This window comes from Variovorax sp. Soil_C_33 (assembly GCF_057656935.1).
The window spans coordinates 111,008-151,533 of sequence record NZ_JBDGJK010000018.1; the positions used below are offsets into that span (position 1 = coordinate 111,008).

The window sequence follows — 40,526 nt, forward strand, 5'->3', positions numbered from 1 at the left end:
TTGACCGCCAGCGTCTGGTGCTTGAGCACGGTCTGCAGCGCCACCACCGCGATGCTGGCGACCAGCGCCGCGGCCAGCCACATCAGCGTGTCGCCGCGCTCTTCCCACAGCCGGGCCGGCACTTGGCCGCCGAGCCAGTCGACGATGCGACCGAGCATCGCGAACAGCAGCGCCTCGAAGGCCGACATCGCGGCCGTGAACAGCGCCATGGCGAGGATCTTGCCGCGCAGGCCTTCGGTGCAGGCCCAGAGAAAGGCGAAGAAGCCGAGTGGCGGCAGTGCGGGTTCGGCGGGGGGATAGGGATGAAGCAGTTTTTCGAAGTAGCGGAACAAGGCGGGCTGTCTCCAGTGAGGCGCCACTGTAACGGCGGGCCCGCCTCTGCGCATGCGCAAGGCCTATCGCACCGACAAGCACTCTCCCAGAAAGTCGATGAAGCTGCGCATCTTGGGCGCCATGTACTGGCGACTGGTGTAGACCGCGAACAGGGTCACGGCCGGCGCGGTGTACTCGGGCACCAGGCGCACCAGCCGTCCGGCAGCCAGGTCGTCATCGATGAGCCACTCGGGCAGGAAGGCCATGCCCATGCCCGCGCGCACCGCATGCAGCGTGAGGGTGGTGTCGTCGGACTTCATCACCGGCTGCAGCCGAAGCGGCACCTGCCGCCCGCCCGGGCCCTTGAGTGCGAGCCCCTCGATGTTGACGTAGCTCGGCACGATGGCGCCGAGCTTCGCCAGGTCGGCCGGCACGGCAGGCAGCCCGGCGCGCGCGAGGTAGTCGGCCGCGGCGACCAGGTGGAACTGCAGGCGGACGAGCGGCCGCGCGATCAGCGCCGGCGAGGGCTCCTGCGTCGCACGCAGCGCGAGGTCGTAGCCGTCGGCCGCGAGATCGACCTTGCGGTTCTCCAGATGCATGTCGACCAGCACTTCCGGAAAGCGCTCGCGGTAGTCCGCCAGCACGCTGGCGATGCGCGGCGTGGCGCACCACACGGGCGCGCTGACCTTGAGCTGGCCGCGCGGCGCCTCGTTCTTCTGGCCGATCGCGGCCTCGGCCGCGTCGAGCAGGTCGAGCGCGCGCCGGCTCTGCTCGTACCAGGCCTGGCCTGCTTCGGTGAGGCTCAGGTGCCGGCTCGAGCGGTGCAGCAGGCGCGCGCCGAGCGACTTCTCGAGCTGCGCCACGTGCTTGCTGGCCATCGGCGCCGAGACGCCGAGCCGCTCGGCCGCGGCGACGAAGCTGCCGGATTCGACGACGTCGCGAAACACGCGCAGGCTGGTCAGCCGGTCCATGGTTGATTTCCTTAAGAGAAACGATTAGATGAATCCTAGGTTATCGATTTCTCGAAGGGAAATCTCTAGACTGGCACTCATGACCACGCAAACCCTCCCCACCTATTTCATCTCCCACGGCGGCGGCCCCTGGCCGTGGATGAAAAAGGAGATGGGCAACGCCTACGCCCAGCTCGAGGCCGCGCTGGCCGATATGCCGCGCCAGATCGGCCGCCGGCCCGACACCATCCTGATGATCTCTGCGCACTGGGAAGCGCCGGCCTTCACCGTGATGGGCAACCCCAAGCCGCCCATGATCTACGACTACGGCGGCTTCCCCGAGCACACTTACCACGTGCACTACGACGCGCCCGGTTCGCCCGAGCTCGCACGCCGCGTGCAGGGGTTGATCGAGGCCGCCGGACTGCCCGCGAGCCTGGATGCGGAACGCGGTTTCGACCACGGCATGTTCTCGCCGATGGCCGCGATCTATCCGCAGGCGGACGTGCCGGTGGTGCAGCTCTCTCTCAGGCGCGGCCTCGATCCGGCCGAGCACCTGGCGCTGGGCCGCGCGCTGGCGCCGCTGCGCGACGAGAACGTGCTGATCGTCGGCAGCGGCCTGAGCTATCACAACCTGCGTAATTTCGGTCCGCAGGCGCACGAGCCCTCGAAGGCCTTCGACGACTGGCTGGCCGCGACCGTGGATGCGGCGCCGGCGCAGCGGGTCGAGCGCCTGCTCGACTGGTCGCAGGCGCCCGCGGCCCGCATCGCGCACCCGCGCGAGGAGCACCTGATCCCGCTGATGGTCGCGGTCGGCGCCGCCGAGCAGGATGCCGGCAAGCGCATCTACCACGAGGATGCGTTCATGGGCGGCATCGCGGTGTCGAGCTACCGCTTCGGCGCGGCGGCCGGCGACACGGCCTGATCGACGCCGCCTGATCGACGCCGGCACAATGTGCCGGTGCCATCAGACCTCCACACTTTCGACCCCATGGCCGATGCCCAGGCGCACCGGCTGATTGCGCGCACCGACGCGCTGTCCGTTCATCACGATGCCCTGCACGAGGGCCTGCGCGTGCGCTGGCGCCGCTTCGGCGACGGCCCGCCGCTGGTGCTGCTGCATGGCGGCCATGGCAGCTGGATGCACTGGCTGCGCAACATCGAGGCGCTCGCGGCCGCGCACACGTTGTGGCTGCCCGACATGCCGGGCTTCAACGAGTCCGACACGCCGCCGCGGCCCGCGCCGGGCCAGGAGGCCTTGGGGCCCTCGCTCGATGCGATGGTCGCCACGCTCGACGGCCTGATCGGCGCCGGGACCGAGATCGACCTCGGCGGCTTTTCCTTCGGCGGCCTGGTGGCGGCGAAGTTTGCGCTCCGGCGCGGCGGCATCCAGCGCCTGGCCCTGATGGGCAGCGGCGGGCACGGGACGATGCGCCGCATGACGGCCGAGATGATCAACTGGCGCGCCGCCAAGGACCGCGAGGAGGAGCGCGCCGCGCTGCTGCACAACCTGCGCGCGCTGATGCTGCGCGAGCCCGCCGCCATCGACGCACTCGCCTTTGCCATCCACGACATCTCCTGTCACGGCACGCGCTTTCGCAGCAAGGAGGTTTCGATGGCGGGCGGGCTGCAGGCCGCGCTCGACGCGCTCGGCGGGCCGCAGCTGCTGCTCTGGGGCGAACACGACGTGACGGCCGATTCGCGGCCGCTGGTTGCGCAGCTCACCGCTGGCCATCCGCAGCGCGAGGGCGCGGTGGTCGACGGCGCCGGCCACTGGGTGCAGTACGAGCGCGCGGCGGAGGTGAATGCGCTGCTGCTGCGCTTCTTCGCCTAGAGCTGTAGCGAGGCCGCGTTGCGCCGCCAGAAGGCGGCATCCGGAAAGCTGCCCGCAGCGGCCGCCGCGTTGTCCGCCATGTGCTCGGGCCGGCTGGTGCCGGGGATGGTGCAGGTCACGGCCGGATGGCTCAGCACGAACTTGAGCAGCAGCTGCGCCCAGCTTGCGCAGCCGATCTCGGCGGCCCAGCCGGGCAGGGGCTTGCCGCGCAGCCGGCGCATGAGGCCGCCGCCGCCGAACGGCATGTTGGCGATGACCGCGACGCCGCGCTCGGCGGCGAGCGGCAGCAGGCGTTGCTCCGCTTCACGCGCATCGAGCGAGTAGTTGATCTGCAGGAAGTCGAGCTGCTCGGCCCGCAGCACGGCCTCGACTTCCGGGTAGGCCGACGAGGTGTAGTGCGTGATGCCGATGTGGCGCACGCGGCCCTGGTCCTTCCAGCCCCGCAGGGTCTCGAGATGCGTGCGGCAGTCGACCAGGTTGTGCACCTGCATCAGGTCGATGCGCTCGGTGCGCAGGCGTTGGAAGGACTGCGCCATCTGCGCGATGCCGGCCTCGCGGCCGCTGGTCCAGACCTTGGTCGCGAGGAAGGCCTGGTCGCGCTGTTTTGCCGCGGCCAGCAGCTCGCCGGTCACGGCCTCGGCGCGGCCGTACATCGGCGAGCTGTCGATCACCGTGCCGCCGGCCGCGAACAGCGCATCGAGCACGCCGAGCAGGCGCCGGTGCTCGGCACTGCCGGCGGCGACATCGAAGCCCATCCAGGTGCCGCAGCCGATGACGGGGAGGGCTTCCTGGGTGGAGGGGATGGGGCGGGTGATCATGCTTCAGGCGAGCGTCAGCTCGACGTGCACGCGGCGTCCGATGGCGGTCGCGATATTGACCAGCGCGTCGAGCGAAAAGCGGGATACGCGGCCTCGCAGCAAGTCGTTCATGCGCGGCTGCGTGATGCCGCAGTGCGTGGCGGCTTGTGTTTGAGTCCAGCCATTTGCTTGCACGATGGCCGCGATTTTTTGCATCAGCTCTGCGCGTGTGCGGAGATTGGCTGCCTGCTCGGGCGTGTCGGCTATCGCATCCCAGACGCTGGCGTAAGTGGTGGTGCTCATTGGATAAACGTCCGCGCTGCGCGCTGCGGTATTTGCCTTGGGAACGGCCCGGCGGTCACCGGCATCTTGTTGGGCATCCGGCGGAAATTCCTTCAAGCATTTGAGGGCATCGCCCAGAAAGCGGATCGGCTTCATGAGTATATTCAAATGGATATAGATCGATCAAGCGTGTCTTGAAGGCGCGCGGAGGGCAGGGATTAAAAAATCCTGAGACGACCCAAGAATACTGTATAAAAATACAGTTATTCGACCATCATGGGCCTCCCTTCCTTCGACTCCTTTTCCTCCTCTGCGCGCCACAAGGTCTGGCGCGGGGACGAGCTGGGCCTGGCCGATGGGCAGGTCGTCGGCACCGGCCATGCGGTGCTCGATGCGCAGCTGCCCGGCGGCGGCTGGCCGGTGGGCGCGATGACCGAGCTGCTGCAATCCGCGCCCGAGTCCCATGCCTGGCAACTGCTGCTGCCTGCGCTGGCGCAGGCCGTGCAGGGCGGCACCGGCCCGGTCGCGTTGATCGGGGCGCCGCAGGAACCCTTCGGACCGGCGCTTGCGGCGCAAGGCTTGCCGGTGGAGGCGCTGCTGTGGGTGCGCTGCGAGGCATCGGCCGCGCGGCTCTGGGCCTGCGAACAAGCGCTGCGCTGCGCCGACATGGCCGCCGTGCTGGCCTGGCTGCCGCAGGCGCGCGTGGGCGAGCTGCGGCGGTTGCAGCTTGCGGCGGCGCAGCACGATGCGCTGCTGTTCGTGTTCCGCCCCGAGACGGCGGCCCAGATGACTTCACCGGCGCGGCTGCGCCTGCGGTTGGCGAGCTGCGAGGAAAACAGCGCGCAGCTCGACGTCCACATCCTCAAGCGCCGCGGCCCGCCGCTGGCCTTGCCCATCCAGCTGCCGGCGCGCAGCGAGCGCATGGCGGCGCTGCTCGCGGCCAGCCAGCTCAGGCGCAAGCTGCGGCGGCAGCAGGAGGGCGTGTTGCAACCGATGGCCGAGGGCGCGACCGTGGTTCGCCTCGGTCTCCACCAGGAGAAAGGCCATGCACTGGATCGCATTGCGCTGGCCGCCTGAGCTCCTCTTCGATACCGCGCTGCCGATGCCGCCCCCCGAGGCGCTCGGCTGGTGGGCCTTGCAGTTCACGCCGCGCGTCGCCTGGGTCGACGACGAGGCGCTGCTGCTCGAAGTCTCGGCCTGCGAGCGGCTGTGGGGCGGGCGCCTGTCGCTGATGCGCGAGCTGGCGCGGACCAATCCCGCGCCGGTGCCCGTGCAGCGGGCGCAGGGCGCGACCAGCCGGATCGCGCTTGCGCGGCTGCGCATGTTCGCGCGCGGCGAAGAGCCGCCCGCTGACACCCCTTCCGACCTGCCGCTCGACACCTTGAGCGCGGCGCGCGACCACCTCGACGTGCTGGCGCACCTGGGCTGCCGCACCTGGGGCGAGGTGGCGGCACTGCCGCGCGGCGGGCTCACGCGCCGCTTCGGCAAGGAACTGCGCGAAGCGCTCGATGCCGCTTATGGATTGAAGCCCGAAAGCCATGCCTGGCTCACGCTGCCCGACGTGTTCGAGCAGAAGCTGGAACTCCCCGCGCTGGCCGAAGGCGCGCCCGAGCTCATGTGGTCGGCCAACCGCCTGCTCAGCGCGCTGCAGATCTGGCTCGCCGCTCGCCAGCGCGGCGCGGTGGCGCTCGAGCTGCAATGGACGCTGGACCTCCGGCGCTTCAATGGCGTCGACCTGCCGCCGCACCAGCAGGTCACGGTGCGCACGGCCGAGCCCACGCAGGACATGGCGCACCTGCGCCGCCTGCTGGCCGAACGGCTCGCGCTCACGACGCTGGCCGCGCCCGCCAGCTGGCTGCGCCTGCGCTCGATCGAGACCACGCCCTGGGCCGGCGCCAGCACCAGCTTTCTGCCGGAAGACAACCGCAAGGGCGACAAGCTGCACGAGCTGGTCGAGCGGCTCAGTGCGCGGCTGGGTGCGCAGCAGGTGCTGCGTGCGGCCGCGCAGGCCGACCATCGGCCGGAATGCAAGCAGGTGTGGAAACCGGCATTGCACAAGGCGCGCGCAGATGCCTCGCCGCCACCTGCTGCGCAGCCCGATGCGCTGTACCCGGCCTGGCTGCTGCGCGAACCCTTGCGGCTGGAGATGGAAGGCGAGCGCCCGTGCTACCAGGGTCGCCTGCGCAAGCTGGTCGGGCCGCAGCGGGTGGAGGCCGGCTGGTGGGGCGAGGGCCAGCCGGCGGTGCGCGACTACTACATCGCGGAAAGCCCGAAGGCCGGCCTGGTGTGGATCTATCGCGAGCGGCCTTCATCCTGCTTCACTTCCGAGGCTTCGCGCTGGTACCTGCAGGGGATCTATGCCTGAACTCAGCGACAAGCAGATGCAGAAGCGCACACGGGCCTCGGCCACGGTGCATGCGCTGCCGTGGCGGTCGCAGCCCGAGCCGCTGCGGGCGCCGGCCTTGCCCTCCTATGCCGAGCTGCACTGCATCACGAACTTCAGCTTTCAGCGCGGCGCATCGCACCCCGAAGAGCTGGTTCAGCGCGCCTACGACCTCGGCTACGAGGCGCTCGCCATCACCGACGAATGTTCGGTGGCCGGCGTGGTGCGCGCGCACGAGGGGCTCAGGGAATACCTCGAGACGCTGGCCCCCTCGGAGCGGCATCCGTTCCGGCTGCTGTTCGGCAGCGAGTTCCTGTTCGAGCGCTTCAAATTGGTGGCGATCGCGCACGACCTCGAAGGCTGGGGCAATCTCTGCGAGTTCATCACCGCGGCGCGCACCACGGCGCCCAAGGGCACGTACCGCGTGAGCTGGGAAGGCAGCGATGTGGCCTCGCTGCGCGATTGCGAAATCCTTTTCGTGCCGCTGCGCACGCCGGGCGCCATGCCCGATGTCGCAGCGCTTTGCGCCGATGTGGCGGAGGCTGCGCGTCTTTTCGAAGAGCATCTCTGGATCGCGGTCGAGCTTGCGAACGAGCTCGACGACGACCTCTGGCTCGCCGCCTTGCAGCAGGCGAGTGCACGGACCGGCGTGCCGCTGGCGGCGGCCGGCGACGTGCACATGCACGTGCGTTCGCGCAAGCCGCTGCAGGACGTGATTACCGCCGTGCGCGAAGGCAAGCCGGTGGCCGAGTGCGGCTTTGCGTTGCAGTCCAATGCCGAGCGGCACCTGCGCTCGCGCCTGCGCCTGGCCGAGCTCTATCCGGCCGAGCTGCTTGCCAACACGCTCGAAGTCGCGCGGCGCTGCAGCTTCGACCTCGAGGTGATCCGCGAGCACTACAAGTACCCCCTCGAGAACGTGGCGGGCGGCGAGACGCCGGCCCAGACGCTGGTGCGCAAGACCTGGGAGGGCGCACGGGACAAGTACCCGCACGGCATTCCGGACAAGGTGCGAACGCAGGTCGAGCACGAACTCGAGCTGATCCTCGACTTGCATTACGAGATGTTCTTCCTCACGGTCGAGGACATCGTTCGCTTTGCCAGGCAAGAAAAAATCCTCTGCCAGGGCCGCGGCTCGTCGGCCAATTCCGCCGTCTGCTTCTGCCTCGGCATCACCGCCATCGACCCCGATACCGGCAACCTGCTGTTCGAACGTTTCTTGAGCCGCGAGCGCCGCGAGCCGCCCGACATCGACGTCGACTTCGAGCACCAGCGGCGCGAGGAGGTGATCCAGTACATCTACAAGAAATACGGCCGCGACCGCGCCGCCATCGCCGCGGTCGTGATCTGCTACCGCTCGCGCAGCGCGCTGCGCGACGTGGGCAAGGCGCTGGGCATCGATTTGCGCCTCGTCGACGAGTTCGCCAAGGACCACTACTGGTTCGACCATGTGGTGCTCGACCAGCGCCTCGCGGAAGCGATGGAGCGCTCGGGCGTGCAGGAAGACATGCGGAAGCTGCATCAATGGATCGAGCTCACGCAGCAGCTGCGTGGCTTTCCGCGCCACCTGAGCCAGCACGTGGGCGGCTTCGTGCTCACGCAGAGCAAGCTGACGCGCCTGGTGCCGGTCGAGAACGCGTCGATGAAGGACCGCTCCGTCATCCAGTGGGAAAAGGACGATCTCGAGGCCATGGGCATGCTCAAGGTCGACGTGCTGGCGCTCGGCATGCTGAGCGCGATCCGGCGCGCGCTGGCCATGGTCAACGGCTGGCGCGGCACGGCGCTGCAGATGCACCAGATACCGAACGACGACGAGGCCGTGTTCGACATGGTCTGCGATGCCGACACCATCGGCGTGTTCCAGATCGAGAGCCGGGCGCAGATGTCGATGCTGCCGCGCCTCAGGCCACGCACCTACTACGACCTCGTGATCGAAGTCGCGATCGTGCGGCCCGGGCCGATCCAGGGCGGCATGGTGCATCCCTATCTGAAGAACCGCGAGAAAGTCCGCAAGGGCGGCGAGGTCGAGTATCGCTATCCCGATCTCATTCCCGCGCTCGGCCGCACGCTCGGCGTGCCGATCTTCCAGGAACAGGTGATGCAGATCGCGATGATCGCGGCGAAGTTCACGCCCGACGAGGCAGACCGCCTGCGCCGTTCGATGGCCGCCTGGAAGCGCAAGGGCGGGGTCGAGAAGTTCTACGAGCGGCTGGTCGGGGGCATGGTCAAGTACGGCTACGACCGCGAATTTGCCGAGGCCATCTTCAAGCAGGTCCAGGGCTTCGGCGAATACGGCTTCCCCGAAAGCCATGCCGCGAGCTTCGCGCTGCTGGTGATCGTGAGCAGCTGGCTCAAGCTGCACGAGCCCGCCTGTTTCCTGGCCGCGATGCTCGACTCGCAGCCCATGGGCTTCTACTCGCCTTCGCAGCTGGTGCAGGATGCGCGGCGCCATGGCGTCGAGGTGCGGCCGGTGGATGTGACTGCGAGCGAGCTCGATTGCACGCTCGAGAAGGCGGCTGCTCTTCCATCGGAGCTGTCCCCGCGCTTCGCCGCGCGCCTCGGCCAACCCGGCCAGCCGGCGGTACGCCTCGGCTTGCGCCGTGTCATGAGCCTCAGCGAGGCCGGCGCCCAACGCATCGTCGAAGCCCGCGCCCAGGCCGCCTTCGCCAGCACCGAAGACCTGGCCCTGCGCGCCGAACTCGACGCCAAGGACATGGCGGCGCTCGCGGCGGCCGATGCATTGATCACGCTCTCGGGCCACCGCCGCCAGCAGGTGTGGGACGCCACCGCGCAGCGCCGCGCGCCGGCGCTGCTCAAGGGCGTGCCCATCCACGAAGCGGCCCTGCAGCTGCCCCTTGCGCCCGAGGGCGAGGAGATCGTGGGCGACTACGCCTCGCTAGGCTTCACGCTGCGCCGCCATCCGCTGGCGCTGCTGCGCCCGCGGCTCGCGCGCATGCGGCTCTCGAGCGCCGAGCAGTTGCGCGACCTGCCGAGCGGCCGGACCGTGCGCGCCTGCGGCATCGTGATGGGACGCCAGCGCCCGCAGACCGCCAAGGACACCATCTTCGTCACGCTCGAGGACGAAACCGGCAACGTCAACGTGATCGTCTGGAGCCACGTGGTCGAGGCCTGGCGCGAGCCGCTGCTCAAGTCGCACCTGCTCGCGGTGCAGGGCACCTGGCAGCGCGACGTGGACAGCGGCGGCGAGGTGCGGCACCTGGTGGCCACCGGCTTCAAGGACCTCACGCCGCTGCTGGGCCGGCTGGCCATGAGCAACAAGAGCCGCGATTTCCACTGACAATCGTTCAACGGCCATTGGGGCCAGCAGCGCCGCCTGGAGGTTGTTCCCATGTCTCTTCTTGTCGTTGGCCTCATCCTGTTCCTCGGCATTCATTCGGTGTCCATCGTCGCGCCCGCCTGGCGCGACGCGCAGATCGCACGGCGCGGCGAGCGGCTCTGGAAAGGCATGTACGCCCTGGCCTCGCTTGCCGGCCTGCTGTTGCTCATCTATGGCTATGGCGTCGCTCGCCAGGCGCCGGTGGTGCTTTACACGCCGCCGCCCGCGCTGCGGCATGTCGTGCTGCTGTTGATGCTGCCGGTGTTTCCTCTGCTGTTCGCGGCCTACCTGCCCGGGCGCATCCAGCGAACGGTCAAGCACCCCATGCTGCTTGCCGTGATGTTCTGGGCGGCGTCGCACCTGCTGGGCAATGGCACGCTGGCCGACGTGTTGCTGTTCGGGGCTTTCCTCGTCTGGGCAGTGGCCGACTGGATCTCCGTCCAACGCCGCGCCGTCCCACGCAGCGCGCCTGGTGCCCCGCCGGGTGCTCTGAATGACTTGGGGGCGCTCGCGGGCGGCTTGGCGGTGTATGCCGGCTTCCTGTTTGGGGCACACCGTTGGCTGACTGGGTGTCGCTGCTCGCTTAGGGCCTTAACAGGCCCTAGCCGGCAGAACTACTTCTTCGGCGCGTCCAGCTTCGCCTTCGCCGGATCGAGTTCCGCGACATCCGCCCATGCCTTGGCATCGAAGCGGAACTCGGCGATGGCGCAGGTGGGCATGTCGGCGATGTCGCTCGACAGCCGGTGCGCGAGCTCGGCGAACTCGGGGTTGTGGCCGAAGAGCATCACGCTGTCCAGCTTGTCGTCGAGTGCGCAAATGACGGCGAGCAAGTCGTCCGGGCTGCTGGCGTAGAGCCGCTCATCGACGACGATGTTCTTGCGTGCATAGCCGATCTCGTCGGCGATGAGTTGCGCCGTCGTCAAGGCACGCAGCGCCGGGCTCGACACCAGCAGATCGGGCTTCACGCCGCGCTTGCTCAGGCGCTTGCCCATCCTGGGCGCGTCATCGAGGCCGCGATCGTTCAATGGCCGCTCCCTGTCGGGCAGGGACGGATCGTCGCGGCTCGACTTGGCATGCCGCGCCAGAAACAAGGTTTTCATGGTCAGCTTTTCATCGTGAGGAATATTGTCGGCTGTTGCCTGAAGTGGTGGAAAATTTCTCTCGAGCTACCTGGAGTTCCGCCATGGATGTGCCGTCGCTCTCACCTCGCGAACGCGGATTGCTGATCCTGTTCGCCTTGCTGTGGGTGTGCGCCATCGTCGCGCCCGCGCTGCCGACGCCCGAACTGGCCGCCGCGGCCCTTGCGGACAACCGTGCCTGGCACGGGCTCCCGAACGCGATGGACGTGCTGAGCAATCTGCCTTTCGCGGCGATCGGCATCTGGGGCCTGCTCCGGCTGCGCCGGCTCGACCGGGCTCGCAAGGACGCACAAGACATCATGCCGGGCCCGCAGCCCGCGAGCCAGCTCCCCGACAACGCGCTCAATTGCGCCTGGATGTTCTTCGCGGGGCTGGTCCTCACCACCGCGGGGTCGGCCTTCTATCACCTGCAGCCCGACGGCCTGCGGCTGGCCGCAGACCGTGCCGGCATGGCGGTCGCGTTCGCCGGCATCCTGGGCGTCGCGATCTGCGAGCGGGTGAGCGCGCGTGCGGGCTGGCCGGCGGCCTGGTTCACGCTGGCCGGAGGGCTGTTGGCAGTGGGCGTCCATCACGAAACCGGGAACGTGCTGCCGTGGGCACTGGTCCAGTACGGCGGAATGGCGCTGGTCCTGGCGCTGGCGCTCGCCAAGCCGGTGAGCGGCGCCCTCGGGGTCAAGCTGGGCTGGGTGATCTTCTTCTATGGCCTGGCCAAGCTGTTCGAGTTGTCGGACCACGCGATCTATGAGGCGACTCAGCAGCTGGTATCGGGCCACACCCTCAAGCATCTGACGGCGGCGCTCGCGGCCCTGCCCGTGCTGCATGCCTTGGGAAGGCAGGCCGCGCGACACCCTGGGGGCGAAGCGATCGCCACGCCGTAGCTGCCCCGCTTGCGCCGGGCCGGTCAATCCCGTACGCTGGGTCGGCAGAGGCAAGCACGCGAACCCACGCTTCCGGGCGTAAGGAGACCACCCATGCCAAGCCGATCGAACGGCCTCGCGGCCGAAATGGAGACGGTGCGCACACTGGCACTCGTCGGGGCCTCGGCCTCGGGCAAGACCACCCTGGCCGAGGCCTTGCTGCACAAGGCAGGCGCCATCGGCGCGCCGGGCAGCATCGAGCGGGGCAGCACCGTCAGCGACCACGATCCGATCGAGCGGCGCATGCAGCATTCGCTCAACGCATCGGTGATGCACCTGACGCATGCCGGCACGCGCATCCACTTCATCGACACGCCCGGCGGCCCCGACTTCCTCGGCCAGAGCCTGCCGGCGCTGGAGGCGGTCGAAACGGCGGCGGTGGTCATCAATGCCGCCACCGGCATCGAACCGATGGCGGTTCGCATGATGGAGTACGCGGCCTCGCGCCACCTCGCCCGCATGATCATCGTCAACAAGATCGACTCGCAGGGCGTCTCGCTGGCGGGCCTGCTGGCCGACATCCAGGCCACCTTCGGCCGCGAGTGCCTGCCGCTGAACCTGCCCGACGGGGTGGGCCGGCAGGTGGTGGACTGCTTCTTCAACCGCTTCGGGCAGTCCGACTTCGGCCCCGTCGAAGCGGCGCACCGCGCGCTGGTCGAGCAGGTGGTCGAGGTCGACGCGGCCTTCGTCGACCGCTATCTCGAAGAGGGCGATGTGGATCCGGCCGAGCTGCACGCGCCGCTCGAGCAGGCGCTGCGCGAAGGCCACCTGATCCCGGTGTGCTTCGTCTCGTCGCGCAGCGGCGCCGGCGTGGCCGAGCTTCTGGACGTGATCGTCAAGCTCCTGCCCGATCCGACCGAGGCCAACCCGCCGAACTTCATCGTCGGCGAGGGCGCAGAGGCCAAGCCCATGGAGGCCAGGCCCGACCCTTCGCTGCACGTGCTGGCGCACGTGTTCAAGGTCACGGTCGACCCCTATGTCGGAAAGATGGGCATCTTTCGCGTGCACCAGGGCACGCTCACCCGCGACAGCCAGCTCTACATCGGCGACGGGCGCAAGCCCTTCAAGGTGGGCCACCTGTTCCTTCTGCAGGGCAAGGACCATGTGGAGGTGTCGCGCGTGCTGCCGGGCGACATCGCGGCCGTGGCCAAGGTCGACGAGATCCATTTCGACGCCGTGCTGCACGACGCGGCCGAGGACGACCGGGTCCATCTCGCGCCGCTGGAATTCCCGATCCCGGTGCACGGGCTGGCAATTGAGCCCAAGCGGCACGGCGACGAGCAGCGCATGTGGGAGATCCTCGGCAAGCTGGTCGACGAGGATCCCTGCCTGCGGCTGGAGCATGTGGTGGTCACCAACGAGACCATCGTCTACGGCCTGGGCGAGCTGCACCTGCGCGTGCTGCTCGAGCGGCTGCGCGAGGTCTACCGCTTCGAGGTCAACACGCGGCCGCCGCGCATCGCCTACCGCGAGACCGTGACGGTGCCGGCCGAGGGCCACCACCGCCACAAGAAGCAGACCGGCGGCGCCGGCCAGTTCGGCGAGGTGTTCCTGCGCATCGAGCCGCTGCCGCGCGGTTCCGGCTTCGAGTTTGCCGACGAGGTGCGCGGCGGAACCATTCCGAGCCAGTTCATCCCCGCGGTCGAGAAGGGCGTGCGCGAGGTGCTGGATCGCGGCGCGATCGCCGGCTACCCGGTGGTCGACGTGCGCGTGGTGGTCTACGACGGCAAGCACCACAGCGTCGACAGCAAGGACATCGCCTTCGCCACCGCAGGCCGCAAGGCCTTCATCGCGGCCATCCAGGCGGCGCGCGCGATCGTGCTGGAGCCGGTGGTGCAGATCGACATCGCCGCGCCGGACACGGCGATCGGCGACGTCACGGGCGACCTGTCGGGGCGCCGCGGCCTGGTCACGGGCACCTCCAACGGCTCGGCAGGTACGGTGCTGATCCGGGGGCAGGTGCCGCTGTCGGAGCTGTCAGGCTACCAGTCGCGGCTCAACGCGCTGACCAGCGGGCAGGGGCGCTACACCATCGAGCTCTCGCACTACGAGGCGGTGCCGCCGGCGCTGCAGCAGACGCTGATGGGGCAGCATCGGGTGCGCGACGAGGAGTGACGCTCAAACCGCGGCCTGGCCCCCGGTTGAGGCGGATGGCATCGCGGCGTCGAAGATCGGCGGATGCGTGACGATCGATTTCAACTCGGGCACGGGCTTCGCGAGGCGAGCGAGGTCCGGCTGCGGCCGCTGCGTTTCGGGCATGCGCGCGAACGCGGCTTCCATCGCATGCGAGATCGACAGCAGTTCGGCATCGCCGCGGAAGCGGCCGATGAGCTGAAGGCCGAAGGGCATGCCGCCCGCGTCCACGCCGCAGGGCAGCGCGAGGGCCGGGTTGGTGGCCAGCGTCACGACGTAGGTCAGGCCCAGCCAGTGGTAGTAGTTGCGCAGCTTCTGGCCGTTGATCTGGTCGAGGTAGGGCAGCGTCCAGGCGAAGGGCGACACCGGCGTGGTCGGCGACAGGATCAGGTCGAAATCCTCGTAGAGCGCCTGGAACGAACGGAAGATGCGCGTCTGCTCCAGGTGCGCCCAGGTGGCGTCGGCCATCGTCATGTTCGCGCCGATCTCGTAGTTGGCCCGCACGTTGGGGCCGAGCGAGTCCGGGTCGGCCTCGTAGGCCTCGCGGAAGGCCGCGACGAAGCTCGCGGCACGGACCACGTCGAAGCAGCGGTCGGCTTCGCCCATGTCGGGCCGCACCTCGTCGACGCTTCGGAACAGGTGGCGGATCGTTGCGATGCGCTGGCGGAACAGCGTGCGGATGCCGTCGTCCACCGGACAGACGCCGAAGTCCTCGGTGTAGCCGACGCGCAGCGAAGCCAGGTCCGCGGGCGCGAGCCGCGTGAACGTGCGGCCGTCTACCGCGTAGGTGAGCGGGTCGCAGGCATGCTGGCCGACCGAGGCGCCGAACTGCAGGCAGGTGTCGGCCACGGTGCGGCCCATCGGTCCGATCACCGAGATCGGCGTCCAGCCGAGTTGCCGCCGTTCCACCGGCACCAGGCCCGGCGAGGGGCGGAAGCCGACCACGCCGCACAGTGCCGCGGGAATGCGCAGCGAGCCGCCAGTGTCGGAGCCGGTGGCGACCGGCAGCATGCCGGTGGCGAGCGCAGCGGCCGAGCCGCCCGATGAACCGCCCGCGTTGCGCATCGGATCGAAGGGATTGCCGGTGGCGCCCCAGACCGGGTTGCGCGTGTTGGCGCCGGCGCCCATCTCCGGCACGTTGGTCTTGCCGACCACGATGGCGCCCGCGGCGCGCAAGCGTGCGACGAGCGCGTGGTCACGCGCGGGCACCTGGCCGCGGAAGCGCGGCGATCCGTAGGTGGTCAGCAGGCCGCCGGTGTCTTCCAGGTCCTTGATGCCGATGGGCAGGCCGTGCAGGCTGCCGAGCGCTTCGCCGCGCAGCACGTGCGCCTCGGCGCGGGCGGCCTCTTCGCGCGCGCGCTCGAAGCAGGTGGCGGTGAGCGCGTTGACGGCCGGGTTCAGCGCCTCGATGCGCGCGATGCTGGCCTCCAGCACCTCGACGGGCGAGACCTCGCGGCTGCCGATCATGCGGCGCAATTCGACGGCGGACTGGTCGGCAAGGGTGTGGCTGGATGGCATGGATGTGCGAGGCCCAAAAAGGTCAGTCGGCTTTGATATTCGATTGTTCCGCGATCTTGCGCAGCCGGGCAATGTCCTTTCCGACCATGCCGCTCCAGTCCTTGATGGGCGCATAGGCGGGCTCGAAGCCCACGCCCTTGAGCTTGTCGCGCAGTTCGGCATCATCCATGGCGGCGGCCAGGGCCTGCTCGAGCTTCTGCTTGACTTCGGGCGGCAGGCCGCGGGGCGCGACCAGCACGATCCAGGAGCTCATCTGGTAGCCGGCGTAGCCGCTCTCGGCCACGGTCGGCACATCGGGCAGCAGTGCCGAGCGCGTGGTGGTGGTGACCGCCAACGGCTTGATCTTGCCGGTCCTGATGTGCGGTACCGCGGCCACGACGCTGTCGAAGGCCAGCGGGATCTGTCCGCCGACCAGGTCGGTCATCGCCGGCGCGCTGCCGCGGTAGGGCACGTGCGTCATCTTGACGCCTGCTGCCGCCTTGAACATCTCGCCGGAGAAGTGGGACACGGTGCCGTTGCCGAAGGAGCCGTACATGTACTTTTCGGGCGCGGCCTTGGCCGCTGCAACGAGCTGTTGCACGCTGTTCTCTTGCACCGACGGATGCGCGACCAGGATCAGGGCCATGTTGGCCACCATGCCGACGGGCTCGAAGGCCTTGACCGGGTCGTAGGACAGCTTGGGCTGAATGGCCGGATTGAGGGTGTAGGTGGAATTGGAGCTCAAGAGCAGCGTGTAGCCGTCGGGCTTGGCATTGGCCACGAACTGCGCGCCGATGGCGGTGCCAGCGCCGGGCTTGTTGTCGACGACCACCGGCTGCCCGAGCCGGGATTCGAGCTGGCGCGCCAGCAGGCGGCCCATCACGTCGCCCGCGCCGCCCGGCGGGAAGGGCACGACGATCTGCACCGGTTTTTCCGGATAGCCGGCGGCCTGGGCGGGCAGCACGGCCGCGAAGGATGCGCAGGCCCATGCTGCAGCATGAAGAAGGGCGCTGGTGCGGAGTTGCATGAAAGTCCTTTCGGTGATGGTCATGAAATTCTCTTTAACGAGAATTCTCATATCCGAGTAAAGCCGAAAACGTGCATGAATCGTGCCAGTAGAAACGCCCATGGCGCTGAAGTCAACGCAGTCGTCCAGGCCGGAATGCAAGCGGATCCACGCCGTGGGCGAGCAGCTGCGCCGGCGGCGCCTCGTGATGCAGCAGGGCCGCCGCCAGCTCCGAAGCGCCGGCGGCAGTCTGGATGCCGTAGCCGCCCTGGCCGGCGAGCCAGAAGAAGCCTTCGCAGCCGTCGTCCCAGCCGAGCACGAAGTCGCCGTCGGCCACGAAGGACCGCAGTCCCGCCCAGGCATGGCTCGGGCGGCGGATCGAGAGCGTGGTGGCGTTCTCGATGTGGTGGATGCCCAGGGCCACGTCCAGTTCCTCGGGCACCACGTCGTGCGGCACCACCGGATCGGCATTGGCCGGGGAACCCAGCAGCTGCCCGGCATCCGGCTTGAAGTAGAAGCTTTCGTCGATGCCGACGACCGCCGGCCACGCCGCGCAGTCGAGGCCCTCGGGCGCCGCGAAGGTGAAGGCGCTGCGCCGCCGCGGTTCGATCCCGATGCGCGCGGCCCTGCACAGGTCCGCGATCTGGTCGGCCCAGGCGCCGGCGGCGTTGACCAGGGTACGCGCCTGCACCTGCTGGCCGTCGGCCAGGCGCAGCTGCCAGACGCACTCGGTACGTACCGCGGCCGCGAGCTCCGCATTGCAGTGCAGTGTGCCGCCGCGGGCCCGCATACCCTTGAGGTAGCCCTGATGGAGTGCATGGACGTCGATGTCCTGTGCATCCTGCTCGAAGATGGCCGCATGCACGCGGTCGGCGCGCAGCACCGGCACCATGGCAACGGCTTCCTCGCCGGTGACCAGGCGGACATTCGGCGCGTTGCGCGACAGCGCCTCGAAAGCCGCCTGCAGTTCCTGCGACTGGGCCTCGCTGGCGATGTAGAGCGCGCCGCGCGGCGTGAGCAGCGGATGCGCGGCGAAGCCTTCGGGCGGTTGCTCGTAGAACGCGCGGCTCGCGCGCGTCAGCGCCCGGATGGCCGTAGTGCCGTAGCTTTCCATGAACATCGCGGCGGAGCGGCCAGTCGAGTGGTAGCCGGGCTGGGACTCGCGCTCCAGCACGACGACGCTCGCGCGCCCAGCCAGCTGGAAGGCAAGGGATGCGCCGGCGATGCCGGCGCCGATCACGGCGAAGTCGAAGGTGGGTGGCGTGCTCATGGGGTCAAAATTCTCATTTACGAGAATTATGGTTCGAGCGTATGGATACGGTCAAGCTGCCGCCGCACCCGTGCGCCATAATGCGCCGCCCCATGGCCCGTACATTGCGTCCTCCGCTCACGCCGCCCGCGAAGAAATCGCGCCGCACCCGATCGACCGCCGCGCCCGTCGAATCGATAGCACGCGACGTCATGGGGGAGCGGCTGCGCTCGATTCGCAAGGCCGGCAAGCTGACGCTGAAGGAACTGTCCGCCCGATCTGGCGTGGCCTTGTCCACGCTGTCGAAGATGGAGCTCGGCCAGATCTCCATCAGCTACGAGAAATTCGCTGCCGTCGCGCGGGCGCTGAATGTCGATATCTCGCGCCTGTTCGATCCGGCCGCGCGCCGCGCGGGCAAGGCGGCGCCGACCTTCGTCCACTCGGCGCTCGGCAGTGCCCCGAGCTATGCCAGCGACCAGTACGAGTACCGGATGCTGTGCACCGACCATCCCGCGAAGATCATGGAGCCGATGCACGGCCGGATCCTGGCGCGCCACGAGAGCGAGTTCGCCGACTTCATCCGGCACCCCGGCCAGGAGTTCTGCATGGTCCTGTCCGGCGCGGTGCGCATCCGCTTCGAGACCGGCGAATCGGTGCTGGTGCGGCGCAGCGAGTCGGTCTACTTCGACAGCAGCGTGGGGCATATCTACCTCTCAGTGGGGAAGACGCAGGCGCAGGTGGTGGTGGTCATGTCCGGGTCTGCGGCCTGAAGCTTGCAGCCGCGCTCGCCTTGGCTGCCGGTTTTCGCTAACCTTGCGCGATGAACGCAGCACTCGCCTTGCAGCGCGCCGGCGTCGGCGTACCCATCGGGCCGCCGCCGCCGGCACCCGATCTGCCGATCCCGCCAACACCCGCGCAGCCGCCGCCACCGCCGCCCGAGGGCGACCCGCCGGCGGTCGATCCGCCGATGACCGATCCGGGCGCGCCGCCGCCGGTGGCCGATCCGCCGCCCGGCGCGGCCGCGCTGGGGCGCCTGCATGCGCGCCGCCTGCGCGAGGTCTACCGCTCGGCCGGCTGGCCCTGCTGCGACGCCATCGAGGTCGACCTGCTGGCGGCCGGCCTGCTGGAACGCGTGCGCTCGGCGCTGGGCCACGAAACGCTGCGCGTCAGCGATGCCGGCATCGCGCACATCGCGCGCACGCTGGTCGTCAACCGCGCGGTGCTCTCCAAGCACGAGGCGCTGGTCGAGCAGGTCGCGCGCGAGATGACGCGCGCCGGCCGCGTGGCCTGGCGCGGCCTGAATTTGCGGGCGCGGCTGCCGGCTGCGAACGAGGGCGGCAAGCCCCGCTGGTGCATCGCGCGGCCGGACGTCTTCTCGATCCGAAACACCAGCGTCGAGGCCTATGCGCAGCCGATCGTGCACGAGGTGAAGGTCAACCGCGCCGACCTGCTGAGCGATCTGCGCAAGCCCGACAAGCGCGCCGCCTACCTCGACCTCGGCGGCGAGTGCTGGTACGTGCTGGGCTGCGACGCCAAGGGCCGGCCGATCGGCGAGCCGGACGAGATTCCGGCCGAATGCGGGGTGCTGATCGCGCAGCAGGGCCGGCTGGTGGTGGCGCGCTCGGCCGTGCACCGCGCGCTGCCGCGCATGCCCTTCAGCCTCTGGATGGCGCTGGCCAAGGTGCAGCCGGTGCCGGGCTTCGACGACGAGTCGCAGGATCTGCTGTAGGGAACAAGCACCGTGAAGGAACCGCGTCCGGATTCGCCTTTCCATGCCATTCGAGCCATCGACTACTCGGTCATCTTCGTCCGCGACATGACAGCGATGCGCCGCTTCTATGAAGATGTACTCCGCTTCAGCCTGACGCGAGAGCTGTCGCCGAACTGGATCGAGTATCGAGTCGGCGCCAACACCCTGGCATTGGCAACGCCCGGTCGAACTGCAACCGATGCGCCGACGCCGAAGGGCAGCGCCGCGCTTCAGCTGGCATTCAAGGTTTCCGCGCCAGATGTCGATCGGTGCGCGGCCGAACTCGTGCGGCAGGGCATCGATCTTCTTTCTCCCCCGACCGATCAGCGCTTCGGCCATCGCACGCTTTTCTTTCGTGACCCCGACGGAAACCTGCTTGAGGTGTTTGCCGAGATATAGACGCCTCAAGCAAGGCGCGGCGCCAGTTGCACCGCGAGCGCAGCGAGCAGGCCTTGCGCCGTGACGCAGTGCCACATCAAGAGCGTGTTGTCGAGGGTGGCGCGCGCGGCGGGCTGGAGCCGGCCGCTCCAGGAGCGCGCCAGCACGTAGCCGCCCATCAGCAGCACGACGGCGACGTGGAAACCCTGGTAGCCGAGCAGCATGCCGACGGTCGCGCTCCAGGCCTGTGCGCGCGGGTCGAGTCCGGCCTGCAGATGGCCGGCCATGTCGAGTGCGAATGCGCCGCTGGTGCAGGCCATCGCGAGCAGCACCAGCGCGCGCAACAGCCGCTGGCTGCGCACCTCGGCCGAGCCCAGCGCGTGCGCTGCGCCTGCCATCAGCAGCGAGCCGGCCGCGAGCAGCGCGGCCGAGCCCAGCGGCCAGCGCGTCGCCGGCAGCGCCGCACCGGGCGGCGGGCACACATCCGCGGCCATCGCCACGTGAAGGTGCGAGAACACGAAGGACGCGAAGATCGTCATGTCCACCGCGATCAGCACGATCACGGCCCACCATGAATGCGAAGCGCGGCCGGCGGCGCCCACCGGCAGGTAGACGCCGCGCGCGACGCGGGCCGTCGCGCTCGGCGGCGGCCGGTCGGAGCCCCAGAGCCAGATGAGGATGGCGACGATCGCGAGCAGCCCGCAGGCGAAGGCCGGCACCATGCGTTCGACCGTCAGCAGCAGGAAGAAGCCCGCCGTTCCCGCCGCGGCGGCCACCGGCCACCAGCCGTCGGTGGGCAGCCGCAGCAGGTGCAGCGGCCGCGCATCGCGCACGCTGGTCACCAGCGTCTCGCGGCCGCCGAACACCGTGCCGGGCAGCCAGTGGCGGCCGGCCTCGACCTCCTGCGGCAGCGCGGGCCGGTCCCACAAGGGCTCGAGCGAGTTCACATCGGGAATGCTGCGCACGCCGTAGTCGCGCGGCGGCAGCCATTCGAGCGTGCCGGCGCGCCACGGGTTGTCGTGGTCCTTCTCGGGCCGGCGCAGCGTGCGCGCCGCATCGACGATGAACAGCAGCACGCCGGCCGCCAGGGTGAAGGCGCCCAGGGTCGACAGCAGGTTGAGGACGTTCCAGCCCAGATCGCCCGGGTAGGTGTACACGCGCCGCGGCATGCCCATCAGGCCCGCGATGTGCATCGGAAAGAAGGCGAGGTTGAAGCCGCCGAACATCAGGCCGAAGACCCAGCGGCCCCAGCGCTCCGACAGGCAATGCCCGTTGAACACAGGCAGCCAGTAGTAGAAGCCGGCGAACAGCGGAAACACCATGCCGCCGATCAGCACGTAGTGGAAATGCGCGACGATGAAGTAGCTGTCGTGCGCCTGCCAGTCGAAGGGCAGCACCGCCACCATCACGCCGGTGAGCCCGCCCAGCACGAAGATGAAATGGAAGCCGAGCAGGAACAGCGTCGGCGCGTTCGGCCGCACGCGGCCGCGCCAGAAGGTCGCGATCCACGCGAACACCTGCACGCCGCTCGGTATGGCGACGATGAAGCTGGCCGCCGAGACGACCATCATCGAGAGATTGCCGAGGCCGGCCGTGAACATGTGGTGCGCCCACAGCGCGAAGCTCACGATGCCGACGCCGGCCAGCGCCGCCACCACGCCGCGATAGGCCACCAGCGGCGTGCCCGCGAGCGTGGCGATCATCATCGAGACCATGCCCGCCGCAGGCAGGAAGATGATGTAGACCTCCGGATGGCCGAAGAACCAGAACAGGTGCTGCCACAGGAGCGGATCGCCGCCGCGCGCCGCGATGAAGAAGGGCCAGTCGAAGGCGCGCTCGAGCTCGAGCAGCGTGGTGGCAGCGATCACCGCCGGGAAGGCGAACACGATCATCAGCGCGGTCACCAGCATGGCCCAGGCGAACACCGGCATCTTCATCAGCGTCATGCCTGGGGCGCGCGTGAAGAGAATGCCGATGATGAGCTCGATCGCGCCCGCGATCGCCGAGATCTCGATGAAGCCGATGCCCAGCAGCCACCAGTCCGCGCCGCGTCCGGGCGAGAACTCCTTGCCGGTGAGCGGCGGGTACATGAACCAGCCGCCGTCGGGCGACTGACCGAAGAAGAGGGTGCAGAAGAAGGCGATGCCGCCGATCGCATAGGCCCAGAAGGCGTAGGCCGACAGCCGCGGAAAGGGCAGGTCGCGCGCGCCCAGCATGCCCGGCAGCAGATAGACGGCCACGGCCTCGACGATCGGCACCGCGAACAGGAACATCATCACGGTGCCGTGCATCGTGAAGAGCTGGTTGTAGGTCTTCGGGTCGACGAGCCCGTTGTCCGGCACGGCGAGCTGCGCGCGCATCACGAGCGCCAGGATGCCGGCCAGCACGAAGAAGAGCATCGCGGTCGCGATGTAGAACACGCCGATGTGCGTGTTGTTGACGGCCGAGAGCAGCCGCCAGCCTTCGGGTGCCCGCCAGGCGCGTTCGAGCGCCTCGCGCTCGCCGTCGGGGCGCGGCAGGCTGGACGGCAGGGTGTCGGCCGCGGGTTTCATTTGAGCTCGCCGAGCCAGGCCGCGATGGATTGCAGGCTCGCCTGGTCGATGCGCTCGCCCGACGAGGGCATGCGTGCGCCGGGCTTGAGCTGCTGCGTGTGGGCCACCCATTGCGCGAGCCCGGCCGCATCGTTGGCCACCGTGCCGGCGCCGAGGTAGAGGCGGCTGCCGACGTGCGTGAGGTCGGGGCCGAGCCGGCTTTCTTCGCTCACGCCGCGCACCGCGTGGCAGGCGTTGCAGCGATGCGCGAGAAAGGCTTCGCGGCCGCGCTCGATCTCTCGCGAGGACGAGGCCGCGGCGGGCCGGGCCTGGGCCGCGAGCCAGGCCTCGAAGGCCGCCGGCGGCTCGGCCACCACGTGCAGCGCCATCCGCGCATGCTGATCGCCGCAGTACTCGGCGCATTGCCCGCGCCAGGTGCCGGGCCGGTCGGCCTGCAACTGCAGGTGCTGCACGCGGCCGGGCAGCATGTCCATCTTGCCGCCCAGCGCCGGCACCCAGAAGCTGTGGATCACGTCCGCACTCGAAAGCCCGAAGTAGACTGGCCGGCCCACCGGGATGCGGATCTCGTTGGCGCCCACGATCTCGGCGCCGGTGGCCGGATCGCGGTAGCGCAGCTCCCACCACCACATGCGCGCGGTGACGCCGACGATCAGCGCGTCCTTCGGCGGCGCGATGCGCCACGGGGGCTTGTGCCACTCGCTGTAGGCGAAGAGCGCGGCCAGCACCGCAGTGGGGAACACCACGCCGCCGCCGAGCACCCACCAGCGTGCATTCACCTGGGCGCCGCGCCGCCGCACGGCCAGCACGAGCAGCGCCATCACGGCCACGAAGATCAGCGTGGCGCCCAGCACCAGCACCGTGCTCACGCCCAGCAGCGTCTCGGCGACCGGGCCCGCGGCATGCAGTACGGATTGCGAAGCCGTGCCGTTCATTCGAGTGCCAGCAGGTAGGCCGCCATGTCGCGCGCATCCTGGGGCGAGACGCCCATCGCAGGCATCACGGTGCCGGGCACCAGGGCCTGCGGCGCAACGATCCAGCGCGCCAGCGTGTCAGGGCCGTTCGGCACCTGGCCGGCAATGTAGCTGCGGCGGCCGAAGGCTTCGAGCGGCGGGCCGACCGTGCCGCGCGCGGCCGGCACTTCCGGAATCGCATGGCAGCTGCCGCACTGGTACTGCGCGAGCAGCTGCTGGCCGCGCGCGATCTGGACCGCCGGCGCCTTGGCGTTGGGCAGCTTGCGTTCGCCGAGCTCGCAGCCGCCGGCGAGCGCTGCGATGGCCAGCAGCAGTGCGGTCCACGAGCCGGGGCGATCCAGCAGCAGCAGCAGGGGGGCGGGCATCTCGCGATTCTCGTGGCGCGAATGCGCCTTGCGCCGACACGGCGGCGCTCTCGCGCGTCGGACAATGCCGCCAAACATGGGAACCTCGAAGACCGTCCTGCTGACGCTTGCGGTGCTCGGCCTGGCCGCGGCGGCGGGCGCAGCGGTGACGGTGTGGGGCGGGCTCTACAACATCTCTGCAACCGAGCAGCACACGCAGCCCGTGTATTCGATGCTCGAGACCGCGATGCGGCAAGCGGTGCGGTTGCGGGCACGCGGCATCGAAGTGCCGAAGCTCGACGACGAGCGGCTGGTGCTGCGCGGCGCGGCCTGCTTTCGCGACAAGTGCCAGCAATGCCATGGCGGCCCCGGCGTTGCGCAGGACGACATCGGCAAGAGCATGCAGCCCTGGCCAGGACCGCTGGTCGATGCGCGCCAGCACTGGAACGCGCGCGAGCTCTACTGGGTGACCAAGCACGGCATCAAGATGAGCGGCATGCCGGCCTGGGAATTTCGCCTGGCCGAGGAAGACCTGTGGGCCGTGGTCGCCTTTCTCGAACGGCTGCCCGACCTCACGCCCCAGCAGTACGCCGAGGCGACGCAGGCGAGCGTGACGGTGACGAGCGGCCCCGCGGTGCAAGGTGCCTGTGGACCGCGCGTGGCGACGAATGCCGATGCGCAGGGCGATGTGCGCCGCGGCGCGAAGGCGATCCACCAATACGCCTGCGGCACCTGCCACACCATCCCGGGCGTCACCGGCTCGCAGCCCAATGTCGGCCCGCCGCTCGCCGGCGTGGCGCACCGCGCGATGATCGGCGGCAAGCTCGCCAACACGCCCGACAACATGGTGCGCTGGCTGCGCCACACGCGCGAGGTCGACCCGCAGACGGCCATGCCCCAGATGGGCGTGACGCAACAGGATGCGCGCGACATCGCGGCGTATCTGGGGACGCTCGACTGAGGGCGATCTCAGGTCGTGTAGTCGCCGCTGGCTTCGGGCTGGAACAGGATCTCGACCACTTCGGCGCGGCCTTCCTCGCCGCTGGGCAAGGTCCAGCTCGCCACCGCGCCGAGCCGCAGGCCGATCAGGCTCATGCCGACCGGCGAGAGCACCGAGACGAGGCCGGCGCCGGGCTCGGCATCCTTCGGATAGCAGAGGGTCAGCTTGTGGCGCTGGCCCGAAGGCACATCCGCGAGGGTGACTTGCGAATACATCGTGACGACATCTGCCGGCACCTCGCGTGAGCCCAGCACCTCGGCGGCATCGAGCAGGGCTTCGAGCCCCGGATGGGATTTTTCGTCGAGCAGCTTGCTGAGACGAAGGTGATCGAGCTCGGTGAGCGTGCGCTCGCCGCGTAGGGTTGTCGTCGATGACATGAAGCACTCCAATCGAATGCGGCCGCAAAGGGTCGCTGTCGCGCGGGGCTTAAGCCCGGCGATCGATGGTTGCGCTAAACGAGAAGAGGGAAGGGGATCGCCGGGCGGGGGAAAGTGCGGCTGGCGCGCGCTCAGCGGGACGGGTCGCCTTGCCGTCGGCTGCTCGCGCGCGCCGGCCTGCCGCGAGGGCGGCGGGGGCTGCAGCGGGGCAGTCAGTGACGAGGAGTGCGGTGGCCGGGAAGCGCATGCGGACCATTGTAGGAGGCGGTGCGAGGCGCGGCTTGGCGGATGACCCTTCGAGCAGTGCCGGGATCGAGCGGGTCAGGCGGCCGCGCCACGCAATGCGTCGGCCCACGTGGGAGAGACGCGCTGCGATGCCAGTTCGAGCGGAAGCCCGGGAATGGTCAACAGCCGCAAAGCCTCGACGGAGGTGTAGTCCTGATTGCCGGCCAGGAAGCGCATCCGGCAGCCGCCGATCGAGATGCTGTCGCCATCGACCAGATGCTGCGTCTCCACCTTGCTGTCGTTCACGTAGACGCCGTTGCTGCTGGCCAGGTCCTTGATCGTCACGAACAGACCGTCGAGGGTCAGCACGGCATGGAGGCGGCTGACTCGCTCATGCCTGATGACGATGTCATTGGTCGTCGCCCGCCCTACGGTTGTTTCCGGCTTTCGCAGCTTGATCTGCTTGGTGGTGTTGGCGCTGATCAACAAGAGGAGTTTGGGCATGTCTCGCGTTCCGTTGTGTCGTTCTGTTTCGGCAGATCGACGAACGCTGGAGCGCCAGGCACGCATCTGCAGACCTTGGGCCGTCCCTTCGATGGGGGCGGATTGGAGGTCGGCAGAGGTTAGGGATGAGCGCTTCGGGAGTAAAACGCTTTGGGTCAATGGGATGCATCGATGGCGCGAATACATCCGCGAAGCGCAACGAGAACGGCCCCTGCAAGAGGGGCCGTGATGTTGGGCTGGAGCGGGTGAAGGGAATCGAACCCTCGTATGAAGCTTGGGAAGCTGCCGTTCTGCCATTGAACTACACCCGCAGCAGGCGCGGATTCTACTGCGGTCGTTGCCGTCTGAAAGTCAGCATGGCACGCGCTGCATCACTCCGGAAACTGCACCACCGGCCCCGCAGCCTTCTTGCCGGGCGGCACATAAGCGGGTGCCGGCGAACCGCCGGGCCCCAGCGAGCGGGTGAACGCGTAGATGGCCTTCAGGTCTGCATCGCTCATGGCGCGGACATTGAACCAGGGCATGGGCGGGCGCGGCCGCATGCTGCGCGCATGGTGGATCCATTGCTGCTCGCTCATGCCGGCCATCATCAGGCGTGGGTTGGTGGCATAGGTCGTGCCCCAGGGGCCGGCCCAGCCCAGGGCATCGCCGGTCAGCCAGAGCTTCTCGTCGACCTGGCCGTTGCTGGCTATGTAGTTGGGCGTGTGGCAATCGTTGCAGCCGGCGACCTGTATCAGGTAGCGGCCGCGTCGCAGTTGATCCTTGCCTGCTTCCGCAGGCCCGGCCAAGGTGCCGGCGCAGGCGAGGAGGGCGAATGCGGCGGCAACGAATTTCGGTGCGCTGTCATGGAGAACTCCTTGGACGGGATCGACGGGGAAGAATCGTTTCCTTCGGCTTGCGCTGAACCGGCCTGGCCGGCGCGAGCGTGGGCTGCGCCGCAGCGGCGACCAGCGCCCGGATCGCCCAGCGCCTGACCTTGCGCGACTCGGCATCGTCGAGTCGAAGTACGTCCTTGAAGACCACCATGGCCTCGGGACCGATCACCAGCGCGAGCGAGTGCTTGAGGTTCTTCAGCGCCGCCGGCTTGATGGAGCCGTTGGCCGGCGCGAGCGCGGCTTCGAACAGCGGCGTGCGGCGGTTCTGGCGTGCCGGTAGCTGCCCGTCGGTTTCGCCGCGGGCGCTTCGCTCCAGCGACTGCGCCAGCATCATTCGCAGCGGCGCCTCGTTGGCCGCGATCATCGTGTGCAGCGCGTCATCCACATGCTCGAGACGGGCGACCACGTCGTCCGCCGGCGCGCCGCGCAGCGCATCCTCCGGTTGCGGCGTCTCGATGTCGATGGATGCTTCCAGATGCAGCGCCTCGACGTTCGGAAAATAGCGGTAGGCGGTGGCGCGGGAAACCAGCGCCTCTTCGGCGATCTCGTCGAGCGTCGGCCGGCGTCCCTGTTTCGTCAATTGCGATGCGGCCTGCAGCAGGGCCTTGCGTGTGCGCTGCTTCTGCTGCGGGCGGCCTTCGTTGCCGGCCATGCTCAGGCCACCTGTGGCAACTGCTGCAGGATGGCGCCCAGGTCGACCCAGACGTTCTCCCGGCGGATGTCGCCGTTGTCGGCGAACTCGATCACATGCAGCAGGCGGAAGGCCAGCGGACGGTCGCGGCCGTCCATGCCGAAGGGGCGGCCCGGCGCCCGGCCGCTCCATAGCGAATCGTCGACCATGAAGTTGTCGCCATAGAGGCGGCGTCGGGACTCGACCTTGCCTTCGGACAGGTCGGCGAACAGCGTCTCGTAGAACGGGCGCGCGCCCTCGCGGCTGCGGCTGGGGCCGCTAGGCCAGCCGACCACGTCGTGCTCGACGTCAGCGGTGAGCGTGGCCAGCACACCCTCCACGTTGTCCTGGGCTTCGAAATTGAAATGCTCGTCGAGCTTGCGATCCATTTCGCTGCGGGTCAGTGCCATGGCGGGTGTCCTTGCGGGTTGAAGTGCATGCATCGTAATGAGATTTCAGTCTCATTACAAGAAAGTAATCTCATTTGATCCGGGGCGTACCAGCCCGCCGCCGTCCGGACGCACGGGTAGATTTCAAGGACGCCGGGTCAGGTGCGGGAGCGGCCAGGTCGCAAGAATGAGCCTCCGGCTCTTCAACGCGCTCACTCCAGGAGGACCCCATGACCTCTCTGACCTACCAGACGCTGGACAAGGACGTCCGGCAACTTCCGCAGCCCGACGTCGCCGCCTTCGCGGCGCAGATCGGCGGCGGCGTTCTCGGCGCCGCCGACGCCGCCTACGACGAAGCACGCAAGGTCTGGAACGGCACGGTCGACCGCCGGCCCGCGCTGATCGCGCGCTGCATGAACGACAGCGATGTCCAGGCTGCGGTGCGTTTTGCCGCAGCGCACAAGATGCTGCTGAGCGTGCGCGGCGGCGGCCATCACATCGCGGGCAATGCGATCGCGGAGGGCGGCCTGGTGATCGACCTGTCCGGCATGCGCACGGTCAGCATCGATGCCGCCCAGCGCACGGCGCGCGTCGCCGCGGGCGCGCTGCTCGGCGACTTCGATCGCGAGGCGCAAGCCCACGGCCTGGCGACGCCGCTCGGCATCAATTCCACCACCGGCGTGGCCGGGCTCACGCTCGGCGGCGGCTTCGGCTGGCTGACGCGCCGCTACGGCCTGACCGTCGACAACCTGCTGCGCGCCACGGTCGTGATCGCCGATGGCACCGAGCGCGTTGCCTCGCCGACTTCGGAGCCCGAGCTGTTCTGGGCCTTGCGCGGCGGCGGCGGCAACTTCGGCGTGGCGACCTCGTTCGAGTTCCAGCTGCATCCGGTCGGCCCCGAGCTGTACGCGGGCCTGGTGGTCTATCCGTTCGCGCAGGCGCAGCAGGTGCTGCGCGCGTGGCGCGACTTCACCACCGGCGCGCCCGACGAACTGAGCGTCTGGACGGTGATGCGCAAGGCGCCGCCGCTGCCCTTCCTTCCCGAATCGGTCCACGGCACGGAAGTGGTGATCCTGCCGCTGGTCTACAGCGGCGAGGTCGAAGCCGGCGAGCGCGCTGCCGCGCCGGTGCTGCAGTTCGGCAGTCCGCTCGGCACCGCGCTGGGGCCGACGCCCTATGCCGGCTTCCAGTCGGCCTTCGATCCGTTGCTCGCACCGGGCAGCCGCAACTACTGGAAGTCGAACAACTTCAGCACGCTGAGCGACGAAGCACTGGACCTCGTGATCGACTCCGTCCGCCGCTTGCCGGGGCCCGAGTGCGAGATCTTCATCGCCCAGCTCGGCGGCGCGATGGCGCGCGTGAAGCCGGAGGACACGGCCTTCGTCGGCCGCGATGCAAACTACATCATGAACGTGCATGGCCGCTGGTCCGATCCACGCGAAGACGAACGGGTGCGCGTATGGGCGCGGGAGGTCTTCCAGGATGCCGCGCCGCACGCCACCGGCGGCGGCTACGTCAATTTCCTGACGGAGGACGAGGCCGAACGCGTCGCCGGCAGCTACGGCGCGAACTACGCGCGCCTGCAGGCGGTGAAGCGGCAATTCGATCCGGGCAACCTGTTCCGGATGAACCTGAACATCGAGCCGGCCGGCGCGTCGCCGTCGCCATAGCGGACGTCAACGCTGCTTCATGCGCCGCGCGCGACGAAGAAGCAGCGCATACACCACCAGATTGAGCACGGCGACGAAGGTCCCCGATGCGATCTGCGCGGCACGGGTGAGGCCCTCGGGATAGACCGCGCCCAGCAGGTAGTGGTCAATGAAGCCGCCGCTGTAGCCGGCCTGGCCGGCGGTGAGCCGCAGCTGGTTCTCCAGCGGCGTCAGCGGGCATTCCCAGCCGAACCACGCCACCCAGGCGCCCCAGAAGACCGCCGGCAGGTGCAGCCAGGCGAGCCGCGGCCAGCGCCACACGAGCAGGCCGCCTGCCACCACGAACAGGATGAAAAGGCCGTGCAGCACCAGCACGGCGTCGGCGAGCAGGCGATCGTTCATGGGCCCGAGCATAGGTCCTGGGCAAAGCAACAGGGGCACGCGGGGCAGGGGGCCAAACCTATAATCGAATGTTCAAGCAAATCAAGCAGTTAGGTGGGTTCGATGCAGGGGCTGCCCGCTCGGCCGCCTGTCTGAGAAGTCCAATCCAAGATGAGCCAGCCCACCTTCAGCGTTGCGGACATCCGCAAGTCCTTCCTCGATTTCTTCGCCTCCAAGGGCCATACCGTGGTGCCGTCGAGTTCGCTGGTGCCCGGCAACGACCCGACGCTGATGTTCACCAACTCGGGCATGGTGCAGTTCAAGGACGTGTTCCTCGGCACCGACAAGCGTCCCTATGTGCGCGCGGCCTCGGTGCAGGCCTGCCTGCGCGCCGGCGGCAAGCACAACGACCTCGAGAACGTCGGCTACACCGCGCGCCACCACACCTTCTTCGAGATGCTGGGCAACTGGAGCTTCGGCGACTACTTCAAGCGCGAGTCGCTCACCTGGGCCTTCGAGCTGCTGACCCAGGTCTACAAGCTGCCGGCCGACAAGCTCTGGGCCACCGTCTACATCGAGGACGACGAGGCCTACGACATCTGGACCAAGGACATCGGCTTGCCGCCCGAGCGCGTGGTGCGCATCGGCGACAACAAGGGCGGGCGCTACATGTCCGACAACTTCTGGATGATGGCCGACACCGGCCCTTGCGGCCCGTGCTCCGAGATCTTCTACGACCACGGCCCCGGGATCGCCGGCGGCCCGCCCGGCTCGCCCGATGAAGACGGCGACCGCTACATCGAGATCTGGAACAACGTGTTCATGCAGTTCGACATGCAGCCCGACGGCAGCGTGAAGCCGCTGCCCGCGCCCTGCGTCGACACCGGCATGGGCCTGGAGCGCCTGGCCGCGATCCTGCAGCATGTGCACAGCAACTACGAGATCGACATCTTCGACGCGCTGATCAAGGCTGCCTCGCGCGAGACCGGCGAACGCGACCTCGACAACAAGAGCCTGCGCGTGATCGCCGACCACATCCGCGCCACCGCCTTCCTGGTGGCCGACGGCGTGATCCCCAGCAACGAGGGCCGCGGCTACGTGCAGCGCCGCATCGTGCGCCGCGCCATCCGCCACGGCTACAAGCTGGGCCAGAAGAAGCCCTTCTTCCACAAGCTGGTGCCCGACCTGGTGGCGCTGATGGGCGAGGCCTATCCGAAGCTGGTGGCCGACGGGAAGCGCATCACCGAGACGCTGAAGGCGGAAGAGGAACGCTTCTTCGAGACGCTCGCCAACGGCATGGAAATCCTCGACGCGGCCTTGGCCGATGGCGCCAAGCTGCTGCCGGGCGAAGTGGCCTTCAAGCTGCACGACACCTACGGCTTCCCGCTCGACCTCTCGGCCGATGTGTGCCGCGAGCGCGGCGTCGAGGTCGATGCGGCCGGCTTCAACGCCGCGATGGAAAAGCAGAAGGCCGCCGGCCGCGCCGCCGGCAAGTTCAAGATGGATCGCGCCGTCGAATACGCCGGCGCCGCCAACACCTTCACCGGCTACCAGCACCTGGAAGAAAAGGCCAAGGTCGTGGCCTTGTACTACGAAGGCGCGCCGGTGCAGGAGTTGAAAGAAGGCCAGCCCGGCATCGTGGTGCTCGACACCACGCCCTTCTATGCCGAGAGCGGCGGCCAGGTCGGCGACCAGGGCGTGCTGGTGGCCGAAGGCGTGCAGTTCGGCGTCGACGACACGCAGAAGATCAAGGCCGACGTGTTCGGCCACCATGGCACGCAGACGCAGGGCACGCTCAAGGTGGGCGACGCCGTCACCGCGCGCGTCGACACGGCGCTGCGCGCCGCCACCATGCGCAACCACAGCGTCACCCACCTGATGCACAAGGCGCTGCGCGAGGTGCTGGGCATGCATGTGCAGCAGAAGGGCTCGCTGGTCGATGCCGACAAGACGCGCTTCGACTTCGCGCACAACGCGCCCGTCAGCGCAGCGCAGATCCTCGAGATCGAGAAGCGCGTGAACGCCGAGATCCTGGCCAACCAGGCCACCCAGGCGCGCCTGATGGACATGGAGTCGGCGCAGAAGACCGGCGCCGTCATGCTCTTCGGCGAGAAGTACGGCGACACGGTGCGCGTGCTCGACATCGGTTCCAGCCGCGAGCTGTGCGGCGGCACGCACGTGGCGCGCACCGGCGACATCGGCCTGTTCAAGATCGTGAGCGAGGGCGGCGTGGCCGCCGGCGTGCGCCGCATCGAGGCGGTGACCGGCGCCAATGCGCTGGCTTATCTGCAGGAGCTCGAGGCGACGGTGAACAGCGTGGCCGCCACGCTGAAGACGCCGGCGTCGGAACTGCAGCCGCGCCTCACGCAGTTGCTCGACCAGGTGCGCGCGCTGGAGCGCGAGGTGGGCGCGCTCAAGGGCAAGCTCGCATCCTCCAAGGGCGACGAACTGCTGGCGCAGGCGGTCGACGTCGGCGGCATCAAGGTGCTCGCCGCCAAGCTCGACGGCGCCGATGCCAAGACGCTGCGCGAGACCATGGACAAGCTCAAGGACAAGCTCAAGACCGCGGCCATCGTGCTGGCCGCCGTCGACGGGAGCAAGGTGCAGATCGCGGCCGGCGTCACGGCCGACACCATGGGCCGGGTGAAGGCGGGCGAGCTGGTCAACTTCGTCGCCCAGCAGGTCGGCGGCAAGGGCGGCGGCAAGCCCGACATGGCCATGGCCGGCGGCACCGATGCGGCAGGCCTGCCGGCCGCGCTGCAGTCGGTGCAGGGCTGGGTGGCGGAACGGATCTAGCGCACATGGCCGAGCCCGAGTCCGAGCCCGTGCCCGTCGACGTGCTCGTGATGGGTGCCGGCACCATCGGCTGCTTCATCGGCGGCTGCCTGGCGGCAGAGGGCGTGCGCGTGGTCTTCGTCGGCCGCCCCCGCGTGCTGCAGACGCTCGCGCGGCGCGGGATCACGCTCAGCGATCTCGACGGCATGGAGCGCCACGTGCCGCCCGACGCGCTGCATCTCGAGGAGCGGGTGCCTCTGGGCATACGGCCCTCGCTGGTGCTGCTGACCGTGAAGAGCAGCGCCACTGCCGAGGCCGCGGCCGCGCTGGCCGAGGCGCTGCCGGCCGGCACGCCGGTGCTTTCGCTGCAGAACGGCATCTCGAATGCGGACGTCGCATCGAAGGTCGCACCCACGCTCTATGTGCTGCCGGGGATGGTGCCGTACAACGTGGCCGAAATCGAACCCGGCAGCTTCCACCGCGGTACGGTCGGCCGGCTGGCCGCCCGGCGCAGCAGGGCGCTGCGGCCCTGGCTGGCCGTGTTCGAGCGCGCCGGCGTACCGGTCGACACCTACGACGACATGCTGTCGGTCCAATGGGGCAAGCTGCTGCTCAATCTCAACAACCCGATCAATGCGCTCTCGGGGCTGCCGCTGCGCGAGCAGCTGCTGGATCGCGGTTATCGCCGATGCCTCGCGGCCCTGATGGACGAAGCGCTGGAGGCCTTGTCGTGGGCCAACATCGTGCCGGCGCAGCTCGCGGCGGTGCCTGCGCGGCGCCTGCCGTTCATGCTGCGCCTGCCGACGCCGCTGTTCCGCCTCGTCGCGGCGCGCATGCTGCGCATCGACGACAAGGCGCGCTCCAGCATGGCCGACGACCTGGCGCTGGGCCGGCGCACCGAGATCGACGCGTTGTGCGGCGAGGTGGCGCGGCTCGCCAGGTCGAACGGCGCGCGCGCGCCGATCAACGAGAAGATGGTGGCGCTGCTGGAAGCCTGGCCCGAGCGGCCGGAGCACTTGTCGGCAGAGCGATTGCAGTCGGCATTGGGTTTGACATAGCCCCGAGGATTCCCATGCAAGTACTGATTCTGGGCAGCGGGGTGATCGGTACGACCGTGGCCTACTACCTCGCCAAGGCCGGCCACGAGGTCACCGTGCTCGACCGCCAGCGGGCGCCGGCGCTGGAGACCAGCTATGCCAACGCGGGCGAGGTGTCGCCCGGCTACTCGGCGCCCTGGGCCGGGCCCGGTGTGCCGCTCAAGGCGATCAAGTGGCTTCTGATGCGGCACAGCCCGCTGGTCATCAAGCCGATGCTCGACCCGGCGATGTGGCGCTGGGGGATCGCGATGCTGTGCAACTGCACGCATGCGCGCTACGAGCTCAACAAGGGCCGCATGGTGCGCCTGGCCGAATACAGCCGCGACTGCCTCCAGCAGCTGCGCGCCGACACCGGCATCCGCTACGACGAGCGCGCGCTCGGCACGCTGCAGCTGTTCCGCACGCAGAAGCAGCTCGACGGCACCGGCAAGGACATCGAGATCCTCAAGGCCTACGGCGTGCCCTACCAGCTGCTGGACCGCGAAGGCTGCGTGCGGCACGAGCCGGCGCTGGCCGCGGTGAGGGAAAAGTTCGTCGGCGGCCTGCGCCTGCCGGGCGACGAAACCGGCGACTGCTTCAAGTTCACGCAGGCGCTGGCGCAGCTGGCCGAAGCGGCGGGCGTGCGCTTTCGCTTCGGCGTGGACATCACCGACATCGCGCGCGACGCTGGCGGCGTGACCGCGGTCCATACCGAGGCCGGCCCATTCCGTGCCGAGCGCTACGTGGTGGCGCTGGGCAGCTATTCGCCGCAGCTGCTGAAGCCGCTGGGCATCCGCCTGCCTGTGTACCCGGTCAAGGGCTTCTCGATCACGGTGCCGATCAGCGACCCGGCGATGGCGCCCGAATCGACGGTGATGGACGAGACCTTCAAGGTCGCCGTCACAAGGCTGGGCGACCGCATCCGCGTCGGCGGCACCGCGCAGCTCTCGGGCTACGACCTGCGGTTGAACGACCGGCGGCGCGACACCCTGGAGCACGTGGTCACCGATCTGTTCCCGCAGGGCGGCAGCGTCGAAGGCGCCGAGTTCTGGACCGGCCTCAGGCCGATGACGCCCGACGGCACGCCCATCCTCGGTGCGACGCCCCTCTCGAATCTGCTGCTGGCCACCGGCCACGGCACGCTCGGCTGGACCATGGCGGCCGGCACCGGCCGCGTGATGGCCGACCTGATCGGCGGGCGCTCGCCCGAGATCGATATGGAAGGATTGGGCCTGGCGCGCTACGCCTGAACGGCCGCCGGCGCCACGCTGGCGCCCTGGATGCCGTGCCGCGCGAGCGCCTCGGCCACGAAGCCGTCGGCCTTCATTTGCTCGACGAAGGCGGCCAGCACCGCGGCTGCTTCGGCGCCGCGCGGCGCCGGCGTGCCCATCGCCTGCTGGATCACCATGAAGCGCCCGGGCAGCATGCGCAGGCCGGGCACGCTCGCGGCCTCGGCCTCGAGCACCTGCCGGATGCCGGCCGCCACCTCGACCTGGCCCGCGTGCAGGCTCTCGAACACGCCCTTGGCGCCCTGCACGCGCTCGATCTGCGCCTCCTTGATCTCGCGCGTGAGGAAGAGGTCGTAGGCGCTGCCGGCGCCGACCGCGATGCGGACATCGCCCTGATCCACCTCCTCGTTGTGCCGGATCGGCGAAGCCGCGGGCACCAGGTAGCTGCCCTCGATCAGCACATAGGGCGCGGTGAAGCGCAGGCCGTCGCTGCGCGCCGGATCGATCGCGAAGAAGCCGATGTCGGCCCTGTCGTTGCGCACCGAATCGACGGATGCGGCCGCCTTCTCGAACACCACCAGCTCGATCGGAACCGACAGGCGCTGTGCGAAAGCACGCGCCAGGTCGACCGAGACGCCGGCTGGCTCGCCGCTGGCTGCATCCTTGTTCGCGAGGATCGGATTGCCGAGATTGATGGAGGCACGCAGCGTGCCGGTGGGCGCAAGGGCCGAGACGATGGCGGGGGTGATCGGCGAGCTCATGGCCCCAGTTTACGGGCCGCGTGCGGCGATCGCTTCGAGCCCGGTGCGCTCGATCACTGGCGCGGCGGACGGCGAGTTGAGGTAGCGGATCAACTGCCGCGCCGCCTCGGGCTGCTTCGAGCCGGTCGCAATGCCGGCCGAGAACACGGTGACGCGCTGCACCTCCGCCGGCAGCGGCCCGATGTAGTCGATGCCCTTGATGGGCAGCAGCTCGCTGACCTGCTGCAGGCCCAGCGCCGCATCGCCGCGCGCGACCACGGTGCCGACGCGTTCGCTGAGGATGCGCTTGCTCTTCGGCTTGACCTGGTCCTCGATGCCCAGCTTCTTCAGCAGCTCGGTTTCGTAGTAGGTGCCGCTGGCGCTGGCCGAGTAGGCGATCGACGGCGCCGCGAGCAGCGCGCGCTTGAGCGCATCGACCGTGCTGATGTCGGGCTTGGGCGCGCCGGCGCGCACCGCGAAGCCGATCGACGAGCGCACCAGGTCCACCTGGCTGCCGGACATCACCTTGCCCTCCTTCACCAGCGCGTCGAGGGCAGGGCGCGCGAGGATCACGATGTCGGCCGGCTCGCCGCGCGCCAGGCGGCTCGGGATCGAGTCGCTGGCCGCGCCCATCGAGGCGCCATAGGCGGTCTGCACCTTGCGGCCGCTCGTCTTTTCGTAGCCGGGCGTGAGCTCGTTGTAGGCGGCGGTGAAGCCGCCCGAGGTCATGACGTGGATCGGCTCGGCCGCGGTGTCGGGCTTGCCGCCGAGGCTGCCGCAGCCGGCGAGGGCCAGCGCGGAGAGAAGCAGCGCCGCGCGGCGCGTGAGCATGGGGAAGGTCATCTTCAAAGTCATCTCTTGCACAAGCCCAGCACCCACTCCTGCTCCGTGCATTCGCGCCCTGTGGGTTGCGTCCTGGCCCAGGCCGGCCCGCCCGCCGCGGCCTGGCCAGCCAGGCAGGCGCGCAGCCGCTTTTCCATGGGCGCGTAGTAGCGCCATCCCTGGCCGAGGGCGGGCAGCTCCAGGCGCACCTGCTTCCACTTGGGATGGCCATTGGCCTGGAGCTTGTCGAAGTTCTTGCAAAGCGATTCGGCGAATCGGCCGAGATTTCCGACTGTCGATTGCAGGCCGTAGTCATAGGTGACCAGATAGGCCTTCACGGTCAGGGTGGGAATGTCGGCCGTGAGCCAGGTCGAGTAGCTCGCGGCGCGGATCGTGGCGGGAAAGTAGGTCTTCTTGGCACGCGCTGTTTCAGGCGCCGCATCGTCCAGCTTCAGGATCTTGATGTAGTTGCGCGCCTCGGGCTTCATGTCCGAGAACAGCTTGGCCGGCTGGCCGGCCACGATGATGGCGACGTCGATCGACTTGTCGACCGTCAGCTTGGCGAGCGCCTCCTCGTTGCTCAGGTACTGCGCGTTGGCCGCCGGTATCTGCTCGCCGAACATCAGCTGGTAGAGCGTTCTGGACGTGAGCGCCGTGCCGCTGCCGAGCGCGCCGACGCCGATCTTCTTGTTCTTGATCTCGTGGATGGCGTTCAGCGGCGAGTCGGCGCGGGCGACGAAATAAATCTCTTCGTCGTAGAGCGGCATGATGAGGCGCAGCGGACGAATGATGTTGCCTGCGTCGGCGTTGCCGGCCTTCGCCTCATCCAGGAAGGCTTGGTAGACATCGGACTGCACCAGCGCGAGCTTGACCCCTGGCTCGAAGCGCATGCGCTGCACGTTCTCCGCCGAACCCTTTGACTCCAGGACGTCGAGCTCGATGCCGGCGGGCTCGGCCACCCACTTGGCCAGGTCGCGGCCTATCTGAATGTAGGTGCCGGTTTTCGACGCGGTGACGATCTTGTATTGCGCCCTGGGTTGCGCGAAGGGCGAAGACAGAAGGACCACCATCGCTATCAGCCCCGTCAGGATCGATCTGATTGGCATTGCCGGCTCCAGTGAAGGTTATTTATGGTAGTCCTGTCGGGCGATTGCCGATACACCTGCGCTGCTGCTCGCGGAGCTCACCGCTCGCACAGAGCCAGTGCCGCAAGCGTGTCGTTGCACTCGCTCTTGCCGGGGCCTGAGGTGCCGATCCCCGGCGCGGGGACGGCGACGGCCGGCGCTTGTGCTGTCGGCGGCGCTGGGGCAGGCGACGGGGTGGGGTCGGCCAGGCCGAGCACCCTGGCCGCCTTCTGGGTGGCATCGCGAAGCTGCTCGCGCTTGGCGTCCTGTTCCCGCACTCGCCGATCGAGTTCGTTCCTCAAGTCCCGCACGCCGGGATGATCCGGATGGGCGGCGACCAGGGCGGCCAGCGAACGCTCGGCGGCGCCGAGGTCGCCTCGGCTCAAGGCGCCCTGCGCCTGCGCCAGTTTCGCCGTGAACTCTCGCGACCTGTCCGTCTCGTGCTGCTTGTCGACGTAGAGGTAGCCCAGCGCCAGCGCGAGCGCGAGCAGAACGAGCGCGGCTACCGTGCCGATCACCGAGCGCTTCAGGACAGCGGCGACACGCGGCGCCGCGGCATTCTGCGCGGCCGGTTCCTCCGGCCACTCGAACGGGGCAGGGACGAAGCGCGCAAGCTCGGCGTCCACGTCCTCGCTGGGTTCGCTGACGGGAGCTTCCGGTCCCGGCTCGAGGGGGGCGGCTCCAAACGTGAGGGACGCATCCTCGCCGCAGTACGGGCAGAACTTGACCCGCCCATGCAACGGCGCAGCGCAACGCTGGCAAGGCACCGAGACGTCCAGGTCCGAATTGGCCAGGCCAGGTTGGACGAGACGGCTCATGCGTCGATGCGCCAGCCTGGCAGGCGACGCTGGTCGGGGTGATAAAGAAACAGGTGACCCGAATAGACAAAGGCTCGCGTCATCCATGGCCGAGCCGTGCGGGCAACCCAGAACTGCACCGCATGTTCGCCGCGCAATTCGAAGGTGGCGGTGCACGTCTCGTTGGACGCGACAAGGCCATCCACCGAGCGGATATTCGGCACGCGCGCGCACAGCAAGGTCGATGCCGAAGTCGATTCCAGCAACGGGAAGATCGCTTCGTCGGTGCTGGAATCGCTGCTGTCGTCGGGATCGATCCATGGATCACCCCGCAGGCGTGTCTCGCGCTGAAAGCACGCCGACCCGGTGCACAGCCGCGGCGAGCTCGCCGGCCTGACTTCCGGCTCGCTGAGTCCCAGTTGAACAAAGACGATCTGTCCTCCCTGGTCGTCCTGCCGCAAGCACTGCTGCCATAGGCGGCCGCTGCCGGAAAGGTAGGGGCTGCCCAGATCGAAGCGCGGCGTGATGCCCGGCGGCCATGGCAGAAAGGATGTTTCGAGCGCCGCACCGGCGTCGCGCTGGACCATCAGTTGGCCCACCGAGGTCATCCAGACGATCTGCCGGTGATCGGCCAGTGGCCGAAACCATGCCGCCGCCGAGGCAGCGAGCTTCGGCCCATCGACACGGCGAAGAGCACTGCCATCCGGATCCAAGGCGTAGACGCCGAGTTTCCTGTCTTCTTCCAGCATGGGCACATGAACCCTGCCTTGCCACATGACCGGCGCGCCCACGCAGCGTCCGCCTACGAGCTGCGATTCGTAGGTCCGGCCGATAGGATTGATGGCCACGATGGCCAGTCCGTCATCGGTAGGCATGAACAGCCTGGTGGAGTCTTGGGGGTGCTGCACCACCATGCCCCAGGCGTTGTCGGTCAGAGCGCTCTCGACGAGTATCTCCGCGCCTCTGGGGTAGACCTCCAGCCAGCACTCCGAGTGCGGCAGCCAGTGGTAGATGAGTCCGCGCGAAGCATCGATCGCGAACAATCTGGACTCGCAGGTCTGGCACGCGCCCACGAGAAACTGGTAGTTTCCCGCGGGCGGCATCGCCAGTTGGTGGTCCGGTGGGGACTCGATGCTCAGCGTCGGCCGCAGCGCCAGCCGGACGGCTGTCAGCCCCAGCCCTTGCGGCTCGGCTGCGGCGGAACCATCGCCGCCGAAAGGCGGCAGCCAGACCTCCAGATGGGCGATGGACGGTTCAGGCAACGCCTTGCCCGTCATGGGAGAAAACTTGAACGCCCCGGGATAGAGTGCCAGTGGCCGCGTCCCCCGATCCTCCACATCGAAGCTCACGCGGGCGCCGACCAGCGCCGCCAGGTCGAGCGGGTTGTACGCCGCCGGGGCTGTACCCAGCCCTCTGAAGTCCGCGAGATCAAAAGCGCCCGTCGTCGGATTGCGCGACCATGCCTGATCGCCCAGCTCCCAACGCTCGTTCCGATGAGACGACGTCAGCGACGCGGACATGCAATCAGTGTAGTGCGCGCTATTGCCTGCGTGCGGCCGGACTTGGCCGTCCGGATGAGGGAATCCCCGCCGTCTCGGGGAAGGACGTCAGCTCAGGGCTCGGTCCGCCCCGCGCCGCCGCCCCACATTTCTGCGGCGACTTCGAGAGGATCGCGCTTCCCGTACGAGGCGTAGATCTCTTTCGCGAACTCCGTCGATTGCTCGGGATCCGCAAGTCCTTCGGACAGGCGGCACCACTCGGCCAGGAAAGCGCCGACCCATTGGCTCATCTGGTCTGTCATCGACTACTGGCGCTCAAAAGCTCACGCGGGTGGCGATCAGCACGCCGTCGACGACCTGCTCGCCCTCGATGGTCACGGGCACGCCGTTGCCCAGGTTCGACGCGGTGCCGTTGACGAACACGACGCCCGCACCGCCGGCATTCACGGGTTGTCCCCGCACCCAGAAGCTCGATGCGGAACTGAAGTTGCCGATGGCCCCGATCAGGATGAACGACGCCGGCCCGCCGGTGCCCGGCACATGCCGGATCTTGAGCTTGGTCGCCT

39 protein-coding genes, 1 tRNA gene and 1 pseudogene (1 of these 41 cut by a window edge) are annotated in these 40,526 nt (G+C 68.8%); 16 read left to right on the plus strand and 25 right to left on the minus strand.

The window, feature by feature from the left end:
- Together AC3A6B_RS24295 and AC3A6B_RS24300 are read right to left on the minus strand one after the other, a co-directional pair.
- Positions 1-332, minus strand: the 5' end (the start) of a protein-coding gene (locus AC3A6B_RS24295) for an ABC transporter ATP-binding protein (RefSeq protein WP_487839208.1). It extends 1,507 nt beyond the left edge of the window; 332 of the gene's 1,839 nt are visible here — the first part of the coding sequence; it begins with the start codon at positions 330-332; its stop codon lies beyond the left edge, outside the window.
- A gap of 63 nt (positions 333-395) precedes the next feature.
- Positions 396-1,283: a LysR family transcriptional regulator gene (locus AC3A6B_RS24300; protein ID WP_487839209.1), complete on the minus strand. Its 888-nt coding sequence runs from the start codon at positions 1,281-1,283 to the stop codon at positions 396-398.
- Positions 1,284-1,362: 79 nt separating this feature from the next.
- Here AC3A6B_RS24300 and AC3A6B_RS24305 point away from each other — a divergent pair, with 79 nt between their 5' ends.
- Positions 1,363-2,187 (plus strand): DODA-type extradiol aromatic ring-opening family dioxygenase, encoded by an 825-nt coding sequence (locus AC3A6B_RS24305; RefSeq protein WP_487839210.1) that lies wholly within the window; start codon positions 1,363-1,365, stop codon positions 2,185-2,187.
- A 66-nt stretch (positions 2,188-2,253) separates the two neighbouring features.
- Positions 2,254-3,096 (plus strand): alpha/beta fold hydrolase, encoded by an 843-nt coding sequence (locus tag AC3A6B_RS24310; RefSeq protein ID WP_487839211.1) that lies wholly within the window; start codon positions 2,254-2,256, stop codon positions 3,094-3,096.
- Here the strand turns inward: AC3A6B_RS24310 and AC3A6B_RS24315 are convergent.
- Positions 3,093-3,914: an aldo/keto reductase gene (locus AC3A6B_RS24315; protein WP_487839212.1), complete on the minus strand. Its 822-nt coding sequence runs from the start codon at positions 3,912-3,914 to the stop codon at positions 3,093-3,095. The two genes, AC3A6B_RS24310 and AC3A6B_RS24315, sit on opposite strands and share 4 nt — an antisense overlap.
- A 3-nt stretch (positions 3,915-3,917) precedes the next feature.
- On the minus strand, positions 3,918-4,331 hold the full coding sequence (locus AC3A6B_RS24320) for a helix-turn-helix domain-containing protein (protein ID WP_487839213.1): 414 nt from the start codon (positions 4,329-4,331) through the stop codon (positions 3,918-3,920).
- 120 nt (positions 4,332-4,451) lie between these two features.
- Here AC3A6B_RS24320 and imuA point away from each other — a divergent pair, with 120 nt between their 5' ends.
- The 4 genes and pseudogenes from imuA to AC3A6B_RS24340 form a co-directional block, all read left to right on the plus strand.
- Entirely contained in the window at positions 4,452-5,252 is an 801-nt protein-coding gene (gene imuA / locus AC3A6B_RS24325; RefSeq protein WP_487839214.1) for a translesion DNA synthesis-associated protein ImuA, read from the plus strand.
- A complete protein-coding gene (locus AC3A6B_RS24330) occupies positions 5,221-6,540 on the plus strand; it encodes a Y-family DNA polymerase (RefSeq protein ID WP_487839215.1) in 1,320 nt (439 codons plus the stop codon). The genes imuA and AC3A6B_RS24330 overlap by 32 nt, the downstream gene beginning before the upstream one ends.
- On the plus strand, positions 6,533-9,853 hold the full coding sequence (locus AC3A6B_RS24335) for an error-prone DNA polymerase (protein ID WP_487839216.1): 3,321 nt from the start codon (positions 6,533-6,535) through the stop codon (positions 9,851-9,853). Before AC3A6B_RS24330 ends, AC3A6B_RS24335 begins: the two co-directional genes overlap by 8 nt.
- 51 nt (positions 9,854-9,904) lie before the next feature.
- Positions 9,905-10,453: pseudogene (locus AC3A6B_RS24340) on the plus strand (NnrU family protein); the annotation flags it as partial.
- A gap of 53 nt (positions 10,454-10,506) precedes the next feature.
- Here the strand turns inward: AC3A6B_RS24340 and AC3A6B_RS24345 are convergent.
- Positions 10,507-10,992 carry a SixA phosphatase family protein gene (locus AC3A6B_RS24345; RefSeq protein ID WP_487839217.1) on the minus strand — a complete coding sequence of 162 codons (486 nt, stop codon included), beginning with the start codon at positions 10,990-10,992 and terminating at the stop codon, positions 10,507-10,509.
- An 83-nt stretch (positions 10,993-11,075) separates the two neighbouring features.
- Here AC3A6B_RS24345 and AC3A6B_RS24350 point away from each other — a divergent pair, with 83 nt between their 5' ends.
- Both AC3A6B_RS24350 and fusA read left to right on the plus strand, forming a co-directional pair.
- Positions 11,076-11,909 carry a hypothetical protein gene (locus tag AC3A6B_RS24350; RefSeq protein WP_487839218.1) on the plus strand — a complete coding sequence of 278 codons (834 nt, stop codon included), beginning with the start codon at positions 11,076-11,078 and terminating at the stop codon, positions 11,907-11,909.
- 93 nt (positions 11,910-12,002) lie between these two features.
- On the plus strand, positions 12,003-14,063 hold the full coding sequence (gene fusA / locus AC3A6B_RS24355; RefSeq protein ID WP_487839219.1) for an elongation factor G: 2,061 nt from the start codon (positions 12,003-12,005) through the stop codon (positions 14,061-14,063).
- A 3-nt stretch (positions 14,064-14,066) separates the two neighbouring features.
- On the opposite strand, the gene AC3A6B_RS24360 is transcribed toward fusA, so the two are convergent.
- The 3 genes from AC3A6B_RS24360 to AC3A6B_RS24370 form a co-directional block, all read right to left on the minus strand.
- Positions 14,067-15,599 (minus strand): amidase, encoded by a 1,533-nt coding sequence (locus tag AC3A6B_RS24360; protein WP_487839220.1) that lies wholly within the window; start codon positions 15,597-15,599, stop codon positions 14,067-14,069.
- 22 nt (positions 15,600-15,621) lie between these two features.
- Positions 15,622-16,605, minus strand: a complete 984-nt coding sequence (locus AC3A6B_RS24365; RefSeq protein ID WP_487839221.1) for a Bug family tripartite tricarboxylate transporter substrate binding protein — start codon at positions 16,603-16,605, stop codon at positions 15,622-15,624.
- Between the two features lie 112 nt (positions 16,606-16,717).
- Complete coding sequence (locus tag AC3A6B_RS24370; protein WP_487839222.1) at positions 16,718-17,854, minus strand: NAD(P)/FAD-dependent oxidoreductase; 1,137 nt, start codon at positions 17,852-17,854, stop codon at positions 16,718-16,720.
- A gap of 92 nt (positions 17,855-17,946) precedes the next feature.
- Between AC3A6B_RS24370 and AC3A6B_RS24375 the strand changes: the two genes are divergently transcribed.
- From AC3A6B_RS24375 to AC3A6B_RS24385, 3 genes are read left to right on the plus strand one after another with little or no spacing between them, the layout of a single operon-like run.
- A complete protein-coding gene (locus tag AC3A6B_RS24375; RefSeq protein WP_487839223.1) occupies positions 17,947-18,603 on the plus strand; it encodes a helix-turn-helix domain-containing protein in 657 nt (218 codons plus the stop codon).
- A 50-nt stretch (positions 18,604-18,653) separates the two neighbouring features.
- Positions 18,654-19,562: a hypothetical protein gene (locus AC3A6B_RS24380; RefSeq protein WP_487839224.1), complete on the plus strand. Its 909-nt coding sequence runs from the start codon at positions 18,654-18,656 to the stop codon at positions 19,560-19,562.
- Positions 19,563-19,574: 12 nt separating this feature from the next.
- Complete coding sequence (locus AC3A6B_RS24385; RefSeq protein ID WP_487839225.1) at positions 19,575-19,982, plus strand: VOC family protein; 408 nt, start codon at positions 19,575-19,577, stop codon at positions 19,980-19,982.
- Positions 19,983-19,987: 5 nt separating this feature from the next.
- On the opposite strand, the gene ctaD is transcribed toward AC3A6B_RS24385, so the two are convergent.
- The 3 genes from ctaD to AC3A6B_RS24400 are packed head-to-tail and all read right to left on the minus strand — an operon-like array spanning position 19,988 to position 23,849.
- Entirely contained in the window at positions 19,988-22,513 is a 2,526-nt protein-coding gene (ctaD, locus tag AC3A6B_RS24390) for a cytochrome c oxidase subunit I (protein WP_487839226.1), read from the minus strand.
- On the minus strand, positions 22,510-23,445 hold the full coding sequence (locus AC3A6B_RS24395; RefSeq protein WP_487839227.1) for a cytochrome c oxidase subunit II: 936 nt from the start codon (positions 23,443-23,445) through the stop codon (positions 22,510-22,512). The genes ctaD and AC3A6B_RS24395 overlap by 4 nt, the downstream gene beginning before the upstream one ends.
- The gene (locus tag AC3A6B_RS24400) at positions 23,442-23,849 is read right to left on the minus strand and encodes a c-type cytochrome (protein ID WP_487839228.1); all 408 of its coding nucleotides are present in this window, start codon (positions 23,847-23,849) and stop codon (positions 23,442-23,444) included. Before AC3A6B_RS24400 ends, AC3A6B_RS24395 begins: the two co-directional genes overlap by 4 nt.
- A gap of 76 nt (positions 23,850-23,925) precedes the next feature.
- On the opposite strand from AC3A6B_RS24400, the gene AC3A6B_RS24405 reads away from it, so the two are divergent.
- Entirely contained in the window at positions 23,926-24,789 is an 864-nt protein-coding gene (locus tag AC3A6B_RS24405; RefSeq protein ID WP_487839229.1) for a c-type cytochrome, read from the plus strand.
- Between the two features lie 8 nt (positions 24,790-24,797).
- Here AC3A6B_RS24405 and AC3A6B_RS24410 read toward each other — a convergent pair whose 3' ends face one another.
- From AC3A6B_RS24410 to AC3A6B_RS24435, 6 genes are all read right to left on the minus strand, one after another.
- A complete protein-coding gene (locus tag AC3A6B_RS24410) occupies positions 24,798-25,205 on the minus strand; it encodes a GreA/GreB family elongation factor (protein WP_126839480.1) in 408 nt (135 codons plus the stop codon).
- A gap of 321 nt (positions 25,206-25,526) precedes the next feature.
- On the minus strand, positions 25,527-25,934 hold the full coding sequence (locus AC3A6B_RS24415; protein WP_487839230.1) for an FHA domain-containing protein: 408 nt from the start codon (positions 25,932-25,934) through the stop codon (positions 25,527-25,529).
- Between the two features lie 237 nt (positions 25,935-26,171).
- Positions 26,172-26,245: transfer RNA gene (locus AC3A6B_RS24420), tRNA-Gly, on the minus strand.
- 60 nt (positions 26,246-26,305) lie between these two features.
- On the minus strand, positions 26,306-26,722 hold the full coding sequence (locus tag AC3A6B_RS24425; protein ID WP_487839231.1) for a c-type cytochrome: 417 nt from the start codon (positions 26,720-26,722) through the stop codon (positions 26,306-26,308).
- Between the two features lie 55 nt (positions 26,723-26,777).
- Positions 26,778-27,461: a TetR/AcrR family transcriptional regulator gene (locus tag AC3A6B_RS24430; RefSeq protein ID WP_487839232.1), complete on the minus strand. Its 684-nt coding sequence runs from the start codon at positions 27,459-27,461 to the stop codon at positions 26,778-26,780.
- Positions 27,462-27,463: 2 nt separating this feature from the next.
- Positions 27,464-27,889, minus strand: coding sequence for an ester cyclase (locus AC3A6B_RS24435; protein ID WP_487839233.1), 426 nt, complete (start codon positions 27,887-27,889; stop codon positions 27,464-27,466).
- Between the two features lie 209 nt (positions 27,890-28,098).
- On the opposite strand from AC3A6B_RS24435, the gene AC3A6B_RS24440 reads away from it, so the two are divergent.
- On the plus strand, positions 28,099-29,538 hold the full coding sequence (locus tag AC3A6B_RS24440) for an FAD-binding oxidoreductase (RefSeq protein WP_487839234.1): 1,440 nt from the start codon (positions 28,099-28,101) through the stop codon (positions 29,536-29,538).
- A gap of 6 nt (positions 29,539-29,544) precedes the next feature.
- Here AC3A6B_RS24440 and AC3A6B_RS24445 read toward each other — a convergent pair whose 3' ends face one another.
- Positions 29,545-29,919: a DUF2784 domain-containing protein gene (locus tag AC3A6B_RS24445; RefSeq protein WP_487839235.1), complete on the minus strand. Its 375-nt coding sequence runs from the start codon at positions 29,917-29,919 to the stop codon at positions 29,545-29,547.
- 150 nt (positions 29,920-30,069) lie between these two features.
- Here AC3A6B_RS24445 and alaS point away from each other — a divergent pair, with 150 nt between their 5' ends.
- The 3 genes from alaS to AC3A6B_RS24460 are packed head-to-tail and all read left to right on the plus strand — an operon-like array spanning position 30,070 to position 34,999.
- On the plus strand, positions 30,070-32,694 hold the full coding sequence (alaS, locus tag AC3A6B_RS24450; protein WP_487839236.1) for an alanine--tRNA ligase: 2,625 nt from the start codon (positions 30,070-30,072) through the stop codon (positions 32,692-32,694).
- Positions 32,695-32,699: 5 nt separating this feature from the next.
- Positions 32,700-33,731: a 2-dehydropantoate 2-reductase gene (locus AC3A6B_RS24455; RefSeq protein WP_487839237.1), complete on the plus strand. Its 1,032-nt coding sequence runs from the start codon at positions 32,700-32,702 to the stop codon at positions 33,729-33,731.
- A gap of 14 nt (positions 33,732-33,745) precedes the next feature.
- Positions 33,746-34,999: a D-amino acid dehydrogenase gene (locus AC3A6B_RS24460; protein WP_487839238.1), complete on the plus strand. Its 1,254-nt coding sequence runs from the start codon at positions 33,746-33,748 to the stop codon at positions 34,997-34,999.
- On the opposite strand, the gene AC3A6B_RS24465 is transcribed toward AC3A6B_RS24460, so the two are convergent.
- From AC3A6B_RS24465 to AC3A6B_RS24495, 7 genes are all read right to left on the minus strand, one after another.
- Entirely contained in the window at positions 34,990-35,739 is a 750-nt protein-coding gene (locus AC3A6B_RS24465; RefSeq protein ID WP_487839239.1) for a transporter substrate-binding domain-containing protein, read from the minus strand. The genes AC3A6B_RS24460 and AC3A6B_RS24465 overlap by 10 nt on opposite strands.
- A 9-nt stretch (positions 35,740-35,748) precedes the next feature.
- Positions 35,749-36,561 carry a substrate-binding domain-containing protein gene (locus tag AC3A6B_RS24470; protein WP_487839240.1) on the minus strand — a complete coding sequence of 271 codons (813 nt, stop codon included), beginning with the start codon at positions 36,559-36,561 and terminating at the stop codon, positions 35,749-35,751.
- Positions 36,562-36,569: 8 nt separating this feature from the next.
- Complete coding sequence (locus tag AC3A6B_RS24475; protein ID WP_487839241.1) at positions 36,570-37,646, minus strand: TAXI family TRAP transporter solute-binding subunit; 1,077 nt, start codon at positions 37,644-37,646, stop codon at positions 36,570-36,572.
- A gap of 77 nt (positions 37,647-37,723) precedes the next feature.
- Positions 37,724-38,482, minus strand: coding sequence for a hypothetical protein (locus tag AC3A6B_RS24480; protein ID WP_487839242.1), 759 nt, complete (start codon positions 38,480-38,482; stop codon positions 37,724-37,726).
- Positions 38,479-39,981: a hypothetical protein gene (locus AC3A6B_RS24485; RefSeq protein WP_487839243.1), complete on the minus strand. Its 1,503-nt coding sequence runs from the start codon at positions 39,979-39,981 to the stop codon at positions 38,479-38,481. Before AC3A6B_RS24485 ends, AC3A6B_RS24480 begins: the two co-directional genes overlap by 4 nt.
- Before the next feature lie 92 nt (positions 39,982-40,073).
- The gene (locus tag AC3A6B_RS24490) at positions 40,074-40,250 is read right to left on the minus strand and encodes a hypothetical protein (RefSeq protein WP_487839244.1); all 177 of its coding nucleotides are present in this window, start codon (positions 40,248-40,250) and stop codon (positions 40,074-40,076) included.
- A gap of 25 nt (positions 40,251-40,275) precedes the next feature.
- Positions 40,276-40,526: DUF5666 domain-containing protein (locus AC3A6B_RS24495; protein ID WP_487839245.1), on the minus strand; the 251-nt coding region annotated here is incomplete at its 5' end.

Coding starts and splice junctions, on each gene's coding strand:
- AC3A6B_RS24300 (WP_487839209.1), bottom strand. CDS start 1,283: ATGGACCGGCTGACCAGCCTGCGCGTGTTTCGCGACGTCGTCGAATCC.
- AC3A6B_RS24305 (WP_487839210.1), top strand. CDS start 1,363: ATGACCACGCAAACCCTCCCCACCTATTTCATCTCCCACGGCGGCGGC.
- AC3A6B_RS24310 (WP_487839211.1), top strand. CDS start 2,254: ATGGCCGATGCCCAGGCGCACCGGCTGATTGCGCGCACCGACGCGCTG.
- AC3A6B_RS24315 (WP_487839212.1), bottom strand. CDS start 3,914: ATGATCACCCGCCCCATCCCCTCCACCCAGGAAGCCCTCCCCGTCATC.
- AC3A6B_RS24320 (WP_487839213.1), bottom strand. CDS start 4,331: ATGAAGCCGATCCGCTTTCTGGGCGATGCCCTCAAATGCTTGAAGGAA.
- imuA (WP_487839214.1), top strand. CDS start 4,452: ATGGGCCTCCCTTCCTTCGACTCCTTTTCCTCCTCTGCGCGCCACAAG.
- AC3A6B_RS24330 (WP_487839215.1), top strand. CDS start 5,221: ATGCACTGGATCGCATTGCGCTGGCCGCCTGAGCTCCTCTTCGATACC.
- AC3A6B_RS24335 (WP_487839216.1), top strand. CDS start 6,533: ATGCCTGAACTCAGCGACAAGCAGATGCAGAAGCGCACACGGGCCTCG.
- AC3A6B_RS24345 (WP_487839217.1), bottom strand. CDS start 10,992: ATGAAAACCTTGTTTCTGGCGCGGCATGCCAAGTCGAGCCGCGACGAT.
- AC3A6B_RS24350 (WP_487839218.1), top strand. CDS start 11,076: ATGGATGTGCCGTCGCTCTCACCTCGCGAACGCGGATTGCTGATCCTG.
- fusA (WP_487839219.1), top strand. CDS start 12,003: ATGCCAAGCCGATCGAACGGCCTCGCGGCCGAAATGGAGACGGTGCGC.
- AC3A6B_RS24360 (WP_487839220.1), bottom strand. CDS start 15,599: ATGCCATCCAGCCACACCCTTGCCGACCAGTCCGCCGTCGAATTGCGC.
- AC3A6B_RS24365 (WP_487839221.1), bottom strand. CDS start 16,605: ATGCAACTCCGCACCAGCGCCCTTCTTCATGCTGCAGCATGGGCCTGC.
- AC3A6B_RS24370 (WP_487839222.1), bottom strand. CDS start 17,854: ATGAGCACGCCACCCACCTTCGACTTCGCCGTGATCGGCGCCGGCATC.
- AC3A6B_RS24375 (WP_487839223.1), top strand. CDS start 17,947: ATGGCCCGTACATTGCGTCCTCCGCTCACGCCGCCCGCGAAGAAATCG.
- AC3A6B_RS24380 (WP_487839224.1), top strand. CDS start 18,654: ATGAACGCAGCACTCGCCTTGCAGCGCGCCGGCGTCGGCGTACCCATC.
- ctaD (WP_487839226.1), bottom strand. CDS start 22,513: ATGAAACCCGCGGCCGACACCCTGCCGTCCAGCCTGCCGCGCCCCGAC.
- AC3A6B_RS24395 (WP_487839227.1), bottom strand. CDS start 23,445: ATGAACGGCACGGCTTCGCAATCCGTACTGCATGCCGCGGGCCCGGTC.
- AC3A6B_RS24400 (WP_487839228.1), bottom strand. CDS start 23,849: ATGCCCGCCCCCCTGCTGCTGCTGCTGGATCGCCCCGGCTCGTGGACC.
- AC3A6B_RS24405 (WP_487839229.1), top strand. CDS start 23,926: ATGGGAACCTCGAAGACCGTCCTGCTGACGCTTGCGGTGCTCGGCCTG.
- AC3A6B_RS24410 (WP_126839480.1), bottom strand. CDS start 25,205: ATGTCATCGACGACAACCCTACGCGGCGAGCGCACGCTCACCGAGCTC.
- AC3A6B_RS24415 (WP_487839230.1), bottom strand. CDS start 25,934: ATGCCCAAACTCCTCTTGTTGATCAGCGCCAACACCACCAAGCAGATC.
- AC3A6B_RS24430 (WP_487839232.1), bottom strand. CDS start 27,461: ATGGCCGGCAACGAAGGCCGCCCGCAGCAGAAGCAGCGCACACGCAAG.
- AC3A6B_RS24435 (WP_487839233.1), bottom strand. CDS start 27,889: ATGGCACTGACCCGCAGCGAAATGGATCGCAAGCTCGACGAGCATTTC.
- AC3A6B_RS24440 (WP_487839234.1), top strand. CDS start 28,099: ATGACCTCTCTGACCTACCAGACGCTGGACAAGGACGTCCGGCAACTT.
- AC3A6B_RS24445 (WP_487839235.1), bottom strand. CDS start 29,919: ATGAACGATCGCCTGCTCGCCGACGCCGTGCTGGTGCTGCACGGCCTT.
- alaS (WP_487839236.1), top strand. CDS start 30,070: ATGAGCCAGCCCACCTTCAGCGTTGCGGACATCCGCAAGTCCTTCCTC.
- AC3A6B_RS24455 (WP_487839237.1), top strand. CDS start 32,700: ATGGCCGAGCCCGAGTCCGAGCCCGTGCCCGTCGACGTGCTCGTGATG.
- AC3A6B_RS24460 (WP_487839238.1), top strand. CDS start 33,746: ATGCAAGTACTGATTCTGGGCAGCGGGGTGATCGGTACGACCGTGGCC.
- AC3A6B_RS24465 (WP_487839239.1), bottom strand. CDS start 35,739: ATGAGCTCGCCGATCACCCCCGCCATCGTCTCGGCCCTTGCGCCCACC.
- AC3A6B_RS24470 (WP_487839240.1), bottom strand. CDS start 36,561: ATGACCTTCCCCATGCTCACGCGCCGCGCGGCGCTGCTTCTCTCCGCG.
- AC3A6B_RS24475 (WP_487839241.1), bottom strand. CDS start 37,646: ATGCCAATCAGATCGATCCTGACGGGGCTGATAGCGATGGTGGTCCTT.
- AC3A6B_RS24480 (WP_487839242.1), bottom strand. CDS start 38,482: ATGAGCCGTCTCGTCCAACCTGGCCTGGCCAATTCGGACCTGGACGTC.
- AC3A6B_RS24485 (WP_487839243.1), bottom strand. CDS start 39,981: ATGTCCGCGTCGCTGACGTCGTCTCATCGGAACGAGCGTTGGGAGCTG.
- AC3A6B_RS24490 (WP_487839244.1), bottom strand. CDS start 40,250: ATGAGCCAATGGGTCGGCGCTTTCCTGGCCGAGTGGTGCCGCCTGTCC.